Below are 57,671 nucleotides of genomic sequence, written 5' to 3'. Positions count from 1 at the left end.
CGTGACCAGCCTGGTGGCCGGTTACTACCTCGCCGATCTGCTCACCCGTTTTCAGCGCGCCTACCCCAACGTCGAGATCCGGGTGATGGAGGATGAACGCCCCTATATTGAGCATTTGCTGGTCAGCGGCGAGATCGATGTCGGCGTGCTGATCCTCTCCAACCTCGAAGACCGTCACGCGCTGCAAACCGAAGTCCTGACGCATTCGCCCCACCGCTTATGGCTGCCGGCGCAGCATCCATTGCTGGAACACGACAGCATTAACCTCGCCGACGTGGCGCGAGAGCCGCTGATTCAACTGAACGTCGATGAAATGGACCGCAACGCCCAGCGCATGTGGTCCGCGGCCTCCCTGCAACCGCGCATCACACTCCGCACGGCTTCAACGGAGGCGGTACGAAGCCTGGTGGCCGCCGGTTTGGGCGTGTCGATCCAGCCCGACATGACTTACCGACCGTGGTCACTGGAAGGCGACATTATCGAAGCCCGACCGATTGCCGACCTGAGCCAGACCCTCGACGTCGGCCTGGCCTGGCGTCGCGGCACCGCGCGGCCGGCGTTGGTGGACCCGTTCCTGACGGTCGCCCGGGAACAACCCCACGGCGGGCGCAAGCCATCTATTTAATCGAACGCCACCTTCAGTATTTAGTATTTGTCGACCTCGGGTCCGCGCACTAGTCTTGCTGCATCTATATATAAGACGGCCGGGCCCCAGTCACAGGGAGCAGCATGGCCACACAAGAAAAGAGAACCCGAAAAATGGCTGGCGCGCAGACTCCGTTGTTCACCGCGTTGTTGATCGATGGCGAATTGGTTGCGGGCCAGGGTTTTGTCGAACCGATCCTCAACCCCGCCACCGGGGAAGTGCTGACGCACATCGCCGAAGCCAGCACCGAGCAAGTGGAAGCCGCGATTCTCGCCGCCCACCGCGCCTTTGCCGGTTGGTCACGGACCACCCCGCAGCAACGCTCCAACCTGCTGCTGGACATTGCCAACGCCATCGAAAAACAAGCCGACCTCCTCGCCCGCCTCGAATCCCTGAACTGTGGCAAGCCGTTGCACCTGGCCCGCCAGGATGACTTGAGTGCGACGGTCGATGTGTTCCGCTTCTTTGCCGGCGCCGTGCGCTGCCAGACCGGCCAGCTCAGCGGCGAATACCTGCCGGGCTACACCAGCATGGTGCGCCGCGATCCTATCGGGGTCGTCGCGTCGATTGCGCCGTGGAACTACCCGATCATGATGGCCGCGTGGAAAATCGCCCCAGCCCTCGCCGCTGGCAACACATTGGTGTTCAAGCCGTCCGAACACACGCCGCTGTCGATCCTGGCGCTGGCCCCGGCACTGGCCGAAATCCTGCCACGCGGTGTAATCAACATCGTCTGCGGCGGTGGTGAAGGCGTCGGCAGCCACTTGGTCAGCCACCCTAAAGTGCGCATGGTGTCGTTGACGGGCGATATCGTCACCGGGCAAAAAATCCTCCAGGCCGCCGCGAAAACCCTGAAACGCACTCACCTCGAACTCGGCGGCAAAGCCCCGGTGATCGTTTGCAATGATGCGGACATTCAGGCGGTCGTCGAAGGCGTGCGCACTTACGGTTATTACAACGCCGGTCAGGACTGCACCGCCGCGTGCCGGATTTATGCACAGGCCGGGATTCATGACCGCTTGGTGGCCGAGTTGGGCGCGGCGGTCAGCAGCTTGCGCTTTGCCGGGAAACGCGATGCCGACAACGAAATCGGCCCGCTGATCAGCACGCGCCAGCGCGACCGCGTGGCCAGTTTCGTCGAGCGGGCCCTTGGCCAGCCGCACATCGAACGCGTGACCGGCGCGGCGGTGCACTCCGGCGCCGGCTTCTATTACCAGCCGACATTGTTGGCCGGTTGCAAGCAGAGCGATGAGATCGTCCAGCGCGAAGTGTTCGGGCCGGTGGTCACCGTGACCCGTTTCGACGAACTCGAACAGGCCGTGGATTGGGCCAACGACTCCGAATACGGCCTCGCCTCATCGGTCTGGACCCAGAACCTCGACAAGGCGATGCAGGTCGCGGCGCGCTTGCAGTACGGCTGCACGTGGATCAACAGCCATTTCATGCTGGTCAGCGAAATGCCCCATGGCGGCTTGAAGCGATCGGGCTACGGCAAAGACTTATCCAGCGATTCGCTTCAGGACTACAGCGTGGTGCGGCACATCATGGCGCGCCACGGACAACATCTCTGACTACGCTAACAACAAGCCGCTAACGGCATGCTTCACCACGTTCACAACTGCCCCGACCATAATTAAAGAAGAGGGAATTCCCATGTTCGTGCACAAGACCGCACTGTTCAGTGCAATCACCACCGCGCTGCTGGCGAGTGCCAGCCTCCAGGCCGCCGAACCGCTGAAAGCGGTCGGTGCAGGCGAAGGCCAACTGGATATTGTGGCTTGGCCGGGTTACATCGAACGTGGCGAAAGCGACAAGGCCTACGACTGGGTGACCGGTTTCGAGAAGGAAACCGGCTGCAAGGTCAATGTGAAGACTGCGGCGACTTCCGATGAAATGGTCAGCCTGATGGCCAAGGGCGGTTATGACCTGGTGACGGCATCGGGCGACGCCTCGCTGCGGTTGATCGTCGGCAAGCGTGTGCAGCCGATCAACACCGCGTTGATCCCGAACTGGAAAAACATCGACCCTCGCCTGAAAGATGCGCCGTGGTACGTGGTCAACAAGCAGACCTACGGCACCCCGTATCAGTGGGGCCCGAACGTGTTGATGTACAACACCAACGTGTTCAAGACCGCGCCAACCAGCTGGGGCGTAGTGTTCAACGCGGAAAACCTGCCGGACGGCAAGCCGAACAAGGGACGCGTGCAGGCCTATGACGGCCCGATCTACATCGCCGACGCCGCGCTGTACCTGAAAACCGCCAAGCCGGAATTGGGTATCCAGAACCCGTATGAACTGACCGAAGCCCAGTACAAAGCCGTGCTCGATCTGCTGCGCGCCCAGCAACCGCTGATCCACCGCTACTGGCATGACACCACCGTGCAGATGAGCGACTTCAAAAACGAAGGCGTGGTCGCCTCCGGTGCCTGGCCGTATCAGGTCAACGGCCTGATGAACGAGAAGCAGCCGATTGCTTCGACTATCCCGAAAGAAGGCGCCACCGGTTGGGCCGACACCACGATGTTGCACGCCGAGGCCAAGCACCCGAACTGCGCTTACAAGTGGATGGACTGGTCGCTGACCCCGAAAGTCCAGGGTGATGTTGCCGCGTGGTTTGGTTCGTTGCCCGCAGTGCCGGCGGCGTGCACCGGCAGCGAATTGCTTGGCGCTGAAGGCTGCAAGACCAATGGTTTCGACCAGTTCGAGAAGATCGCCTTCTGGAAAACCCCGCAAGCTGAAGGCGGCAAGTTCGTGCCGTACAGCCGCTGGACCCAGGACTACATCGCAATCATGGGCGGCCGCTAAGCCCTCTTCGCGAGCAAGCTCGCTCCCACGTTGAAATGCGATCAAATGTGGGAGCGAGCTTGCTCGCGATGCTTTTAAAGATTCAGATTTTCGGAGTTTCGCACCATGACGCTTGCAGTCCAGTTCACCAACGTTTCCCGTCTATTCGGCGAAGTGAAAGCCGTAGACCGGGTTTCCATCGACATCCAGGACGGCGAGTTTTTCTCCATGCTGGGCCCTTCCGGCTCGGGCAAAACCACCTGTTTGCGCCTGATCGCCGGTTTCGAACAACCGAGCGCAGGCTCCATCCGAATTCATGGCGAAGAAGCCGCCGGGCTGCCGCCTTATGAGCGTGACGTCAACACCGTGTTTCAGGATTACGCCCTGTTCCCGCACATGGACGTCCTCGACAACGTCGCCTACGGCTTGAAAGTCAAAGGCGTCGCTAAAGCCGAACGCCGCAAACGCGCCGAAGAAGCCCTCGACATGGTCGCCCTCGGCGGCTACGGCGAGCGCAAACCGGTGCAACTGTCCGGCGGTCAGCGCCAACGCGTGGCCCTGGCCCGCGCTCTGGTCAATCGCCCGCGTGTGCTGCTACTCGACGAGCCGTTGGGCGCCCTCGACTTGAAACTGCGCGAGCAAATGCAAAGCGAGCTGAAGAAGCTGCAACGCCAACTCGGCATCACCTTCATCTTCGTCACCCACGACCAGACCGAAGCGCTGTCGATGTCTGACCGAGTGGCCGTATTCAACAAGGGCCGCATCGAACAGGTCGACACCCCACGCAATCTCTACATGAAACCAGCCACGACCTTCGTCGCGGAATTCGTCGGCACCTCCAACGTGATTCGCGGTGACCTGGCCAGGCAGTTGAGCGGCAATCCACAGCCGTTTTCGATTCGCCCGGAACACGTGCGATTCGCCGAAGGACCGCTGGCCAGCCACGAGATCGAAGTCAGCGGTTTGCTCCACGACATCCAATACCAGGGCAGCGCCACGCGCTACGAGATGAAGCTGGAAAACGGCCAGACCCTGAACATCAGCCAGGCCAACAATCAATGGCTGGACATCAGCGCCCAGCACCAGACCGGGCAACGCATCAGCGCTCGCTGGGCACGGGAAGCGATGGTCCCGCTGCATGACACCGTTGCCGGCGGGGTGTGAGATGAACACCTTGGCTATCCCTCAAACCCCGGCCAGCGGTTCGCCGTTGCGCCGGTTTTCCAACCTGCTGTATCGCCGGCCGAATCTGTACTTGTCGATGCTGTTGGTGCCGCCGCTGCTGTGGTTCGGCGCCATCTATCTCGGCTCGTTACTGGTACTGCTGTGGCAAGGCTTCTACACCTTCGATGACTTCACCATGGCGGTCACACCGGACCTGACGCTGGCGAACTTTGCTGCGCTGTTCCAACCGTCGAATTTCGACATCATCCTGCGCACCTTGAGCATGGCGGTGGTCGTGTCCATCGCCAGCGCCATCGTCGCGTTCCCGATTGCCTACTACATGGCGCGCTACACCACCGGCAAAACCAAGGCGTTTTTCTACATCGCGGTGATGATGCCGATGTGGGCCAGTTACATCGTCAAGGCGTATGCCTGGACCTTGCTGCTGGCCAAGGGCGGCGTCGCGCAGTGGTTCGTTCAACACTTGGGGCTGGAGCCGGTGTTGCAGTTTGTGCTGGGCATTCCGGGCGTGGGCGGCAGCACCTTGTCGACCTCGCATCTGGGGCGTTTCATGGTGTTCGTCTACATCTGGCTGCCGTTCATGATTCTGCCGATCCAGGCCTCGCTGGAGCGTCTGCCGCCCTCCTTGCTGCAAGCCTCGGCCGACCTCGGTGCCAAGCCGCGCCAGACGTTCATGCAAGTGATTCTGCCGCTGTCGATTCCGGGCATTGCCGCCGGTTCGATCTTCACCTTTTCCCTGACCCTGGGCGACTTCATCGTGCCGCAACTGGTCGGCCCACCGGGCTACTTCGTCGGCAGCATGGTGTACGCCCAGCAAGGCGCAATCGGCAACATGCCTATGGCCGCGGCCTTCACGCTGGTGCCGATTGTGTTGATCGCCATTTACCTGACTATCGTCAAACGATTGGGGGCCTTCGATGCACTCTGACTCTTCATCACAGGGGCAGGCTTCACTGGGTTTAAAAATCGCAGCCTGGGGCGGGTTGGTGTTTCTGCACTTCCCGATCCTGATTATCTTTCTGTACGCCTTCAACACCGAAGATGCTGCGTTCAGCTTTCCGCCCAAGGGGTTCACCCTGAAGTGGATCGGCGTGGCGTTCTCACGGCCAGACGTACTGGAAGCGATCAAGCTCTCGCTGCAGATCGCCTCCGTTGCGACCTTGATTGCCATGGTCCTTGGCACCCTCGCTTCCGCAGCGTTGTACCGCCGGGATTTCTTCGGCAAGCAAGGCATCTCGCTGATGCTGATCCTGCCGATTGCATTGCCGGGGATCATCACCGGGATCGCGTTGCTGGCGACCTTCAAGACATTGGGCATCGAGCCGGGGATGTTCACCATCATCGTCGGCCACGCGACCTTCTGCGTGGTGATCGTCTACAACAACGTCATCGCCCGTTTGCGCCGGACTTCGCACAGCTTGATCGAAGCCTCGATGGACCTCGGCGCCGACGGCTGGCAGACCTTCCGCTACATCGTTTTGCCGAACCTCGGTTCGGCATTGCTGGCCGGCGGCATGCTCGCGTTTGCACTGTCCTTCGACGAAATCATCGTCACCACGTTCACCGCCGGCCATGAACGCACCCTGCCGCTGTGGCTGCTCAACCAACTCAGCCGCCCACGAGACGTGCCAGTGACCAACGTCGTCGCGATGCTGGTGATGATGGTGACCATGCTGCCGATCCTTGGCGCCTATTACCTGACCCGGGGTGGCGAGAGCGTCGCGGGCAGTGGCGGGAAATAAATTTCTAAAGGACACCACAAGCCCGCTCCCACAGGGGCCGGTTTCACAACAAGATCTGCTTTGAAGAGGACAGAACCATGCAAACCAAACTCTTGATCAACGGCCAACTGATCGACGGCGAAGGCCCCGCCCAACCTGTGTTCAACCCGGCCCTGGGCCGTGTGTTGGTGGAAATCAACGAAGCCAGCGAAGCCCAGGTCGATGCCGCCGTCCGTGCCGCCGACAGTGCTTTTGAAGGCTGGTCGCAAACCCCGCCGAAAGAACGTTCGCTGCTGCTGCTCAAACTCGCCGACGCCATCGAAGCCCATGGCGAAGAACTGGCCAAACTGGAATCGGACAACTGCGGCAAGCCTTACAGCGCCGCACTGAACGACGAGATACCGGCGATTGCCGACGTGTTCCGTTTCTTCGCCGGCGCCAGCCGTTGCATGAGCGGTTCGGCGGGCGGCGAATACCTGCCGGGCCACACCTCGATGATCCGTCGCGACCCGGTCGGCGTGATTGCTTCCATCGCGCCGTGGAACTACCCGCTGATGATGGTCGCCTGGAAAATCGCCCCGGCCCTCGCTGCCGGTAATACCGTGGTGCTCAAGCCATCAGAACAAACTCCGCTGACTGCGTTGCGTCTGGCGCAACTGGCGTCGGAAATTTTCCCGGCCGGTGTACTCAACCTGGTGTTTGGTCGTGGTCCTAGCGTGGGCAGCCCTTTGGTCACCCACCCGAAAGTACGCATGGTGTCGCTGACCGGCTCGATTGCCACCGGTTCGAACATCATTTCCAGCACCGCCGACAGCGTCAAACGCATGCACATGGAACTGGGCGGCAAGGCCCCGGTGATCATCTTCGACGACGCCGACATCGACGCCGCGGTGGAGGGCATCCGCACCTTCGGTTTCTACAACGCCGGCCAGGACTGCACCGCCGCATGCCGCATCTACGCGCAGGCCGGCATCTACGAAAAGTTCGTCGAGAAACTCGGCAAGGCAGTCAGCAGCATCAAGTACGGTTTGCAAGATGACCCGTCGACCGAATTGGGCCCGCTGATCACCGCGCAACACCGTGACCGTGTGGCCGGGTTTGTCGAGCGCGCCATCGCGCAACCGCACATTCGCCTGATCACCGGCGGCAAGGCTGTGGAGGGCAATGGTTTCTTCTTCGAGCCGACGGTGTTGGCCGATGCTCAGCAAGATGACGAAATCGTCCGTCGCGAGGTATTCGGTCCGGTAGTGTCAGTCACCCCATTCACCGATGAAGCACAGGTGCTGGGCTGGGCCAACGATTCGGACTACGGCCTGGCGTCGTCGGTATGGACCGCGGATGTCGGTCGCGCGCATCGGATGTCTGCTCGCTTGCAGTACGGCTGCACGTGGGTGAACACGCACTTCATGCTGGTCAGTGAAATGCCGCATGGCGGTCAGAAATTGTCCGGCTATGGGAAGGACATGTCGATGTACGGGCTGGAGGATTACACCGTCGTCCGGCATGTGATGTTCAAGCATTAAACGCATCGCGAGCAGGCTCACTCCTACTGGGATTGCGCAGAACCTGTAGGAGCGAGCCTGCTCGCGAATGAGTCACCTCGGTTTCAAGGCAGAAACCGGCAGTAAGCACCACCCAGGTTCCAACCAAAGCAGCCAAAAACAATAACCACCGATCCGGGCAGCGCCTCACGGCCCCGCCACGGTATCGGACATCCGAAATCTGCCGATTTTCCGGAGCTTACACACCATGAGTACAACCCCCGAACTCGCTGCAGCCGGCGTCGACAGCGACGCCGAGCAGCTACGCAAACTGGGTTACACGTCCAACTTCAATCGCAGCATGAGCCTGTGGGAAAACTTCGCCCTGGGCTTCACTTACCTCTCGCCGGTTGTAGGGGTTTACACCCTCTTCGGCCTGTGCCTCGCCGCGGGCGGGCCACCGATGTTCTGGGCCTATTTGCTGGTCGGTTGCGGCCAGTTGCTGGTGTGCCTGATCTTCGGAGAAGTGGTTTCACAATTCCCGATTTCCGGTGGCGTCTACCCGTGGGCCCGTCGCTTGGTGGGCAAACGCTGGGCGTGGATGGTCGGCTGGATCTACTCCATCGCCCTGTGCGTCACCATCGCTGCCGTTGCGGTCGGTGCCGGTCCGTACCTCGCCGCCATGATGGGTTTTGAGCCAAGCAACAACACCAACATCATCATCGCCCTGTTCCTGACGTTGTTCGCCACCCTGGTCAACCTCAGCGGCACCAAGGTGCTGGCGCGCATCGCCATGTTCGGCTTCCTGTGCGAACTGGTCGGTGCGGTGATCGTCGGCGTTTACCTGCTGGTGTTCGAGCGTCATCAACCGCTCAGCGTGCTGTTCAACACTTTCGACATCAGCGTCGACGGCTCGTATTTGCCAGCCTTTCTCACCGCTTCGCTGGCGGGGATGTTCCTGTACTACGGCTTCGAGGCCTGCGGCGATGTGGCCGAAGAAACCCCGAACCCGAGCAAGAAAATCCCGGTGGCCATGCGCATGACCATCTACATCGGCGGCATCGCAGCGATGTTCGCCTGCCTGGCGCTGATTCTCGCCGTGCCGGACATGCAAGCCGTGATCAGCGGCGCCGACAAGGACCCGGTCACCACCATCCTCAACAACGCCTTCGGCCCGGTCGGTTCGAAAGTGGTGATGGGCGTGGTGATGATTTCCTTCATATCCTGCGTCATCAGCCTGCAAGCGGCGGCGAGTCGTCTGCTGTATTCCTACGCTCGCGATGAAATGGTCATCGGCAGCTCCCTGCTGAAGAAGATTTCCCCTACCACTCAGGTTCCGGTAGCGGCACTGTTCGTCTCCGGCGTCCTGCCGGCGCTGATCATCATCCTCGGCTTCTTCCTGCAGGATGCCGTGGCAACCATCGTCAGCTTCGCGGCGATCGGCATCTACCTGGCCTTCCAGATGATCGTTCTCGGGGCCCTCTATGCCCGCATGAAAGGCTGGAAACCGAGCGGCAAATTCACCCTCGGCGCCTGGGGCTGGCTGGTGAACATCGGCGCGCTGGCCTACGGCATCGGCGCAATCGTCAACATGGCCTGGCCACGCACGCCGGACGCGGCGTGGTACATCAACTACGCCATGGTGCTGAGTACGGCGATCGTGATCGGTTTGGGGTTGTTGTACATGTGGCTGGCCAAGCCGTATGACCATGGGACTGCGCCTGCGGGGGACGCGTGGAAGGTTAGTCGGTAGTTGAATTCGCCCCGGCAGCCACCACGGTGCCGGGGCACTTCTTGCATTTCGAAATACACCCACCTCTCCCGTTCTCCCCGCCCGCTAAAGTTTCCTCTAAACCAACGCAACACTCGGGTTGACGAAAATCAGGGAAGGCCCTAGGGGCAAAAAAGTCGAAATGACGTCGAAGGCAGCGTCAACTCCAAGCACCCTTTGGTAATACTCGTGGATTCCATCACAGTCACTTTCAGCTTTTTGTCTTTCCACCAACTGGAAAGATTTCCGGGCTCGGGCAGACCTTGGAACCTTCAGCCGCGACAGACTTGCCACAGCTGAATGCTCGTTTCATCAAAACCGCGAAACACTCCTCATCGCATCCACCAGATACCGCATCGCAATCCGGTCGCTCTCCGACAGCTCTCGATACCGTTCCAGCAACTTCATCTCGTCCGGGTTGAGCCGGCGCCTTCGCCGACCGCTAGCCAGGCAAGGAAGAATTCCTAATATTTCGGTGATGCCTTGTACTTTTGTCATCGACGATGTCCTTCTATAAGCACGAGAAAACTTCAAAAACCGCATCGCCCTCTCCTTTTTGTTTGTCGCCGGCCTTAAGGGCTGAAGCCGGTCATGAGCACAGAATAGGAACATTCCCGGCGCTGAAAAGCGGTTTTTAGAGTAATTAGTCAAAAAAAGCAGAAATGCCCTATAAATCAGAAAGTACTGTCGGAAAAGTTAACCGAAATTTCTTGTTTCATTGCCGAACCATCAAAGTGCCATCGATCAATTTTTGTCTGCAATCGAACGGTTTAAGCTATTTGGCATCTGTTTAAAGTCCGTTGCGTTTGGTCGAAGGCATGTCCGAACCGTTATTTTTGATCCAGAACGTGCCAGGAACGGCGCGGGATTGCTCACGACAGGTTGTACTTATGCATCGCAGGAATTTGCTCAAAGCGTCCATGGCTATCGCGGCCTACACCGGTTTGTCGGCCACCGGCCTGCTGGCCGCCCGTGCCTGGGCGGGCAACGGTACGGCGGATGGCGAGGCCCAGGCGTTCGATTTTGAAGCGCTGAAGATTCAGGCCAGGCAACTTGCCGGCAACCGTTATCAGGACACCAAGCAGGTGCTGCCGCCAACGCTGGCGACCATGACGCCGCAGAACTTCAACGCCATCCGTTATGACGCGAACCACTCACTGTGGAAGGATTTGAACGGTCAGCTGGACGTACAGTTTTTCCACGTCGGCATGGGGTTCAAGCAGCCGGTGCGCATGTACAGCGTCGACCCAAAGACCCGTCTGGCGCGGGAGGTGCATTTCCGCCCTTCCCTGTTCAACTATGAAAAAACCACGGTCGATACCAAGCAGCTGACGGGTGACCTGGGGTTTTCCGGGTTCAAGCTGTTCAAGGCCCCGGAGCTGGACCGGCACGACGTGTTGTCTTTCCTCGGCGCGAGTTACTTCCGTGCGGTAGACGCGACCGGCCAGTACGGTCTGTCGGCGCGCGGGCTGGCGATTGATACGTACGCCAAGCAGCGCGAGGAGTTTCCGGACTTCACCAAGTTCTGGTTCGAGACGCCGGGCAAGGACAGCACCCGCTTCGTGGTCTACGCGCTGCTGGATTCGCCGAGCGCCACTGGCGCCTATCGCTTTGACATCGATTGCCAGGCCGAACGTGTGGTGATGGAGATTGATGCCCACATCAACGCGCGCACCGCCATCGAACAACTGGGCATCGCACCGATGACCAGCATGTTCAGCTGCGGCACCCACGAGCGCCGCATGTGCGACACCATTCACCCGCAAATCCACGACTCCGACCGACTGGCGATGTGGCGCGGCAATGGCGAGTGGATCTGCCGCCCACTGAACAACCCGGCGACCCTGCAATTCAATGCCTTCGCCGACACCGATCCGAAAGGTTTCGGTCTGGTGCAGACCGACCATGAGTTCGCCAGCTATCAGGACACCGTCGATTGGTATAGCAAGCGTCCGAGCCTGTGGGTGGAACCGACAACGGCGTGGGGCGAAGGCTCTATCGATCTGTTGGAAATTCCTACAACCGGCGAGACGCTGGATAACATCGTCGCGTTCTGGACCCCGAAAAAACCGGTCGCGGCCGGTGATTCCCTGAATTACGGCTACAAGCTCTACTGGAGCGCGCTGCCACCGGTCGGCACGCCGCTGGCGCGGGTCAATGCAACCCGTTCGGGGATGGGCGGCTTCACCGAAGGCTGGGCGCCGGGTGAGCATTACCCGGAGGTCTGGGCGCGGCGCTTTGCCGTGGACTTCACGGGGGGTGGTCTGGATCGCTTGCCGGAAGGCGCAGGGATCGAGCCCGTGGTGACGTGCTCGAACGGCCAGGTGAAGGATTTCAATGTGTTGGTGCTGGACGACATCAAGGGTTATCGCATTACCTTTGACTGGTTCCCGACCAATGACAGCGTGGAGCCGGTGGAGCTGCGGTTGTTTATCCGGACCAATGACCGGACGTTGAGTGAGACCTGGTTGTATCAGTACTTTCCGCCGGCGCCGGATAAGCGTAAGTACACCTGAAGTTAAGGGTTGTCTGGGCGGGCCTTTTCGCGGGCAAGCCCGCTTCCACAAGGATCGGCTGTGTTGCACAAAAGGAGTGAACTCTACTGAACCCTGTGGGAGCGGGCTTGCCCGCGAAGACGGCCTGACAGGCGACAAATGTTCCCGCCCGGAAACGCAAAAGCCCCGATCACATCGATCGGGGCTTTTTGGTTTTACAGCCGCATTCAGTCACGCAAATCCGACTCATGTATCGGCTGATCCCGGTGCGTCGCCCGCTGGTACTGCGCGGGCCAGATGGCCTTGCGCCCGCCCAGGTCATCATCGGCATGCAGCGGCCAATACGGATCGCGCAGCAGTTCTCGCGCGAGGAAGATGATGTCCGCCTGGCATGTGCGCAAGATGTGTTCGGCCTGGGCCGGCTCGGTGATCATGCCGACCGTGCCGGTGGCAATGCCCGACTCCTTGCGCACGCGCTCGGCGAAGCGGGTTTGATAACCGGGTCCTGTCGGAATTTCGGCATTGGCCGCCGTCCCGCCGGAGGAAACGTCGATCAGGTCCACGCCCAGCCCTTTGAGGCGGCGCGCCAGCTCCACGGTTTCATCCGGGTTCCAGCCGTCTTCCACCCAGTCAGTGGCCGATACCCGCACGAACAGCGGCAGCTCTTCAGGCCACACGGCACGCACTGCTTCCGTCACTTGCAGCACTAGCCTAATCCGGTTCTCGAACGAACCGCCGTATTGATCGCGTCGCTGATTACTCAGGGGCGACAGAAATTGATGTAACAGGTAACCGTGGGCGGCGTGGATTTCGACCACTTTGAAACCGGCCGTCAATGCACGCCGGGCAGCGGCGACGAAGGCCTGGACGACGTCAGCGATCTCGCTTTCTTCGAGTTGCCGTGGGTGAGTGTGTTGCGGGTCGAAAGCAATGGTCGACGGGCCCACCGGCACCCAGCCGCCGTCTTCGGGTTTAACGCTGCCATGTTTGCCGAGCCAAGGTCGATGAGTACTGGCCTTGCGCCCGGCGTGTGCCAACTGGATGCCGGCCACAGCGCCCTGAGCGGCGATGAAGCGGGTAATGCGTTGCAGGGGTTCGATCTGTTCGTCAGCCCACAGGCCGAGGTCCTGGGCGGTGATTCGCCCATCGGCGGTGACCGCCGTGGCTTCGGTAAACACCAGGCCGGCGCCGCCGACCGCACGACTGCCGAGGTGGACAAGATGCCAGTCATTGGCCAGCCCATCGACGCTGGAGTACTGGCACATCGGGGAGACCGCGATACGGTTGAGCAGGGTCAATTGACGCAGGGTATAGGGTTCAAGCAGCAGACTCATGGGGCACCTCTCGAATCAGTGGGCAGGCTCCAGGGTTCTGTTTGAAAAGTCGACGAGTGACAGGAAAAAGGTGCAGCACCCGCCCCCGCGGGCAAAAAATTCGACGACACGTCACAAGGATAATCAAGCAGTGCTTAGAGCCTAGTCGACATCGGGGGATGAGGGAGGGTTCCTGGGATATTTGGCGCCAGGAAGATCGCTATCGCGGTTCGATGTGGGCAATCATCAACTGCACAGTCTCATTGCCGCGAAACTCATTGAGGTCGAGTTTGTAGGCCAGTTCCACCCACTTGATGGTCGGGTTCGGCCAGATATCGCGGTCGATACCAAAGGCAATGCCATCCAGTTTCACCGAACCGCATTCGCTTTTCAGCACCACTTTGAGGTGCCGTTCACCGACGACGCGCTGCTCAACCAGCTGAAACACGCCGTGGAACAGCGGCTCCGGAAAGTGCTGCCCCCAAGGACCGGCATGACGCAGGGCGCGGGCCAGTTCCAGGTGGAATTCTTCGACCGCCAGCGTGCCGTCCGACAGCAGACGTCCGGTCAGGTCTTCTTCGCGCAATTGCCGACGCACTTCCGCATCGAAGGCCTCGGCAAACAGCGGAAAATTCGCTTCCGGCAACGTCAAACCTGCCGCCATGGCATGGCCGCCGTATTTGCTGATCAGGCTGGGATGTTGCGCGGCCACCACGCTCAGCGCATCGCGAATGTGGAAACCCTGAACCGAACGCCCCGAGCCCTTGAGCAAGCCATCGCCGGCATCGGCAAAGGCGATGGTCGGACGGAAATAGCGTTCTTTCATCCGCGAAGCGAGGATGCCGATGACACCCTGGTGCCACTCGGGATCGAACAGACACAAACCGAATGGCATCGACTCGACCGGCAAATCCTTCAATTGCGCCAGTGCTTCGCGCTGCATGCCTTGCTCGATGGATTTGCGGTCCTGGTTCATGCCGTCGAGTTGCACGGCCATTTCCCGCGCCAGTCCCGCGTCGTCGGTGAGCAGGCATTCAATACCCAGGCTCATGTCGTCCAGCCGCCCCGCCGCGTTAAGTCGCGGGCCGACAATGAAGCCCAGATCGGTAGAGGTGATGCGCGCCGGCTCACGCTTGGCGACTTCGAGAATCGCCTTGATCCCCGGCCGCGCGCGCCCGGCGCGAATTCGTTCAAGACCTTGATGGACCAGAATCCGGTTGTTGGCATCCAGCGGCACCACGTCGGCGACGCTGCCCAGCGCCACCAGGTCCAGCAATTCACCAATGTTCGGCTGCGGCTTGCTCTCGTACCAGCCGAGGCTGCGCAGACGCGCACGAAGCGCCATCAGCACATAAAAAATAACGCCGACACCGGCCAGTGCCTTGCTCGGAAAGTCGCATCCAGGCTGGTTCGGATTGACGATGGCATCGGCCAGCGGCAGTTCATCGCCGGGCAAGTGGTGGTCGGTGACCAGCACGTTGAGACCGGCTTCTTTCGCCGCCGCCACGCCTTCGACACTGGAAATACCGTTGTCCACGGTGATCAGCAATTGCGGCGTACGGGTCAACGCCACTTCGACAATTTCCGGCGTCAGGCCATAGCCGTACTCAAACCGGTTCGGCACCAAATAGTCGACGTGAGCCGCACCCAGCAGGCGCAAGCCCAACACGCCCACGGTACTGGCCGTGGCACCATCGGCGTCAAAGTCGCCGACGATCAGAATGCGCTGGCGCTGTTCCAGCGCCGTCACCAGCAAATCCACGGCGGCATCGATGCCTTTGAGCTGCTGGAACGGAATCAGCCGCGCCAGGCTCTTGTCCAGTTCAGCCTCGGTCAGCACGCCCCGCGCCGCGTACAGGCGGGTCAGCAGCGGCGGCAAATCACCGAGAAATGGCAGGGTGTCGGGCAACAGGCGAGGTTCGATGCGCATGGGGTGACGGAAGCTTCTCTTGATTACGTGGGATTAGTCTGTTGCCAGCGCAGTATTAGCCGCGCTCGCCTTGCAGCCATTGCAACTGGACTTCGTGCTGACCACGGTCGTCGGTGACGAAAATCGTCCCTTCGCTGATCATCACGTCCCACTTGATCACCCGTGGCATGTCTTTGGCCAGGGTTTCCAGGACGTCCTGCGGCACGGCAGCAATGTGCACGTTCTTGAGGTTTTTGATGGCGGGGATCACTTTGGTTTCCCAGACGCGCAAGCTGCCGTAAGCCAGCAGGCTGGTGCGTTCGGTGCGACGCGAGCACCAGGTCAGGCGATCGGCGTCTGGCTGGCCGACTTCGATCCAGTGCAGGACGCGGTCGTCCAGACTTTTTCCCCACAGGGCAGGCTCATCCACGTCTGACAGACCACGACCGAATGACAGCTGCTCGTTGTACCAGAAGGCGTAGGCCAATAGCCGCACGGTCATGCGCTCTTCGGTTTCCGAAGGGTGACGGGCGATGGTCTGCTTCACGGTCTCGTAGATGCTGCGGTCGAGGTCGGTGAGGTTCAGTTCAAACTTGTAGGTCGTGGACGGCTGGGCCATGAACGGGCTTCTTGATACGAGGAAAGGCGGCAAGTCTAACCGATGCTGTAGGCAATCATCGAACTGAAGGCGATTCTGCTTGCTCGTCTGACGTTCGGCTATGTTAAAACGCTATCTCTGCTCAGCCTTTGTCCTACAGGATCTCGCATGCCGCTCACCGGAAAACCGCTCTCAGGTCTGAAAGTCATCGAATTGGGTACCTTGATCGCAGGGCCGTTTGCCTCTCGCATTTGCGGTGAGTTTGGCGCCGAAGTCATCAAGATTGAGTCCCCCGACGGCGGCGATCCGTTGCGCAAATGGCGAAAACTGTACGAAGGCACCTCGCTGTGGTGGTTCGTCCAGGCGCGCAACAAAAAGTCCCTGACCCTGAACCTGAAGCACCCGGACGGTCTGGCGATTCTGAAAAAGCTGCTCGCTGAAGCGGACATCCTGATTGAGAACTTTCGCCCCGGCGTGCTGGAAAAACTCGGCCTGGGCTGGGAGGTCCTGCACGCGTTGAACCCGAAATTGGTGATGGTGCGTCTCTCCGGTTTTGGTCAGACCGGGCCAATGAAAGACCAGCCGGGTTTCGGCGCGGTCGGTGAATCCATGGGCGGCCTGCGCTACATCACCGGTTTCGAGGACCGGCCACCGGTGCGCACCGGGATTTCCATCGGCGACTCGATTGCGGCGCTCTGGGGTGTCATTGGCGCGCTGATGGCCTTGCGTCATCGCGAAGTGAACGGCGGACTCGGCCAAGTGGTCGACGTGGCGTTGTACGAAGCGATCTTCGCCATGATGGAAAGCATGGTGCCGGAGTTCGATGTGTTTGGTTTCATCCGCGAACGCACCGGCAACATCATGCCGGGCATCACGCCCTCCTCTATCCACACCAGCGCCGACGGCAAACATGTGCAGATCGGCGCCAACGGTGATGCGATTTTCAAACGCTTCATGCTGATCATCGGCCGTGAAGACCTGGCCAATGACCCGGTACTGGCCAGTAACGACGGACGTGACAGCCGTCGTGACGAGATTTACGGCGTGATCGATCGCTGGGTCAACTCGCTGCCGCTGGACACGGTCATCGAACGGCTGAATCAGGCTGATGTGCCGGCCAGCCGGATCTTCAGTGCCGAAGACATGTTCAGCGATCCGCAATACCTGGCCCGGGAAATGTTCCTGCAGGCCAAGCTTCCGGACGGTAAAGATTTCAAGATGCCGGGCATTGTGCCGAAACTCTCAGAGACACCTGGCACTTCGGAATGGGTCGGGCCGCAGTTGGGCGAACACAATGCGCAGGTACTGCACGATCTTGGTTACGACAAGGTACAGATCGAAAAGCTGCGTGAAGACGGGGCCATCTAAGCTGAAACGCCTGCTTTCATTAGCCCTCCACGCCCCCCGTAGCGGGTGCGCAGTCGCGGCTTTATGGCTGTTGGCCGGGTTGGCCTTGCCCGTTGCGGCGCAACCCAAGGAGACGTTGATCTGGTTGCTGCGTGATTTACCGCCGACCATGATCTTCGAGGGGCCGAAAAAAGGTCAGGGGATCATCGATCAGATGCTGCCGCTATTGATTGCCGGCATGCCGCAATACGAGCACATCTTGATGCGGGTCAACCGCGCCCGCGGCATGCAGATGCTTCACGAACCCTCATTTACCTGCGATCCCTCGCTGGTCTGGACTGAGGAGCGGGAACAGTCGATTGCATTTTCGGTTCCGGCCTTCCGCGCCGTGAGCAATGGACTTGTGATTCGCAAGGAAAATCGACCCGTGCTGGAACCGTTTCTGAGCGATGGTGAAGTCGATTTGGCAGCGCTGTTGGCCGGCAGTGGCAAGAAAGTCGGCGTGGTGGCCGAGCGCAGTTACGGACAAGTCCTCGATGCATTGCTAAAGCAGGCACCGGCCGGTGCTCTGACGCCTCACTACGGCAACGATGCGCTCGGCAGCCTGTTGCAGATGCAACGTCTGGGACGATTGGAGGTGGTGATGGGTTACTGGCCAGAAATTCGCTACCTGGCTCGTCAAGAGCACATATCCGATGATGAACTGGCGTTTTATCCGATCAAGGGCACGGGCAAATACATGTCCGGGCATATTGGTTGCACCAATACAGCCGAGGGACGGCAGGCGATCAGCGAAATCAATCAGCTATTGCGCGCACTGCCTCATGAACGACTGGATCCGTTGTATGCCGACTGGCTCGATCCAGAAAGGCGCAAGGATTACCTGTCAGAAACCAAGGCTTTTTTCGAGCATCAGGCCGAGCACTGACAAATCGCAGGCAAAAAGAAACCCCGAGAAGTGGGGAGACGACTCGGGGTTAAACGTGGCCTACATAAAGACCAGTAGCAACAAGCTACAAGCACCGGAGCACAATGCTTGATCCTGCTGTTACAACGTCTGACTGACCTAAGCGCAGGAAGGTTCCCAGAAATATCACGTCAGTTTCTGCGAGCCAGCATTTTCTCCTGGGCTGCATTGCGCAATGCCGCGATGACACAGGGCTCCAGCCGTCCTTCGGCAATGAGCACATCGCGGTGCAATCCATCGACGACATCGGTCAGCAGACGCTTGTCGGTCAACTGAACCTGATTGAAGGCGCGCTCCACCACTATCGCGCCGGTTGCATTCTTCAGCGTCACCAGGCATTCGCCATGGGCACCCGACGGGGTCAGCGTGACCTGATACGGGCTCAGCGCCTCACCGAGTAATAGACTGATACTTTCCATCTCGATCACCACTCAATAGTCCGAAAACAAAGTGCCTGGGGCCTGCTCACAGTAAATGACCACTGGCCTGAGAAGAAAGTTCTGGATTTCCAGGTGCAGGCGCGTCGGCGCCTTTGGTCGATAGAGCATGCACGGCAAAGATGACAGGGAAAAAACAGCCGCATCACTCGCCCCGCCGCCGGTCTCTGTCCGTCCAGCCTCCCAGTAGACCGAGCAATTGGCCGTCACCGCTGTAGAACGGCACGGTCCACTGATAGATGTTACTGACACCGTTCTTGAACTCCAATTGACGCTCAATGAACCGAGGCTGGCGTGTACTCAATTGGTTGATGAACTCTGCGTGCAGGCGCTCTGCCGTCGCTTTGGGCAAGAGATCGAGTTCGGTCAACTGTCGCCCCTGAATCTGATCAAAACGGGTCGCCAGAATTTCTTCATAACTTTTATTGCACATGATCAAACGCCCTTGCAGATCACGTACAAACACCGGATCGGGCATGGCGTCCATCAAGGCATGCTGGAAGGCGAGTTGATCGTTGAGGTTGTTCTCGTCGTTCAGGTGTTGCTGGTTCAAGCCGGCGAGGCGTCGATTCCAGAGCAATGAAAGCAGGCCGAAAAGACCGACGACGATCACCCCCCAACAACCCCAATCGCTAAGCCGCTGCCAGGGGGAGGGAGTCTTCATTGATCCGATTCCGCTGAGCCATTTCAAGCGAATCGCCCGCAACTCGGCAGGTGGAAAGGCCTCAAGTGCCTTGTTGAGGATGCTGAGCAACGGCGACTGACCTTTGCGTACCGCCAGATGATCGGCCTCCCATTTTCCCTCCACGGCACGCCCGACCTTGAGTCGCCCCAGCGGATAAAGTTGCGCCCCGATTTCATTTTCGATGGTGGCAAAGGCTTCACCACTTTCAACCAGTGCCCTGGCTTCGGCATAGGTTTTGACGGAGCGCAGTTCGATCGCCGGATACTCGTGGCGAATGGTACTTTCGAGTGCATGCCGGGTCGGCAACACCAGGACTTTTTTCGACAACTGCTCAAGGGACTGCACCAGAGGCTCGTCTGCCCGCCCGACGAACACCCAGCCTGCCCCCCCGAAGGCATGACTGAAATCCAGAAACCCTTTGCGCTCGTCATTCACCGCCAGCGTCGTGCTCATGTCCGCCGCACCGCTTTCCAGTCGCTCAAGCATCTGATCGGTGGAAAACGACTCTTCGTGAACAAACTGCAAGCCCGTCATGGCGCCGATGCGGTTGAGCAGATCGTTGTTCAAGCCGTTCCATTGACCGTGCCCATTCTTGAACAGATACAACGGGTATTGAACTGACGCAACGATGACTTGCGGATGCTCGGCTATCCACTTCAACTCCTCTGCGTCGAGTTGGATCGTCACGTCGACAACCGCCTCCTTCGCATCGGAACTCACCCATTGCGCCGCCGGTGCCGCTTGGGTAAAGCCCATGACACTGACTAAAAACAACCAGCACAGGACTGGTTCGAGCCGTATGAAAAACTGCATTACCACTTCCTTCGCAATCAACTCGCCCGTCCTTCATGGGGCGAAAACGCAACAAGTGTGGCACGCAGAAATGAGAAAGCCCGTCAGGAGACGGGCTTCAAAATGTGACAGCTTTTACGCGTTACAGCGGCTTGCCACGGTTGCCATGCTGACTGACAAAGGCCTGCACGGCTTTAAGGTCGTTTGGCAACACCGTGCAACGCTCATTTCTCTCAAACAAATCAGAAAGATGTGCAGGGAGTTCAAGCGCTTTTCCTACACCGGCTTTCTGCACTGCATCCGGGAATTTGACCGGATGAGCCGTACCGAGGATCACCATTGGAATGTCCAGACTGCGACGGCACTCGCGCGCAGCCTTCACGCCGATGGCCGTGTGCGGGTCCAGCAGCTCACCGGTCTGCTCGTACACTTCAGCGATGGTTTCGCAGGTTTGTGCGTCGTCCACAGCCAAGGAATCGAACAGCTTGCGAGCTTCGGTCCAGCGTTCCTGTTCGACGCTGAAACCGCCACCTTGTTTGAAGCTGTCCATCAGTCCGGCAATCGCCGCGCCGTTGCGACCGTGCAGGTCGAACAGCAGGCGTTCGAAGTTCGACGACACCATAATGTCCATCGACGGCGACAACGTGGCGTGCAGGGTTTCCTTGACGTACTGATTGCCGCTCATGAAGCGGTGCAGGATGTCGTTGCGGTTGGTGGCGACGATCAACTGGTTGATCGGCAGGCCCATGTTGCGCGCCAGGTAACCGGCGAAGATGTCGCCGAAGTTGCCGGTCGGCACCGAGAACGATACCGAGCGCGCCGGGCCACCCAATTGCAGCGATGCGTGGAAGTAGTAGACGATCTGGGCCATGATCCGCGCCCAGTTGATCGAGTTCACCGCGACCAGGCGCGTGCCTTTGAGGAAGCTCTGGTCGGCGAAGCTCGCCTTGACCATTTCCTGGCAGTCATCGAAGTTGCCTTCGATGGCGATGTTGTGGATGTTTTCGCCGAAAATGGTGGTCATCTGGCGACGTTGCACATCGGACACACGGTTGTGCGGGTGCAGAATGAAGATGTCGACGTTTTCGCAGTGCTTGCAGCCTTCGATGGCAGCCGAACCGGTGTCGCCGGACGTAGCACCGACAATCACCACGCGCTCACCGCGCTTTTCCAGCACGTAGTCGAGCAGGCGACCGAGCAGTTGCAGGGCGAAGTCTTTAAACGCCAGGGTCGGGCCGTGGAACAGTTCCAGCACCCATTCATTGCCGTTCAGCTGACGCAACGGTGCCACGGCGTTGTGAGAAAACACACCGTAGGTTTCTTCAAGGATTTTTTTGAAATCGGCGTCAGGAATGCTGCCGGTGACGAACGGGCGCATCACCCGGAAAGCCAGTTCGTGGTACGGCAGACCGGCCCACGAAGCGATTTCTTCCTGGGTGAAACGTGGCAGGTTTTCCGGGACGTACAGACCGCCATCGGTGGCGAGACCGGCCAGCAGGACGTCTTCGAAATTCAGGGCCGGTGCCTGGCCGCGGGTACTGATATAACGCATAGGGGCAAACCTTCGGTTTGAGCTTCAAGTTTCAAGCTACAAGCTGCAAGTAAAAGCCAGACCGCTTTTGACTTGCCGCTTGAGGCTTGGACCTTGCCGCTGTGTTAATTCAAATGTTCGACACGGATCCGTACAACCGGACCGACAACGCCGGTCAACGCTTCAAGGGCGGCAATCGCGTCGTTCATGTGCTGTTCCAGCACACGGTGCGTCAGCAGGATCATTGGCACCAGACCGTCATGCTCTTCGACTTCTTTCTGCATGATCGATTCGATGTTGATGCCGCGCTCCGACAGAATGCTCGCCACCTGGGCCAATACGCCCGGATGGTCCTTGGCCTGAATGCGCAGGTAGTAGGCGCTTTCGCAGGCTTCGATCGGCAGGATCGGGTGCGCCGACAGCGAATCCGGCTGAAAGGCCAGATGCGGTACACGATTTTCCGGGTCGGATGTCATGGCGCGAACCACGTCCACCAGGTCGGCGATCACCGACGAAGCGGTTGGCTCCATGCCAGCGCCAGCGCCGTAGAACAGTGTCGAACCGGCCGCATCGCCGTTGACCATCACCGCGTTCATCACGCCGTTGACGTTGGCGATCAAACGATCAGCCGGAATCAGCGTCGGGTGTACGCGCAACTCGATACCGGCAGCCGTGCTGCGAGCCACGCCGAGGTGCTTGATGCGGTAGCCCAGCGCTTCGGCGTAGTTCACGTCCGCGGTGGTCAGCCTGGTGATGCCTTCGGTGTAGGCCTTGTCGAACTGCAGCGGGATACCGAACGCGATGGACGCCAGGATCGTCAGCTTGTGGGCTGCGTCGATGCCTTCAACGTCGAAGGTCGGATCGGCTTCGGCGTAACCCAGGGCTTGCGCCTCGGCCAGCACGTCTTCAAAGGTGCGACCTTTCTCACGCATTTCGGTGAGGATGAAGTTGCCGGTGCCGTTGATGATGCCGGCCACCCAGTTGATACGGTTGGCGGACAGGCCTTCACGGATCGCCTTGATCACCGGAATGCCGCCGGCCACAGCCGCTTCAAACGCCACGATCACGCCTTTCTCGCGAGCCTTGGCGAAAATTTCATTACCGTGAACAGCAATCAGTGCCTTGTTCGCGGTGACCACATGCTTGCCATTCTCGATGGCCTTGAGTACCAGCTCGCGGGCAACGGTGTAGCCGCCCATCAGCTCTATAACGATGTCGATCTCAGGGTTCGTGGCCACTTCGAAGACATCGTTGGTAATCGCAATACCGGTCGTCTGGAACTGAGGCTTTGGCGTGCGCATGGCAATTTGTGCCACTTCGATTCCACGCCCGGCACGACGAGCAATTTCCTCGGCGTTGCGCTGAAGTACGTTGAAGGTACCGCCACCGACGGTTCCTAACCCACAGATGCCTACTTTGACCGGTTTCACTGTGAACTCCCCATAAAACGGCCGACTCAAGGTCGGCCGTGAAAACAACCGCGTGCTCGCGGTTCTCTATTAATGGCCCGGCGATGACGCTGCCCGACCACGATCGTCAATGGCTGACCGTGACGATGCGAATTTACTTCGCGCCCAGCGCCAGTTTGGCGACTTGTGGCGCAGGCTGGTAGCCCGGAATGACCTGACCGTCTGCCAAAACGATGGCCGGTGTGCCGTTCACGCCGATCGACTGACCCAGGGCGAACTGTTTGGAAACCGGGTTATCGCACTTGGCGGCCTTGATTTCCTTGCCGTCGACCATCTTATCCATGGCTGCCTTTTTGTCTTTCGAGCACCAGACCGCTTGCAGCTGCTCGTCGCCCGGCGAGCCCAGGCCCTGGCGCGGGAACGCGACGTAGCGCACTTCAATGCCGCGCTTGTTCAGCTCAGGCACTTCGGCGTGCAATTTGTGGCAGTACGGGCAGGTGGTATCGGTAAATACAGTGATGTGCGACTTGGTTTCGCCGATGGCCGGGTAAACCACGGTTTCCGCGACAGGAATGTCATTGACCAGTTTGGAAATGCCCAGGCGCTCGGTTTTCTCGGTCAGGTTGACCGGCTTGCCGTCCTTGAGCTGGAACAGGTAGCCCTGAACGACGTACTGGCCGTCGGCGCTGGCGTACAGCACGCGGCTGCCCTTGAGTTTGACTTCGTACATCCCGGGCAACGGGCTGGCGGTGATGGTTTCGACGGGCACGTCGAGCTGGAGGTTTTCCAGGCTTTTACGAATGGCTTTGTCGGCCGCATCATCGGCGACGGCAAAGGTGCTGACCATCGCAATGGCGGCGGCGGCGAAAATCTGGGTCAGACGCATGAGAACTCCTGAAGGCGGACAAATGGGACGATCAGAACACCCGTGCCGAAACACCGGGTCACAACGGCCCATCGTGCAAACCGGCAAAGCCTACCACAGAAGGTCGTTGTGGCGAGGGGGCTTGTCGGAACGCCGCACCGCCCCGTTCGGTTGCGAAGCAGCCCCATCCTGGCGATTTCTACCTGGAAAATAGACCGCAAGACGACTGCTACGCAGCCGAACGGGGCGGTGCGGCGTTCCGACAAGCCCCCTCGCCACAGGTTGGTATTCCATTGAAAAACCGTATCAACTCAACCACGCGGGTGATGTTTGGCATGCAGATCCTGCAAGCGCGCCCGGGCGACGTGGGTGTAGATCTGGGTCGTCGACAAATCGCTGTGGCCGAGCAGCATTTGCACCACCCGCAGGTCGGCGCCGTGATTGAGCAAGTGCGTGGCGAACGCGTGGCGCAAGGTATGCGGTGACAGCGACTTGCCGATGCCTGCGACCTTGGCCTGGTGTTTGATGCGGTGCCAAAACGTCTGGCGGGTCATCTGCTCGCCGCGCTGGCTGGGGAACATGACATCGCTGGGACGCCCGCCAAGCAGCTCCTGGCGGCCATCGCGCAGGTAACGCTCGACCCAGACAATCGCCTCCTCGCCCATCGGCACCAGCCGTTCCTTGCTGCCCTTACCCATGACCCGGAGTACACCCTGGCGCAGATTGACCTGCTCCAGCGTCAGGCTGATCAGTTCGGTTACCCTCAAGCCACATGCGTAGAGCACTTCGAGCATCGCACGGTCACGCTGGCCGATGGCTTCGCTCAAATCCGGCGCCTTGAGCAAAGCTTCGACGTCGGCTTCCGACAGGGATTTAGGCAACGGCCTGCCGAGCTGTGGCATATCAACGCGCAGGGTCGGGTCTACGGCGATCAGTTTTTCCCGCAGCAGATAGCGATAAAAGCCACGCACACCCGAGAGAAATCTCGCCGTGGAACGGGGCTTGTAGTTCTGTTCCAGACGCCAGGCCAGGTGATCGAGAATCAACTCGCGACCGGCATTGACCAACTCCAGGCCCTTCTCCTGCAGCCAGCCGTTGAACAGAGCCAGGTCGCTGCGATAGGCATCACGGGTGTTGTCGGAAAGACCTTTTTCCAGCCACAGGGCGTCCAGGAACTGGTCTATCAAAGGATGATCGATGGCGGGCATAAAGGCTCAGGCAAGACCGACAGTACGGTCAGGGAAGATAAATCGCAGGCAACAAAAAAGCAGCCCGTAGGCTGCTTTTTTCTGCATCGGAAGCTGGACTTAAGCCAGTTTTTCCTTGATGCGAGCTGCTTTACCGGACAGGTCACGCAGGTAGTACAGCTTGGCTTTACGTACGTCACCGCGACGTTTAACGGCCATGCTGTCGATTTGCGGGCTGTAGGTCTGGAAAGTACGCTCTACGCCAACGCCGTTGGAGATTTTACGAACGGTGAAAGCACTGTTTACGCCGCGGTTACGCTTGGCGATAACAACACCTTCGAACGCTTGCAGACGCGAACGGTCGCCTTCCTTCACTTTCACCTGAACGACAATGGTGTCGCCCGGGGCAAAGGTAGGGATCTCTTTGGTCATCTGCTCTGCTTCGAGTGCAAGGATGATTTTGTTAGTCATGCTGTGCTCCTAAGGTAAATCGTCGGATCTACCATCGATACGTTGTTAACTATCGTCCCGCTCGCGGATGTATTCCTCGAGCAGCTTCTTCTCTTCTCCAGAAAGCGAGCGGCTTTCCAGAAGATCGGCGCGTCGTTCAAAGGTCCTACCAAGGGACTGCTGTAAACGCCAACGCCGGATATGCGCGTGATTGCCACTTAGCAACACGTCGGGAACACGCTGATCCGCATACACCTCCGGTCGGGTGTAATGCGGGCAATCCAGCAAACCATCCGTAAAGGAATCTTCCTCGGCGGAGTCCGCATGCCCTAAAGCTCCAGGCAGCAGTCGTGTAACCGCATCGATCAGGACCATCGCCGGCAGCTCGCCGCCAGACAGTACATAGTCGCCAATCGACCACTCTTCATCGACATGAGCTTCAATAAATCGCTCGTCAATGCCTTCATAGCGGCCGGCAATCAGGATCAATGCATCCAGATTCGCCAACTCGCGCACCGCCGACTGAGTCAGTTGACGGCCTTGGGGGGACAGGTAAATTACCTTCGCCGCCTCCCCGGCTGCTGCCTTGGCCTGAACCAGAGCATCTTCCAGGGGCTTGATCTTCATCACCATGCCCGGACCACCGCCAAATGGGCGATCATCCACAGTGTGATGTCGATCCGTCGTGTAGTCTCGCGGGTTCCAACAGGTGAGCTGCAAGAGCCCCTGTTTCACCGCCCGACTGGTGATGCCGTACTCGCTGATGGCGGAGAACATCTCGGGAAACAAACTGATCACTTCTACGCGCAAGTTAGCCACGCTTAGAAGTCCGCATCCCATTCCACCTTCATCTCGCCTGCGGCAAGGTCGACTGCCAACACGCATTGCTCCGTATAGGGCAACAGGCGTTCGCGATCATCCAGGCTGCCAGCGCAAGGCTTGACCACCATTACATCATTGGCGCCGGTTTCCAGAAGATGATCGATTTTCCCGAGCAATTGCCCAAGTTGATCAATAACCTTCAGACCTTCCAGCTGGTACCAGTAGTACTCGCCGTCGGTCAATTCAGGGAACAGGTTGCGCGGCACACAGATCTCGTAACCGGCCAGAAGACGAGCTTCTTCACGGTCATCAAGACCCTTGAGCTTCGCGACCAGGAACTTGTCGTTCCCACGTCCGCTGACCAGCTCGACCTGTTTCACATTGCCCTCGCGCTTGAGCGTCCAGGTTTTGTACTGCAACAGGTTTTCTGTCGGATCAGTAAAGGAATACACCTTCACTTCGCCGCGAACGCCATGAACCGAATAAATTTTGCCGATAACGATCAAATCATCAGCAACAGCTGGCGTCGCGTTCATATTGCTCAGGCCGCAGCCTTAGCCGAGTCCTTCAACAACTGAGCAACACGCTCAGAAGGTTGTGCACCAACGCTCAGCCAGTAGGCTACGCGCTCTTGGTTCACGGACAGACGGACTTCCTGACCACGAGCAACAGGGTTGAAGAAACCAACCTGTTCCTTGTGCGAACCGTCGCGCGGGTTGCGGCTGTCGGTTACGGTCAAGTGGTAAAACGGGCGCTTTTTGGAGCCGCCAAGGGCAAGACGGATTGTTAGCATGTGAACATCGTTCCTGTAGTCGGTGCTGCAAATCTAAAGGCACAGCGGGCATAGGTGCCCGAAAGGCCGCATATTCTAAGGAATATCCGGACTTTTGCAAATGTCTTTTTCCGGCGGCCTATCGGACGCCATCCAGATTTGCTATAGAGCCGTCGTTGAAAACGGCCAGTCAGCTCCCGCCAAGTGCGGGTTTGCTGGAGATCCCACTTCCGTGTGGGGTGCGCAAGAGCAAGCCCTTGCGCGAATTCTTTACATCTTGGGCATGCCGCCGCCGGGCAACATACCGCCCATGCCGCGCATCATTTTGGCCATTCCGCCTTTCGCAGAGAACTTCTTCATCATCTTCTGCATCTGCTTGTGTTGCTTGATCAAGCGACCGATGTCCTGCACCTGAGTGCCGGAACCCATGGCAATCCGTCGCTTGCGCGAACCGCTGATCATCTCAGGGTCACGGCGCTCGGCCGGGGTCATGGAGTTGATGATGGCTTCCATCTGCTTGAATTGCTTCTCTGCCGCGCCCTGGGCATTGCCCATCTGCGCCAGGTTCACACCGCCGATGTTCGGCAGTTTGTCCATGAGGCCACCAAGGCCGCCCATGTTCTTCATTTGCTGCAACTGATCGCGGAAGTCTTCGAGGTCGAAGCCTTTGCCCTTCTTCAGTTTCTTGGCCAGTTTGTCGGCCTTGTCTTTGTCAAGGGTCGCTTCGGCCTGTTCGATCAGGCTGAGCACGTCGCCCATGCCGAGGATGCGCGAAGCGATACGCTCAGGGTGGAACGGATCGAGCGCGTCGCTCTTCTCGCCCATACCAATGAACTTGATCGGCTTGCCGGTGATGGCGCGAACCGACAGCGCGGCACCGCCACGGGCATCGCCGTCGACCTTGGTCAGGATCACGCCGGTCAGCGGCAGTGCATCACCAAACGCCTTGGCGGTGTTAGCAGCATCCTGGCCGGTCATGGCGTCAACCACGAACAGGGTTTCGACCGGATTGATCGCGGCGTGCAGCGCCTTGATCTCGCCCATCATCTCTTCGTCGATGTGCAGACGACCGGCGGTGTCGACGATGACCACGTCGATGAATTTCAGTTTTGCTTCTTTAATGGCTGCTTGCGCGATGTCGACCGGCTTCTGGCTCAGGTCGGACGGGAAGAAGGTCACACCGACTTCACCGGCAAGCATTTCCAGCTGTTTGATCGCCGCCGGACGGTAAACGTCCGCGGAAACGACCATGACCGACTTCTTCTTGCGCTCTTTAAGGAAGCGCGCCAGCTTGCCGGCGGTGGTGGTTTTACCCGCGCCCTGCAAGCCGGCCATCAGGATCACGGCCGGTGGAACGGCACTCAGATTCAAGTCTTCGTTGGCCGCGCCCATCAGGCTTTCGAGCTCGGCCTGGACGATTTTCACAAAGGCCTGGCCCGGCGTCAGGCTGCGTGACACCTCGGTGCCGACAGCGCGTTCCTTGACCGAATTGACGAAGTCTTTGACCACTGGCAAGGCGACGTCGGCTTCGAGCAACGCCATGCGCACTTCGCGCAGGGTGTCTTTGATGTTGTCCTCGGTCAGCTTGGCCTTGCCGGTGACATGGCGCAGCGTCTGCGAGAGACGGTCGGTTAAGTTTTCAAACATTGCGCGATCCTTTCAGGCCCTGTGTAGACCGGGATAATGGCGGCCCAGACCGGAATAAACATGTGCTCGGCGAGCCTGCGGCGTGGGCAGGTCGCGGATTATAGCGAAGACTGCGTCTGGCGGACACCTCACACTTTCGTGCGATGGGGGTTCTATGCCAAACTCAGCGCCTTTCGGGCTTGCCTAACAGGATTTATGCTCCCCTTGTCACCCAGTTTGCTTACCACCCTCGCCGCCGCCTGCTTATATGCCGCTGCGACTCTTTATCAGGGCTCTCGTCTGGCCACCGGCGCCAAGGCGAACAAGCGCCTGCTGGTCACGCTCGGCGTGCTGGCCGTACTGGCCCACAGCGCGAGCCTGTTTACCCACCTTCTCACGCCGATTGGCCTGGGGCTGGACTTTTTCAGCGCCGCCAGCCTGATCGCCGCGGCGGTCATCGCATTGACCCTGCTGGCCTGCTCGCGAATCCCGGTGGAAAACCTGCTCATATTGCTGTTTCCGTTGGGGGCCGCGACCGTGCTGCTGGCGCAGTTCGCGCCGGCCGGAACGGTGCAGGTCATCGACGAAGAACCGGGCATCCTCGCCCACATCCTCTTGTCGATTCTCGCTTACGGCATGTTCACCATCGCCGTGTTCCAGGCGTTGCTGCTGCTGGTTCAAGACCACCAGCTCAAGCACAAGCATCCCTCAGGGCTGATCAAGAACTTCCCGCCGCTGCAAACCATGGAAAGCCTGTTGTTCGGTTTCCTGTGGGCCGGCTGGACCCTGCTATCGTTGTCATTGATCTCCGGCTGGCTGTTTGTGGACAACCTGTTCGCCCAGCACCTGGTGCATAAAACCTTGCTGGCGTGCCTGGCCTGGATTGTCTTCAGCGTGCTGCTATGGGGTCGCAACCGTCTCGGCTGGCGTGGACACAAGGCGATTCGCTGGACCCTCGCCGGTTTCTGCCTGCTGATGCTGGCGTATTTCGGCAGCAAGCTGGTTCGTGAATACATCCTGCATATCTGACGAGCGGCATTAATGGACGACTTGCCCATAGGGCCGATGCTCGCGGTATTGGTCCTGCTGATTTTATGGTCGGGGCTGTTTACCGCCATTGAAGTGGCACAACAGCATTTGCTGGCCCAGCGCACCGCCTCGCGTTCGAGCGACAAACCGGTGGCGAAGCTGAGCTTTCCGCTCAACAGCCTGATCTTCTGCAATACCTTGTGCCGCGCGCTGGTCATGGTGATCAGCACCTTGCTGGCGATTTTCACCTGGTCGGCCAATGGTCCGTGGGCGGCCTGCATCGGCGCTGGCGCGGCGCTATTGATATTCGCCGACTACCTGCCGCGCACTTTCGCCACTCGTTACCCTGACGCCGTGCTGAACCTGGGCAATACCTTGCTCGGTGTTCCTCTGAAAATCATCTACCCGGCCGCCTGGCTGCTCAACGCCATCAGCCAGTTGTTGATGCGACCGTTCGCCCGCAACGTCAAAGTGGTGCAGCAGAGCGAAGACGAAATGCCGGCAGATCGGCACGACGATCACGATCACAGTGTCTGCCGCCCGCACCCGCTGTCCGGCATCCACGCACTGGACAACATTACGGTCAACGACATTCTGGTGCCGCGCAGTGACGTCGACGGTATCAACCTCGACGACCCGATCGAAGAAATCATCGAGCAATTGCGCCATAACAAACGCACGCGCCTGCCGGTCTTCCACAGCGACATCAACCAGGTCGAAGCGGTGCTCAATACCCGGCATATCCGTCATTTGCTGCCCGATGCCAGCCTGACCATGGACGCGCTGATGGCGGCCAGCCATGACCCTTATTTCGTTCCGGAAAGCACGCCACTGCAGCTGCAATTGCTGAATTTCCACAAGCAGCAGCGGCGTTTGGGCATGGTGGTCGATGAGTACGGCGAGGTACTCGGCATCGTCACCCTGGAAGACATTCTGGAAGAAATCGTCGGCGAGTTCGAAAGCCAGCACAGCCTGGACAATCCGCACATCCATCCCCAGGCCGACGGGCGCCTGGTGATCGAAGGCGCAGCGTCGATTCGCGAACTGAACAAGAGCCTGGGCTGGCATTTGCCCAGCGATGGCCCGAAAACCCTTAACGGGTTGGTGACCGAAGCGCTGGAAACCATTCCGGACAGCGCGGTCTGCCTGAAGATCGGACGCTACCGACTGGAGATTCTGGAAACCGAGGATAACCGCGTCACGCGAGTGCTGATCTGGCATACCAGCTCGGTGCCAGCTGCCATCCAAGACCCCTTGTTGAATCGTTAGGCACCTTCCTATAATCGGAGCGCTTACCCAAGCCCCGCCCCACCCCCGTGCTACCCGCACTCCGCATCAAAACCCACATCCCTGGGTGTTCGACCATAATAATTCGCTCCACTGGGGCACATGACTGTCAGGGATAACCGCATGACGACCAGCACCACTTATCCAGAAACCACACCTGCACAACCCACGAACTCCGCCACCCGCGTGGCCACCGCGAGTTTCATCGGCACCGCCATCGAGTTTTACGACTTCTACGTCTATGCCACTGCGGCTGCACTGGTGATCGGGCCGGTGTTCTTTCCGCAGACCTCCGGCACCGCCCAGATGCTGTCGGCGTTCCTCACCTTCGGCATCGCCTTTCTTGCCCGACCGCTGGGTTCAGCGTTGTTCGGCCATTTCGGTGACCGCATCGGGCGAAAATCGACCCTCGTGGCCTCGCTGCTGCTGATGGGCGTCTGCACTACGTTGATTGGCGTGCTGCCGGGTTACGAGAGCATTGGCGCCTGGGCGCCGATCCTGCTGTGCGTGCTGCGCTTTGGCCAGGGCCTGGGTCTGGGCGGTGAATGGGGCGGTGCGGCGTTGCTGGCGACGGAGAACGCGCCCAAGGGCAAACGCGCCTGGTTCGGCATGTTCCCGCAGCTTGGCCCGTCGATTGGTTTTCTGGCAGCCAACGGGCTGTTCTTGACCCTGGCCATGACCCTGAATGACGAACAATTCCGTTCGTGGGGCTGGCGGATTCCGTTCCTGCTCAGCGCCGTCCTGGTGATGGTCGGGTTGTACGTGCGCCTCAAGCTCCACGAAACCCCGGTATTCGCCAATGCCATGGCCCGCCAGGAACGGGTGAAAATCCCGCTGGTCGAGCTGTTCAGCCAGTATTGGGCGCCAATGCTGCTGGGCGCCGGGTCGATGGTGGTGTGCTATGCGCTGTTCTACATCTCGACCGTATTTTCACTGAGTTACGGCGTATCGACCCTCGGCTACACCCGTGAAACCTTCCTCGCCTTACTGTGCTTCGCGGTGCTGTTCATGGCCGCTGCAACCCCTCTGTCGGCCTGGGCCAGCGACCGTTACGGGCGCAAACCGGTGCTGATCATCGGTGGCGTGTTGGCGATTCTGTCCGGGTTCTTGATGGAACCGCTGCTGACCCAAGGTTCGACTTGGGGCGTAGCATTGTTCCTGTGCATCGAACTGTTTCTGATGGGTGTGACGTTTGCGCCAATGGGTGCGTTGTTGCCGGAGTTGTTCCCGACTCACGTTCGCTATACCGGCGCCTCGGCTGCCTACAACCTGGGCGGGATCGTCGGGGCCTCGGCCGCGCCGTTCTTTGCGCAGAAACTGGTGGCGATGGGCGGACTGAGTTACGTCGGAGGGTATGTGTCGGGGGCGGCGGTGCTGAGCTTGATTGCGGTGCTGTGCCTGAAGGAAACGCGGCATAACGATTTGAATCGGGTTGCCTGATAGACCGCCATCGCGAGCAAGCTCGCTCCCACATGGAAATCGGCGCGTACACATAATCTGTGGCCAACCAAAAACCCTGTGGGAGCGAGCTTGCTCGCGATAGTCGCGCCTCGGTTTACAGCTCTACTACAACAGCCTGAGCAGCACGGGTCGCTTTAGCACGAGCAGCGTCAATCGACTCATCCCGCGCCAACGCCACGCCCATCCGGCGCTGACCATTCACTTCTGGTTTGCCGAACAGACGCAACGCCGTGTCCGGCTCGCTCAATGCCGCCCCCAGGTTGGCGAAAGCCGTCTGGGTCGACTGCCCTTCCACCAGAATCACCGCTGAAGCCGAAGGGCCGAACTGACGGATCAACGGGATCGGCAGGCCCAGAATCGCCCGCGCGTGCAGCGCGAATTGCGACAGGTCCTGAGAAATCAGGGTCACCAGGCCGGTGTCATGCGGACGCGGCGACACTTCGCTGAACCACACCTGATCCCCTTTGATGAACAACTCGACGCCAAACAGACCACGACCACCCAAGGCTTCGGTCACGGCTTTGGCCACGCGCTCGGACTCAGCCAAGGCAACCGGGCTCATGGCTTGAGGCTGCCAGGATTCCTGATAGTCGCCCTTCTCCTGACGGTGACCGACCGGCGCGCAGAACGTGGTGCCACCGACGTGACGCACGGTCAGCAGGGTGATTTCGTAGTCGAAATCGATGAAGCCTTCGACGATCACGCGACCCTTGCCGGCGCGACCGCCTTCTTGCGCGTAGTCCCACGCGGTTTTGACGTCATCGACGCTGCGCAACAGGCTCTGGCCCTTGCCCGAGGAGCTCATCACTGGCTTGACCACGCACGGGAAACCGAGGTCTTCAACGGCTTTGCTGTAGTCCTCGAAGGTATCGGCGAAGTGGTACGGCGACGTCGGCAGGTCCAGCTCTTCAGCGGCCAGGCGACGGATGCCTTCGCGGTTCATGGTCAGTTGGGCAGCGCGCGCGGTCGGGATCACGGTGAAGCCTTCGGCTTCCAGTTCGACCAGGGTGGCGGTGGCAATGGCTTCGATTTCCGGCACGATGAAGTGCGGCTTCTCGGCTTCGATCACGGCACGCAGGGCGGCGCCATCGAGCATGTTGATCACGTGGCTGCGATGCGCGACTTGCATGGCCGGCGCGCTGGCGTAGCGATCCACGGCAATCACCTCAACGCCCAGGCGTTGCAGCTCGATCACCACTTCCTTGCCCAACTCGCCACAGCCACACAGCAATACGCGGGTCGCGGTTGGCGACAATGGAGTTCCGATACGGGTCATCTCAGGTCCTCAAGAAGCGGATCATCGAGGGATGCGGCGAGAGTTGCCTGTGTGGCCAGTCTGTTAGTCAAACTAACGAACTGGCCGTACAGGCTACATGCGCGCTTCCCATGGGGAGAAAGCGCGGCATTTTACATGAACCAGAGGGTTTGGCTTCAGCTAGCGACGGCCTGTTTGCGCAAGCGCCAGGCCATGATCAGCCACACGGCGGTCACGCCGGCGAACTTCGAGCCCATGGCGGTGAGGATCACGCCCGGAGTGAAGGCATCGATCATGCCGAAGAAGATGAAGGTATCGAGGGGAATGCTCAGCGCCGAACTTATCCACAGGCGATCGTGCAACGGGCGCTTGGTGATGCTGAACACTAGCCAGTCGATGCACTCGGACACCGCGAACGCCGTAGCGCTGGCCAATGCAATGGACGGATCGGAAGTGACGTAGGACAACACCAGCGCGACCAGCATCGCAGCGATGGCACCGTGGCCGAAGCGGGTTTGCACCATGTCGCGGAGCACGAACACCAGCCCGCCCCAGGCCGACCAGATGATGTCGAGGTGCGGGGCGGTGGAAAAGGCGTAGTTGATTAGCACGACGCTGCTGATGTAGGCGATCAGGAAAAGCATGGGGCGTGGGGATACTTGTCAATTTGGCGCACAGATTACTCGATCCAGCGCGCGCCGATAACTGTGGCGACGGAGCTTGCTCCCTCGCCACAAAAGCCCCGCGCAATTCACAAGTCGGGTTTTGAAGGCAGCATCCAGATCAACCCGCTGGATTTGGCCCGCTCATGACACAACCCCAACACCGCGCGGCGCTCGTCGTTGGTCATCCGGCTCCAGCGGGTGATCTCTTCAACCGTGCGCTGACACCCGGTACAAATGTCATCGTCATCCAGTGCGCAAATGTTCACGCAGGGCGATAACACCGGACGTTCTGGGGCGCTCATTCTTCCTGCTCGACCAGATCGCGGGCGTAGCGTTGCGAGTTATGCACATAGTGGGCGGCGCTGGCTTCGAGCATCTTTTTCTGCGGCTCGGTCAATTCCCGCACCACTTTGCCCGGCGACCCCATGACCAGCGAACCGTCCGGGATTTCCTTGCCTTCGCCGATCAGCGAGTTGGCGCCGATGATGCAGTTCTTGCCAATCTTTGCCCCGTTCAGGATCACCGCATTAATACCGATCAAGCTGTAATCGCCCACGGTGCAGCCATGCAGCATGGCGTTATGGCCGATGGTCACGCCGGTGCCGATGGTCAGCGGGAAGCCCATGTCTGTGTGCATCACCGTGCCGTCCTGGACGTTACTGTTCTTGCCGATCAGGATCAGTTCGTTGTCGCCGCGCAGCACGGCGTTGAACCAGACGTTCGCGCCCTCTTCCAGTTTGACCTTGCCCACCAACACGGCATTGGGTGCGACCCAGCTCTGCGGATGGGTTTCGACACGGGCGTCGCCCAGGCGATATTTCATCTTGTTTTCCTCAAGGCCAGGCAGGCTCGGTTCACGCCATACGAACGATGGCTTCAGGTGTTGATAAAACTCTTGGGCGGTTGATGCAGGCTGATTTTGGCGTCATAGAGCAGGTTGATCAACTCGACGATCATGATCGCCGTCAGGCCCCAGATCTTGTATTCGCCGTAACGATAACTTGGCACGTACCAACTACGACCCTGGTAATCGATGCGGTGGGTGTGTTCGCGCGGGTCTTTGCGGAAGAATTCGAGCGGCACGCTGAAGACCGCAGCGATCTCGGCATCATTGGCCAGGTACTCGACGAAGTCCGGGATTACCCCGACATAAGGTGTGACCTTGATGCCGTGCAGGGAGATAAGCGGGCTGAGCGGGCCGATGACTTCAACCAGCCCCGGCGGCAAGCCGATTTCTTCTTCAGCTTCACGTAGCGCGGTGAAAATCAGGTCGGGGTCTTCGGGGTCTCGGCGGCCGCCGGGAAAGGCGACTTCGCCACCATGGGTCGAGAGCCCACTGGCGCGCAGGGTCAGCACCAGTTCCGGTTCATCACTGCGAGTGATGGGTACCAGAACTGCGGCTTCGGGGAAACGTTTATCGGTTTCCAGCGTTGTCGGCGTGTGGTTGCTTACCCGATGAAGTAGCTCGTCCAGCATGAGTGCTCTCGATCTGTGCCTTACCCTGCATCATGCACCAATCGAACCGACCGCCCAACCCCATAAACACTGCATGTCGCTAAACGACAACTTGCCGACAGACACCGCCGCACGCCAAGATAGGCGCAGCATTCAGGAACCCAAGCATGAAATTTTGCAGTCAGTGCGGCAACCCCGTGTCCCAGCGCATCCCCGAAGGCGATTCACGTCTGCGTTTCGTCTGTGACAGCTGCGATACGATTCATTACCAGAACCCCAATATCGTCGCCGGGTGTGTCGCGACCTGGGGTTCGAAGGTGTTGTTGTGTCGACGCGCCATCGAGCCACGGCGTGGTTACTGGACCCTGCCGGCCGGTTTCATGGAAAACGGTGAAACCATCGAGCAGGCGGCGATTCGCGAGACGGCGGAAGAAGCCTGTGCCCGGGTACGCAACCTGAGCATCTATACGCTGATCGATGTGCCGCACATCAGCCAGGTGCATGTGTTCTTTCGCGCGGAGCTGGCGGACCTGGACTTTTCAGCCGGCCCCGAGAGCCTGGAAGTGCAGCTTTTCGAAGAAGCCGACATCCCTTGGTCCGAGCTGGCTTTCCGCACTGTGGGCCGTACCTTAGAATGCTTCTTCGCTGACCGGCGGACCGAGGCCTACCCTGTGCGGTCCGAGTCGATCCCGCCGCTTGCTCAGCTTGCCATCACTTAAAATATCTATAACTAAAATAGCCGACACCTCTAGGGATATCGTTTCAATGCGCTGGTTGCTTGCCGTGTTTTGCTTGTCGTTCGTCGCACTGTCGCAGGCTTCCGTCGTGGAAACCGTGGACGGCAAAGTCATCGAAAAAGTCCTGGTTCTCAAGTCCGCCCATCAATTGCAATTGATCAATGACGGCAAGCCGCTCAAGACTTATCGCATTTCCCTGGGCAAACACCCCAAGGGGCCGAAGCTGATGGAGGGCGATAAACGCACGCCTGAAGGTTTCTATTGGGTGGACTGGCGCAAAGTCAGCGACCGCTTCAACCTGGCGATGCACATCTCCTACCCGAACATCAGCGACTCCGCCCGTTCGCGGCGTGAAGGTGTCGATCCCGGTGGCATGATCATGATCCACGGCACCCCGGACACGGAAGATACCCCTGAAGACCTGTTCCATACCCTGGACTGGACCGATGGCTGCATTGCCATGCGCAACATGGACATGCGCGAAGTCTGGAACCTGGTGCCGGACGGCACGATGATCGAAATCCGCCCGTAATCCCCGCCCCTCGCCACAAACGGCGACCTTCGGTCGCCAGCAAAAAAAAAATTTCAAAAGATCGCAACTCTGACAGCGCCGGCCGGGGTGATACCAATTCCCCGCGCAAGCGTCACCACAGACTGCGATCTTTGCGTTCACAAACCCCCTCGTTAATACCACTTCAATCCACCCGCCCGTATGTCCGGTTAACCAGGCTGGCTTTTCCGCGCCCACTGTAAAGCACTGGCATTGACATGGTATTTAAGTGGTATTAATTTCCAGTCCATTCACGGGCGACAACACTCCAATATCCGCCCCGGACTCCTGACATGAACGATCTCCAGGCCCTGCGCCCCGACGACACCCAACCCACGCCGTTGTACCTGCAACTGGCACGCAATCTGGAAGCCGCCATCCATGCCGGCCAGTGGAAAGCCGAACAGGCCATGCCGTCGGAGCGCAGCCTCAGCGAGATGCTCGGCATTTCTCGCGTCACCGCACGCAAGGCGCTGGAGGTACTGTTCGAGCAAGGCCTGATCCGCCGCAACCAGGGTTCCGGCACGTTCATCACCCCTCGTTTGGAACAACCTCTGTCGCGGCTCTCGGGTTTCAGCGAAATGCTCCGGCTCAAGGGTTTCGTTCCGGGGTCGCAATGGCTGGAACGGGAAATCACCCCGCCAACCCATGAAGAACTGATTCGCCTGGGCCTCTCGCCCAACGACAAAGTCGCGCGGCTCAAACGCCTGCGCAAAGCCGACGACACGGTGATGGCAATCGAGATGAGCACCCTGCCCGCCTCGATCATTCCCAAGCCGCAAGCCGTGGGCGATTCCCTCTACGAATACCTCGACGGCATCGGCAAACCGGTCGTGCGCGCCCTTCAACACATCCAGGCCATCAACGCTTCGGACGAATTTGCCGCCCTGGTCGGCATCGCCCCCGGCACCGCCATGTTGCTGATGACCCGGGTCGGTTATCTGGAAGACAACACACCCATCGAAGTCACCGACACCTATTGCCGCAACGACTACTACGACTTTGTTGCAGAGCTTCGCCGCTAAGCGTCAGGAAAACGATCATGACCGAAGACAACATCCTCACCGCCCACGGCTGGGTTCGCGGCCGGCTGATTCACGAACGCGGCAAAGTCGTGTCGATCAAAGGCGTGCCCTGCGATCCGGCGGACAATGACCTGCCTTATCTGCTGCCGGGCTTCATCGACCTGCACGTTCATGGCGGCGGAGGCAGAGACATCATGGAAGGCGCCACCGCCTTCGAAACCATCACCCGAACCCACGTGCGCTTCGGTACGACGTCGCTGCTGGCGACCACCATGACCGCGCCGAGCGAAGAGATTTCCAGCGTACTCAAAGCCGTCGGCGAATTTTGCGAGACCCGTCCCAAAGGCAGCGCCCGGGTACTCGGCGTGCACCTCGAAGGCCCATACATCAACCCCGGCAAACTGGGCGCACAGCCGAACTTCGCCCACACCGCGCTGATGGCCGAAGTCGAGGAATACCTGGCACTGGCGCCGATCCGCGTGATCACCATCGCCCCGGAAATCGCTGGCCATGACACCTTGATCCGCACGCTCAGCACTCGTGGCGTGCGCATGCAGATCGGCCATACCCTCGGCAGCTACGAAGAAGGCGTCGCGGCGCTGGCGGCCGGTGCGAGCAGTTTCACTCATCTCTATAACGCCATGAGCCCGCTGCATCACCGCGAGCCGGGCATCGTCGGCGCGGCACTGGCTCACGCCAAATACGCCGAGCTGATTCCGGACCTGCTGCACGTACACCCCGGCGCCATCCGCGTGGCCCTGCGCTCGATTCCGTGCCTGTATTGCGTGACCGACTCCACCGCCGCCGCCGGTATGCCCGACGGTGAATACAAACTTGGCAGCCACACCGTGACCAAATGCCTGGGCGGCGTGCGCTTGCCCGACGGCACCCTCGCCGGTAGCACCCTGACCATGGATCAGGCATTGCGCAATCTGGTGAAGATTGGTTTGCCGATTGCCGAAGCCTCGCAACGTTTATCGCAATTCCCCGCCGATTACCTCGGCCTTGAAGAACGCGGCCGCCTCACACCGGGCAGCTGGGCCGACTGCGTGCGGCTGGACCGCTCACTCACACTGACCGCCGTCATGGTCGAAGGAGAAGACATTGACTTCAAAAATGCTTGAAGAGGCACTGTCCTCGTTCGAGGCTGTGCAGGCCCAAGTGCAACAGCTCGACCCGCAGATGATCGAGATCGCCGGACGCCTGCGCCGTCAGCCGCCGCAAGTGGCGATGACCGTCGCCCGTGGCAGCTCCGACCACGCCGCCAGTTACTTCGCCTACCTGACCATGCAGCTGCTCGGCATTCCGGTGGCGTCGTTGCCGATGTCGGTGGTGACCATGCAGCAAGCGCCATTGAAGGTCAGCGGCCAGGTGGCGTTTGCCTTCTCGCAGTCCGGGCAAAGTCCGGATCTGGTGAACAGCCTGCGCCTGCTGCGCAAACGAGGTGCTCTGAGCATTTGCATGGTCAATGCCGAGGGTTCGCCACTGGAGGCGGCGTGTGAATTCAGCCTGCCGTTGTTGGCCGGCACCGAAAGCAGTGTCGCCGCGACCAAGAGTTTTATTGCCACCCTCAGCGCCAGCGCTCGTCTGATCGCGCACTGGAAAGAAGACCTGGAATTGATCGAAGCCGGCAACGCCCTGCCGGAAGGTCTGCGTGAAGCCGCGCAACAGGATTGGAGCGTGGCCATCGACGCCCTGCGCGATTGCCAACGCCTGATGGTGATCGGTCGCGGCGCCGGGTTTGCCATCGCCCAGGAAGCGGCGCTGAAATTCAAGGAGACCTCGGCAATCCAGGCGGAAGCGTTCAGCAGCGCTGAAGTCCGCCACGGCCCGATGGCGTTGATCGACGAAAATTATCCACTGCTGATCTTCGCCACACGCGGTGCCGAGCAGGCCGGTTTGTTGAGCCTCGCGGCCGACATGCGCCAACGCGGCGCCCGCGTGTTACTGGCCGCACCGGATGACATTGCCGAACGCGACCTCACCCTGACTCGGGCCGAACACCCGGCCCTTGATCCGATTCTGGCGATCCAGAGTTTCTACGTGATGGCGGCCGGTTTGGCAGTCGCCCGAGGCATGGACCCGGATCAGCCGCGTCATTTGAGCAAAGTCACGCGCACCCATTAAGTCAAGTTGATCCGAACCGTCGTTTTTTATTCATGAGACCGAGCCATGCATAACAACAATAAAGAGCTGACCCTCAGCGCCCCGCTCAGCGGCCCGGTGCTCACGCTCGCCAAGGTCCCGGACCCGGTGTTCGCCAGCGGCGCCATGGGCGACGGGATCGCCATCGACCCACTGAACGACACCCTTCACGCCCCTTGTGCTGGCGTCGTCGTGCACGTCGCCCGAACCGGGCATGCGATCACCTTGCGCGCCGACAACGGCGCAGAACTGCTGCTGCACCTGGGCCTGGACACGGTCGAGTTGCAGGGCGAAGGCTTCTCGATGCTGGTCAAGGAGGGCGCACGGGTCAGCAATGGCCAGCCGCTGTTGCGCTATGACCTGGACAAGGTTGCGCAGCAGTGCAAAAGCCTGGTCAGCCTGATGATCCTGACCAATAGCGGGGATTTTCAAGCGCGGCCGATCACCCTCAAATCGGTGAAGGTCGGCGAACCGTTGCTGCACATTATTCGCCGGCAGGCGACCGGCGCGCAGGTCGAAACCGACGCCTCGGGCAGCGAAGTTATCGGGCACGTCCACGTCGCCTTTCGCGGCGGTTTACATGCGCGCCCTGCGGCGTTGATTCGTCAGACCGCGCAAGGTTTCAAATGCAAATCGCAGCTGCATTTCGGCGGTAAGTCGGCGACCTGTGACAGCCTGATCGGGCTGATGGGCCTGGCGGTCGGCGAGCAGGATGAAGTGCAAGTCAGTTGCCAGGGGGCGGACGCCGAAGCGGCGTTGCAAGCTTTGTTGACCGCGCTATCCACCGCCATGGCCGAAGACAGCCACGCCGCCGCGCCAACGCCGATTGCCCAACGCAATCGCCCCGCCGAGGCCGGCGTGTTGCACGGTGTTTGTGCCGCGCCGGGTCTGGTCGGCGGGCCACTGTTTCGATTGAACACCATCAGCCTGCCGGTTGATGCCGGCCGTCATGATCCCGAGCAACAACGGCATGCGCTCGATACTGCGCTGCCCCTCGTGCGCAGCGAAATCGAGCACACGCTGGCGCAAGCCAAAAAGCACAAGAACACCGACGAAGAAGCGATTTTTGCTACGCACCTGGCGCTGCTGGAGGATCCGGCACTGCTGGACGCGGCGAATACCTCCATCGCCCAAGGCACCGCCGCGACCCACGCCTGGAGCCAGTCAATCGACGCCCAGTGCGAAGTCCTGCAACAACTTGGCAGCTCGTTGTTGGCCGAGCGTGCCAATGATCTGCGTGACCTCAAACAACGTGTGCTACGTGCCTTGCTCGCCGAAGCCTGGCATTACGACGTGCCGGCGGGCGCCATTGTCGCGGCGCACGAACTGACCCCGTCCGACCTGTTGCAACTCAGCCAGCAAGGCGTTGCCGGGTTGTGCATGGCCGAGGGCGGCGCGACCTCCCACGTGGCGATTCTTGCGCGTGGCAAAGGCTTGCCTTGCATGGTCGCACTGGGTTCAGCGCTGCTGAATCTGGAGCAAGGTCAATCGGTGATTCTGGACGCTGACGGTGGTCGTCTCGAACTGACACCGAGCGCTGAACGCCTGGCTGTCGTGCATCAGGCGCAACTCAATCAACAGCAGCGCCGCGCACTTCAACAGTCACAAGCGCACACCCGCGCACTGACGCTCGACGGACTGCACATCGAGGTGGCCGCCAATGTCGCCTCTAGCGCAGAAGCCGCTGACGCGCTGGCCAATGGCGCCGATGGCGTCGGCCTGCTGCGCACCGAGTTTCTGTTCGTGGACCGCAACACCGCGCCGGATGAACAGGAACAGCGACACGCCTACCAGACTGTGCTCGATGCCATGGGCGACAGATCAGTGATCATCCGCACCATCGACGTGGGCGGCGACAAGCAACTCGACTACTTGCCCCTGCCGGCCGAGGCCAATCCGGTGCTGGGATTGCGCGGCATTCGCCTGGCTCAAGTGCGCCCGGAGTTGCTCGATCAGCAACTGCGCGCACTGCTGCATGTTCGCCCGATATCACGCTGTCGGATCCTGTTGCCGATGGTCACCGAGGTCGACGAACTGCTGCACATACGCAAACGCCTCGAGGCGTTGTGTTCTGAACTCGGCGTGAGTGAACGCCCGGAGTTGGGCGTGATGATCGAAGTCCCGGCCGCCGCATTAATGGCCGAGCACTTGGCCGAACACGCAGATTTTCTGTCCATCGGCACCAACGACTTGTCGCAATACACCCTGGCCATGGATCGCGACCACGCGGGCCTCGCTTCACGCGTCGACGCCATGCACCCGGCATTGCTGCGATTGATCGCCCAAACCTGCGCAGGCGCGGCGGTGCATAACCGTTGGGTCGGCGTTTGCGGTGCACTCGCCTCCGACCCGCTGGCGACGCCTGTGTTGATCGGCCTGGGGGTCAGCGAGTTGTCGGTGAGCCCGGTGCAGATCGGCGAAATCAAAGACCGCGTGCGTCACCTCGAGGCCGCCGAATGTCGACGCATCAGCCACGACCTGCTCAAGCTGAGCAGCGCTGCGGCGGTGCGTCACGCCTGTCACCAGCAATGGCCTCTGAGCTGAACAAAAACTAAAACTCTCAAATAAAAAGAGCACAGGGAAAACCGCCATGTACCACTACTTCATCGAAGGCCTGCAGCGCCTCGGGCGCGCATTGATGCTGCCGATTGCGATCCTGCCCATTGCCGGATTGCTGCTGCGCCTGGGCGACACCGATTTGCTGAACATCGCCATCATCCACGATGCCGGCCAAGTGATCTTCGCCAACCTGGCGATGATCTTCGCCATCGGCATCGCGGTCGGTTTCGCCAAGGACAACAACGGCACCGCAGGCCTGGCCGGGGTGATTGGTTACCTGGTGATGATCTCCACCCTCAAGGTGCTGGATGCGAGCATCAACATGGGCATGCTCGCCGGCATCGTCAGCGGCTTGATGGCCGGTGCGCTGTACAACCGCTTCAAGGACATCAAGCTGCCGGAGTACCTGGCGTTCTTTGGTGGTCGGCGTTTTGTGCCGATTGTCACCGGGTTTGCCGCTGTCGGCCTGGGGGTGGTCTTCGGCTTGATCTGGCCACCGATCCAGCAAGGCATCAACAGCTTCGGCGCCTTGATGATGGAGAGCGGCAGCGTCGGCGCTTTTGTCTTTGGCGTGTTCAACCGCCTGCTGATCGTCACCGGTCTGCACCACATCCTCAACAACATGGCGTGGTTCGTTTTCGGCAACTTCACCGACCCGACCACGGGCGCCATGGTCACTGGCGACCTGTCGCGCTACTTTGCCGGCGACCCGAAAGGCGGCCAGTTCATGACCGGCATGTTCCCGATGATGATCTTCGGCCTGCCCGCCGCCTGCCTGGCGATGTACCGCAATGCCTTGCCGGAACGGCGCAAGGTCATGGGCGGGATCTTTCTGTCGATGGCCCTGACTTCCTTTCTGACCGGCGTGACCGAGCCGATCGAATTCGCCTTCATGTTCCTCGCGCCATTTCTGTATTTGCTGCATGCGCTGTTGACGGGGTTGTCGATGGCCATCACCAACGCACTCAACATCCATCTCGGGTTCACCTTCTCTGGCGGCTTCATCGACATGATTCTCGGCTGGGGTAAATCCACCAACGGCTGGTTGGTGATACCGGTGGGGCTGGCGTACGCGGTGATCTACTACGTGGTGTTTGATTTCTGTATCCGCCGTTACAACCTCAAGACCCCGGGGCGTGAAGAAGTGCCGACAGGCGACAAGGTAGTGGTCGCCGAGAACGAACGGGCCGGGGCTTACATCAAGGCGCTGGGCGGCGCACAGAATTTGATCACGGTGGGCGCCTGCACCACTCGGTTGCGACTGGACATGGTGGATCGCAACAAAGCCAATGATGCCGAGTTGAAAGCGCTGGGGGCGATGGCGGTGGTGCGTCCGGGGAAAGGCGGAAGTTTGCAGGTGGTGGTCGGGCCGATGGCGGACAGCATTGCCGATGAGATTCGCTTGGCGATGCCGGCATTGGGCCGTGCGATGGTGTCTTCCCCGGCTGCGGTGATCGATGCGCCGAAACCGTCTGAGGTGGCGACTCCGGAAGCGCAGAAATGGCTGAACGCGTTGGGGGGCGGCGCGAATGTGTTGCAGATGGACTGCATCGCCATGACCCGCATCCGGCTGCAACTGTCGAACGGCAAGGCGTTGTCGGAAGGTGATTTGAAGGCGCTGGGGTGTCAGGGTGTCAGCCAACTTGAAGGCGGCGTTTGGCATCTGCTGATTGGCGACAAGGCGTCGAGTTTGAGTGATGCGTTGGAGGTGTTGGTCAATCGTAGTGAGGTGAGTGCCAAGGTTTAGATCGTTGGCGCCTGATCGTCAGTCTTCGCAGCGATGCGGCGACCCGACAAGCCAGCTCCCACAGGGGAATGGTGTGTATCTGCAAGAAATTGGTCGGCTGGCAGGCCGCCATCGCTGGCAAGCCAGGCTCCTACAATAGATCGGCGTACACCATCGCCTTTCACCACTCAACAGGTCGAGCGTTAGCTCGCCTGCAGCTTTTGAACTTGATTCACCCGCCCCCTCGGGAGGCTGAGTGGAGGTGTTCAACCGGGGAGTGGCGCGTAGCGCCGTTCGACGCAGTCGAACACGCTGCATGTAGGTCGAAGCGAAGCCGATCGGAGGGCAGTGTCCCCGGATGGATACCGGAGCGAAGGAACGCCGAGCCCTAGCGAGGGGCCGGACGCTCGGGGCGAGCCTTTTTTTGCTTACTTTTTTTTGGCGTTTGAAAAAAAAGTGAGTCGCCGTAAGGGCGAAACCCTAAGCGGCCATTACCGCAGCAACGGATATGTACACAAAAAAAACCCGCTGAACGCAAATTCAGCGGGTTTCTCATTTCAGCAGCCAGAAGATCAAAAATCCTCCAACCGCCACACCTCATAAGCCGGCGTCTCATAGGGATGGCTCTCTTTCAAAGCCACCACCACCGCCCGAATCAAGTCATCGCGGACCACCAGCTCAACCTTCCATTCCTCAACCTGCTCAACCTGCCCCGCTTCCCCAATAAACGGCTGACTGCCATCCAACGGGCGAAACTGACCAAGGCCGAGCACCTGCCACGCGCAATGGTCATAAGCACCGATCCTTCCGCCACCGGCGGCAAAAACGGCACTCTTGACCTGTTCCACATGACTGGCCGGAACAAAAAAACTCAGCTTGTACGCGACGCTTAGTTAACCCAGACGCGCGCGTTACGGAACATACGCATCCACGGTGCGTCTTCGTTCCACTCTTCCGAACGCCACGAGTTCTGCACGGCGCGGAACACACGCTCCGGGTGCGGCATCATGATCGTTACGCGGCCATCGCGGCTGGTCAAACCAGTGATCCCACGCGGCGAGCCGTTCGGGTTGGCCGGGTATTTTTCAGTGACCTTGCCATGGTTGTCGACGAAACGCATCGCCACGCAACCCGACAGATCCGCTTCCAGCAACGCTTCTTCGCTGGCGAACTCGGCATGGCCTTCACCGTGAGCGATCGCGATTGGCATGCGCGAACCGGCCATGCCTTGCAGGAAGATCGAATTCGACTCCTGGACCTGAACCATCGCCACGCGCGCTTCGAACTGCTCGGAGCGGTTACGCACGAAGTGCGGCCAGAATTCGCTGCCCGGGATCAGCTCGTGCAGGTTGGACATCATCTGGCAACCGTTGCACACGCCAAGGGTGAAGCTGTCGGTACGTTCGAAGAAACCCTGGAACGCATCGCGAGCACGGCTGTTGAACAGCGCGGACTTGGCCCAACCTTCACCGGCACCCAGTACGTCGCCGTAAGAGAAACCGCCGCAAGCGACCATGCCTTTGAAGTCGTTCAGGTCGACACGGCCGGCCAGAATGTCGCTCATGTGCACGTCGATCGCGTTGAAACCGGCGCGGTCGAACGCGGCTGCCATTTCCACCTGACCGTTGACGCCCTGCTCACGCAGCACGGCAACCTGTGGGCGAATGCCTTTCTTGATGTAAGGCGCGGCGACGTCCTGGTTGACGTCGTAGCTGAGCTTGACGCTCAGGCCCGGGTTGTCTTCTTCCAGCAGCACGTCGAACTCTTGCTCGGCGCAGTCGGCGTTGTCACGCAGACGCTGGATCTGGTAGCTGGTTTCAGCCCACTGACGCTGCAGCAGACGACGCTGACCTTCGAACACGGTTTCACCGTTGAAGGTGATGTTGATCTGGCCGTTGTTCATCGGCTGACCGATCACCGACACGCACTCGCCCAGACCGGCAGCGCTGAACTGCGCGAGGATGTCCGGGGTGGCGTCCTGACGAACCTGGATCACTGCACCCAGTTCTTCGTTGAACAGGATGGCGGCGATGTCGGCGGAGGTTTCCGCCAGGCCATCGAGGTTCAGGCTCAGGCCGCAGTGACCGGCGAAGGCCATTTCCACCACGCTGGTCAGCAGACCACCGTCGGAACGGTCGTGGTACGCCAGCAGGTGTCCGTCGGCGTTGAGGCCCTGGATCACGGCGAAGAAGGCTTTGAGGTCTTCGGCATCATCGACGTCCGGCGCTTGCGAACCGAGCTTGCCGTGAACCTGGGCCAGGATCGAGGCGCCCATGCGGTTCTGGCCACGGCCCAGATCGACCAGGATCAGGTCGGTGGTGCCCTTGTTCATGCGCAGTTCCGGGGTCAGGGTCTGACGGATGTCAGCCACTGGCGCGAAACCGGTCACGATCAGGGACATCGGCGAGGTGACCGTCTTGTCGACGCCTTCGTCGCTCCAGCGCGTGGCCATGGACATGGAGTCCTTGCCCACCGGAATGGTGATGCCCAGTTCCGGGCACAGCTCCATGCCGACCGCTTTCACGGTGTCGTACAGACGCGCGTCTTCACCCGGGTGACCCGCAGCGGACATCCAGTTGGCCGACAATTTGATGTCGGAGATCTTGTTGATGCGCGAAGCGGCAATGTTGGTCAGGGTTTCGCCGATGGCCATGCGGCCCGACGCCGGCGCGTCCAGCAGAGCCAGCGGAGTGCGCTCGCCCATGGCCATGGCTTCACCGGTGTAGACATCGAAGCTGGTGGCGGTGACGGCAACGTCAGCCACCGGAACCTGCCACGGGCCGACCATTTGGTCACGGGCCACGAGGCCGGTGATGGTGCGGTCGCCGATGGTGATCAGGAAGCTTTTGCTCGCCACGGCCGGGTGATGCAGCACGCGTTCTACGCAGTCGGCAATGTCCAGCGTGCTCGGATCGAAATCGTCGCCCAGTTCGTTTTCGCGAACGGCCGAACGGTGCATGCGCGGGGCTTTGCCCAGCAGCACTTCGAGTGGCATGTCCACCGGGCTGTTGCCGAAGTGACTGTCGGTGACCGTCAATTGCGGCTCGGCAGTGGCTTCGCCGACCACGGCGAACGGGCAACGCTCACGTTCACAGATCGCCTGGAAGCGTTCGAAGTCGGCCGGGCCGACTGCCAACACGTAACGTTCCTGGGATTCGTTACTCCAGATTTCGTGCGGGGCCATGCCCGGCTCGTCGTTTGGAATGTTGCGCAGTTCGAAGCGACCACCACGGTTGCCATCGTTGACCAGTTCCGGGAAGGCGTTGGACAGACCGCCCGCGCCGACGTCGTGGATGAAGCTGATCGGGTTTTTGTCACCCAACTGCCAGCAACGGTCGATGACTTCCTGGCAGCGACGTTCCATCTCAGGGTTTTCACGCTGTACGGAAGCGAAGTCCAGGTCGGCCGAGCTGGTGCCGGTGGCCATGGAGGAAGCCGCGCCGCCGCCCAGACCGATCAGCATCGCCGGGCCGCCGAGCACAATCAGCTTGGAGCCGACGGTGATCTCGCCTTTCTGTACGTGTTCGGCACGGATGTTACCCATGCCGCCGGCCAGCATGATCGGCTTGTGATAACCACGAACTTCGTCGCCACGCGGGGTGGTGATCGACTGTTCGAAGGTACGGAAATAACCCGTCAGGGCCGGACGACCGAATTCGTTGTTGAACGCGGCGCCACCCAGTGGGCCTTCGATCATGATGTCCAGCGCGGTGACGATGCGTTCAGGTTTGCCGTACGGCACTTCCCATGGCTGTTCGAAGCCCGGGATTTGCAGGTTCGATACGGTGAAACCGGTCAGGCCAGCCTTGGGCTTGGCGCCACGGCCGGTTGCGCCTTCGTCACGAATCTCGCCACCGGAACCCGTGGACGCGCCCGGGAACGGGGCAATCGCAGTCGGGTGGTTGTGGGTTTCGACTTTCATCAGGATGTGCACCGGTTCCTGCACCGCGCCGTACTGGCGGGTTTCAGGGTCCGGGAAGAAACGGCCGGCGACGTTGCCGACAATAACCGAGGCGTTGTCCTTATAAGCAGACAGAACGCCTTCGCTGTGCATCACGTAGGTGTTCTTGATCATGCCGAACAGGCTTTTTTCCTGGCTCTGACCGTCGATGTCCCAACTGGCGTTGAAGATCTTGTGGCGGCAGTGCTCGGAGTTCGCCTGGGCGAACATCATCAGTTCGATGTCGTGCGGGTTGCGCTTCAAGCCGACGAAGGCGTTGACCAGGTAGTCGATTTCGTCTTCGGCCAGAGCCAGGCCCAGCTCGGTGTTGGCTTTCTCCAGCGCGGCACGGCCGCCACCCAGCACGTCGATCGCGGTCAGCGGTTTCGGTTCGGCGTGGCTGAACAGGCCGGCGGCCTGTTCGAGGTTGGCCAGAACGATTTGCGTCATGCGGTCGTGCAGGGTGTCGGCAATCAGCTGTGCTTCGGCGTCGCTGAACTGGCCGGCCACGTAGAACGCGATGCCACGCTCCAGGCGCTGGATCTTGCTCAGGCCGCAGTTGCGAGCGATGTCGCTGGCTTTACTGGACCATGGCGAGATGGTGCCGAAACGCGGCAACACCAGGAACAGACGACCGGTCGGCTCTTGTACCGGAACACTTGGGCCGTACTTCAGAAGGCGCGCGAGCACCTGCTGTTCGTCGCCGGTCAGGACGCCGGTAACTTCGGCGAAGTGAGCGAATTCAGCATACAGGCCGCTGACAGCCGGGACCTTCTGGCTCAGTTGCTCAAGGAGTTTGCTGTGGCGAAAGGCAGAAAGGGCAGGAGCGCCGCGCAGGATCAACATCTTCGGGACAGCCTCGGGAGGGGTGTGCTTTGAGGCCGTGCATTCTAGCCTAAACCGCCCGCGACATCACCCGAAACGGTACAGGCGGCTGCACCCAAGTGTCGGACTGGGGATCCGGGCCTGAGAATGCCGCTCAAAAAGGGTTATTTTTTCGGTCGCAGAATGCTGTTCGGGCCCATTCCTGCGGGCTCTGGAGCGGTTTTCAACCGCCTAGCAGACAACCCCTTCTCTGTCGAGATATGGCGGCCGTGGTCCTTTGCGTATACTGCGCAGATGTTTTCCCCAACGGCTTTGCGTCCGCGGTACGCCAAATGGCTGATCGCAACCGGACTCTTCCTGATGCTCAGTGGCTGTGTTGATAAACCCAACACGCTGGAGCGCGTAAAGGAGGATGGCGTGCTGCGGGTGGTTACCCGAAACAGCCCCGCCACCTACTTTCAGGATCGTAACGGTGAAACCGGCTTCGAATACGAGCTGGTGAAGCGCTTCGCCGACGATCTGGGGGTCGAACTCAAGATCGAGACCGCCGACAACCTCGACGACCTGTTCAATCAGGTGGGCAAGCCTAACGGCCCGGTGCTGGCTGCTGCCGGCCTGGTCAGCAGCGAGGCACGTAAAAAGCAGGTGCGGTTTTCCCACTCCTACCTGGAAGTCACCCCACAGATCATCTACCGCAACGGTCAGTCGCGGCCAACCGACGCGGGTGATCTGGTCGGCAAGAAGATCATGGTGCTCAAGGGCAGCACCCACGCGGAACAGCTGGCAGAGCTGAAAAAGAAATACCCTGGCATTGAATACGAAGAATCCGACGCGGTGGAAGTCGTCGACCTGCTGCGCATGGTCGATGAAGGCCAGATCGACCTGACCCTGGTCGATTCCAACGAAGTCGCGATGAACCAGGTCTACTTCACCAACATACGGGTCGCCTTTGACCTCGGCGACGCCAGCAACCAGAGCTGGGCCGTCGCTGCGGGCGAAGACAACAGCCTGCTCAACGAAATCAACGCCTACCTCGACAAGGTGCAGAAAAACGGCACCCTGCAACGCCTCAAGGATCGCTATTACGGGCATATCGACGTCCTCGGCTACATGGGCGCCACCACGTTCGCCCAGCATTTGCAGCAGCGGCTGCCCAAGTACGAACAGCACTTCAAGGCGTACGCCAAGAAGGAAAAAGTCGACTGGCGCCTGCTGGCCGCAATCGGTTATCAGGAGTCGTTGTGGCAACCGGCGGTCACCTCCAAGACAGGCGTGCGCGGCCTGATGATGCTGACCCAAAACACCGCACAAGCCATGGGCGTGTCCAACCGCCTCGACCCCAAGCAGAGCATCATGGGCGGCGCCAAGTACCTGGCCTATATGAAGGATCAGCTGGACGAGTCGATTCAGGAGCCGGACCGCACCTGGTTTGCCCTGGCGGCCTACAACGTTGGCAGCGGTCACCTGGATGACGCGCGCAAACTGGCGGCGAAGGAAGGACTGAACCCGGACAAGTGGCTGGACGTGAAGAAAATCCTGCCGCGCCTGTCCGAGAAAAAGTGGTACAGCAAGACGCGCTACGGCTACGCCCGGGGCGGCGAACCGGTGCATTTCGTGGCGAACATCCGTCGTTACTACGACATCCTGACCTGGGTCACGCAGCCACAGCTTGAAGGTGATCAGGTGGCCGAAGGCAATCTGCATGTACCGGGGATCGACAAGACCAAGCCGGCACAGGAACCTGCGCCGCTCTAACCCTGACGACACAAATCAAAAGTGGGAGCGAGCTTGCTCGCGATAGCTTTCTTACAGCCAACCTCTTCGTTGAATGTTAAGACGCCGTCGCGAGCAAGCTCGTTCCCACAGTTGTTTTGCGTTTGGCTTTTAGGCTTTTGCGGCAGCCAGAATCAGCGCCTTCATTTCAGACACCGCCGACTTGAAGCCGACAAACAACGCATGCGCCACCAGCGCATGGCCGATGTTCAGCTCGTTGATGCCTTTGATCGCCGCGACGGCTTCTACGTTGTGGTAATGCAAACCGTGCCCGGCATTGACGATCAGCCCTTGAGCCAGGCCAAACGCAACACCATCGGCCACGCGCTTGAGCTCTTCAGCCACATCCGTGGGTGTCTCGGCATCGGCATAACGGCCGGTGTGCAGCTCGATAGCCGGCGCGCCAACACGACGGGACGCTTCAATCTGGCGCTCGTCCGCGTCGATGAACAGCGACACTTCGCAGCCAATCTTCGACAAGCGATCCACGGCGGCTTTGATCCGCGCTTCCTGCCCCGCTACGTCCAGACCACCTTCAGTGGTCAGTTCCTGACGGGTTTCGGGGACCAGGCAAATGTGCGCCGGGCGAATGTGCTCGGCGAACAGCATCATTTCTTCGGTGACGCCCATCTCAAAGTTCATGCGGGTTTGCAGCACGTCCTTGAGCAGCAGCACGTCGCGTTCCTGGATGTGCCGGCGGTCTTCGCGCAAATGCACGGTGATGCCGTCAGCACCCGCCTCTTCCGCGTCCAGCGCAGCCTTGACCGGATCCGGATAGCGGGTGCCCCGGGCCTGACGCAGGGTGGCAACGTGGTCGATGTTCACGCCAAGAAGAATGCGATTGCTGGTGGTCACGGAAGCGCTCCTGAATTTAAAGATTCGGCGCACAGCATACGGGGAGACTACGGCTTGCGAAACAGCTCGCGACTGACTAAAGGACGACCGCCCAGATGCACAGCCAATGCCTGACGCATCAGACGCTTGGCGGCGGACAGCGCACCGGGCGCGGTCCAGTCTGCATCGGCCATGGCCAACAGTTCGGTGCCATGGAACAATCCGGGTTGCAGCAGATAGACCTGCTCCAGACCCGCATCCACCTGCAAGCGGTAGAGACCGTCCGGTGCGAGGGGTTCGCCGTGGATGTCCATGGTCAGCGCAAAGCCGTAGCCGAGATCATCCAGCAAGCGCCATTCGAACGAGCGCAATAACGGCTCCAGCGGCCGACCTTCGGCCAGCGCGAGCAGGGTCGCCGCATAGTGATCGAATACCCCGGGATGCGGGTCTTCGGAGGGCAACAGACGGATCAACAGTTCATTGAGGTAGAGGCCGCTGAACAATGCCTCACCGCTGAGCCAGGTTGAAACACCGGCGGCTTCCATCCGCCCGACGTTCTTCAGCTCGCCACGCCCTCGAAACTCGACTTCCAGCGGCACGAACGGCCTCGCCAACGTCCCTGCCTTGCCCCGCGCACTGCGCAACACCGCCCGCAGGCGACCTTGCGGCGTGAGGAAATCCACCAGCGCACTGTTTTCGCGGTAGGCGCGGGAGTGGAGGACGTAGGCGGGCTGGCCGATGGGTGGGGTTTGGGACATGGGCGTCGAGTATCTCTAGAGGGAGAATACAGCCAGTGAAAACAGCGCTAACCAATGTGGGAGCGGGCTTGCTCGCGAAGGCGGCTTAACATTCAACATCTTCGTTGTCTGTCACATCGCATTCGCGAGCAAGCCCGCTCCCACATTCGATCTTTGTGTATCCGGAGTTAAGCGATTACAGGTCGCCGTAACCCAGCGAGCGCAACGCACGCTCGTCATCGGACCAGCCGCCTTTCACTTTCACCCAGAGGTTGAGCATGATCTTGGAGTCGAACAGCAGCTCCATGTCCTTGCGCGCCTCGGTGCCGATACGCTTGATGCGCTCGCCCTTGTCGCCAATGATGATCTTTTTCTGGCCGTCTCGTTCAACGAGGATCAAGGCATGAATGTGCAGGGTTTTGCCCTGCTGCTTGAACTCTTCGATTTCCACGGTGATCTGGTACGGCAGCTCGGCGCCCATCTGGCGCATGATTTTCTCGCGCACCAGTTCGGCGGCGAGGAAACGGCTGCTGCGGTCAGTGATCTGGTCTTCCGGGAAGAAGTGATCGTTTTCCGGCAGGTAACCGGCGATCACACGCTCCAGTGCTTCGAGGTTGTGCCCGTGCTGGGCCGAAATCGGCATGATCTGCGCGTTCGGCAGCTGTTCCTGCAACCAGCTCAGGTGCGGCATCAACTCGGCTTTGTCTTCAATGCGGTCAGTCTTGTTCAGCGCCACGATCAGCGGACCGGTCACGTACTGGACGCGCTCGAGAACCATCTGGTCTTCGTCGGTCCACTTGGTGCGGTCAACCACGAAGATCACCACGTCGACGTCTTTCAACGCCGCCGAAGCGGTCTTGTTCATGTAGCGGTTCAACGCCTTTTCGCCGCCCTTGTGCATGCCCGGGGTGTCGACGTAGATCGCCTGCACGGCGCCTTCGGTCTTGATGCCCAGCATGTTGTGGCGGGTGGTTTGCGGCTTGCGCGAGGTGATCGCCAGTTTCTGACCCAGGATGTGGTTCAGCAGCGTGGACTTGCCCACGTTGGGACGGCCGACGATGGCAACATAGCCACAGCGAGTTGCGTTTGTATCAGTCATTGCCATTCTCCACACCCAGGGCAATCAGTGCTGCGGCGGCCGCTACCTGTTCGGCAATACGACGGCTCACACCCTGACCTCGGCTTTTTTCATTCAGTAAGGTGATTTCACATTCGACGAAGAACGTTCGGCAATGCGGCTCACCCTGGATATCCACCACTTCGTAACGTGGCAGCTCACAACCACGCGATTGCAAGAATTCCTGCAGGCGGGTTTTTGGATCTTTGTTGGTGTCGACCAGCGTCAGGCCCTCGAACTCCCCGGTCAGCCAGGCCAACACACGCTCGCGCGCCATGTCCATGCCGGCGTCGAGGTAGATCGCACCAATCAGTGCTTCCAGGGCATCGGCCAGAATCGACTCGCGACGGAAGCCGCCGCTTTTCAGTTCACCGGAGCCCAGACGCAGGTAATCGCCCAGATCGAAACCGCGAGCCAGTACGGCCAGCGTCTCACCTTTCACCAAGCGTGCGCGCAAACGCGACAACTGGCCTTCGCGGGCCAGCGGGAAGCGATCGAACAGCGCCTCGCCAGCGACGAAGTTAAGGATGGCATCACCGAGGAATTCCAGGCGTTCGTTGTTACGCCCGGCAAAGCTGCGGTGAGTCAGGGCCAGAACCATCAGTTCCTGGTCCTTGAAGGTGTAGCCGAGCTGACGCTCTAGACGACTTAAGGAGACGCTCACGGTTTACCCACGCTGAGTTCGTGGTTGGATTCCACCGCCATCGCCGTGGTACGGCGCAGGCCTGGGACAATTAACGCTGTGTTCAAAAATAACGTCCTGAATATCGTTGTTTTCATGCTTCCGGCGCCGATTATGCCGACTCCAGAAATGCATTCGGCGCTGTGTTCAACAGCGCCGTGTGTGATTACTTGATCAGGCCAACCCGCGAGAAATTCGGCAGGTGACTGAGTTTGGGTTCCGGCCAGCTCATCCAGACTGCGAAGGCCTTGCCGACGATATTCTTGTCGGGAACCATGCCCAGCAGATCCTTGGGAATACTGGGATCATCCCAGTAGCGACTGTCGTTGGAGTTGTCGCGGTTGTCGCCCATCATGAAATAGTGCCCGGCGGGCACGGTCCACGAATGGTCCGGCGTGGCGCGATAACGGCTCATTTCCTTGCGGATCAGGTGCTCGGCAACGCCGAGTTTTTCCTTGTAGAGCTCAGCGCTGCCCAGCGTGCCCGGCTCGGAACCGACCAGTTGCTCAGCGATCGACTCACCGTTGACGAACAGACGCTTGTCGGCGGTGTAGCGAATCGTGTCACCCGGCAGTCCGACTACACGTTTAATGTAGTTGACGTTCGGATCGCTCGGGTAACGGAACACCATCACATCGCCGCGCTGCGGATCACCGACTTCGATGACTTTCTTGTCGATCACCGGCAAGCGGATCCCGTAAGAAAACTTGTTCACCAAAATGAAGTCGCCTACATCCAGGGTCGGTTTCATCGAGCCGGACGGAATCTGGAATGGTTCCACCAGAAACGAACGCAGGACCAGCACGATGAACAACACCGGGAAGAACGATTTGCCGTATTCGACCAGCAGCGGCTCTTTGTTCAGTTTCTCGATCACCACCCCGTCAGGCTGGCTGACGCTGCCCTGATAGGAGGCAATGGCAGCACGCCGACGCGGCGCCAGGAAAACCAGATCGAGCAACGCCAACAGGCCGCAGACGAACACGGCGATGACCAGCAACAGCGGGAAATTTAGTGACATAGGACCTAACTATCCAACCTGAGCACTGCAAGGAAGGCTTCTTGTGGAATTTCCACGTTGCCGACTTGCTTCATGCGTTTTTTACCGGCCTTTTGCTTTTCAAGCAGTTTCTTCTTACGGCTAACGTCACCACCGTAGCATTTGGCCAATACGTTCTTTCTGAGTGCCTTGACGGAGGTTCGCGCAATGATCTGCCCGCCAATGGCGGCCTGGATCGCGACGTCGAACATCTGGCGCGGAATCAGTTCTTTCATTTTCTCGGTCAACTGGCGACCTTTGTAGTGCGCGTTATCCTTGTGCACGATCAGCGCCAGGGCGTCGACCTTGTCACCGTTGATCAGCACGTCCAGTTTCACCAGACTAGCCGATTGATAACGATCGAAATGGTAATCCAGCGAAGCATAACCACGGCTGGTCGATTTCAGACGATCGAAGAAGTCCAGAACCACTTCGTTCATCGGCAAATCGTAGGTCACCTGGACCTGGGAACCGAGGAACAACATGTCGTGTTGCACGCCACGTTTTTCGATGCACAGGGTAATGACGTTGCCCAGGTGCTCTTGTGGCACAAGTATGTTGGCCCGCACGATCGGCTCACGCATGTCTTCGATCGAGGACAGGTCCGGAAGCTTCGATGGGTTATCGACGTAAATCGTTTCACCGGTTTTCAGCAACAACTCGAAAATTACCGTCGGCGCCGTAGTGATCAGGTCCAGGTCGTACTCGCGCTCCAGGCGCTCCTGAATGATTTCCATGTGCAGCATGCCGAGAAACCCGCAACGGAAGCCGAAGCCCAGGGCGTCGGAGCTTTCCGGGGTGTACTGCAAGGACGAGTCGTTGAGCGTGAGCTTTTGCAGGGCTTCACGGAAATCTTCGAAATCGTCGGAGCTCACCGGGAACAGGCCGGCGTAAACCTGCGGCTGAATGCGTTTGAAACCTGGCAGCACATCGACGTCTGGCGTCGAACTCAAGGTCAGGGTGTCGCCCACTGGCGCACCGTGAATGTCCTTGATGCTGGCAATGATGAAGCCCACTTCACCGGCCTTCAGGTCAGCCGTCGGGGTGTGTTTCGGGTTGAAGACACCGACGCTGTCCACAAGGTGGATCTTGCCGGTGGATTTGACCAGGATCTTGTCGCCCTTCTTCACACGGCCTTGGCGAACGCGTACCAGGGAAACAACACCCAGGTAATTGTCGAACCAGGAGTCGATGATCAACGCTTGCAGCGGATCTTCGTAATTGCCGGTCGGCGGAGGAATGGTGGCGACCAGTCGCTCGAGCACCTCGTCGACGCCCAGACCGGTCTTGGCCGAGCACTCGACCGCATCGGTGGCATCGATGCCGATGATTTTTTCGATTTCTTCTTTGACACGGTCCGGATCGGCCTGTGGCAGGTCGATCTTGTTCAGGACCGGCATGACTTCCAGGCCCTGCTCGATCGCCGTGTAGCAGTTGGCAACCGACTGCGCTTCAACGCCCTGACCGGCATCGACCACCAGCAACGCACCTTCACAGGCCGCCAGCGACCGGCTGACTTCATAGGTGAAGTCAACGTGGCCGGGGGTGTCAATGAAGTTCAGCTGATACTTGATGCCATCGCGAGCGGTGTAATAAAGGGTGACGCTATGGGCCTTGATGGTGATCCCGCGTTCACGCTCCAGGTCCATGGAGTCCAATACCTGGGCTTCCATTTCGCGCTCGGCAAGGCCGCCGCACATCTGGATGAATCGATCAGCCAGCGTCGACTTGCCATGGTCAATGTGGGCGATGATGGAGAAATTGCGGATATGACTCAAATCACTCACGGATCAACACTCAAAAAGGCTGCAGGCATAGCCCGCCGAAAAATAGCCGGGAATTGTACCTGATCCACGGCGCTAGCGTCACGTTCGCAGGTCAGACGGCACGTACAAAAACGCCCCGGTCTTGCGACAGGGGCGATTCAGATAGCGGCGGGCTCAGGAAAAATCCTCGATCAACCGGCCCGGCGCAGCAACCAAACGCCGGCCAGGGCACAGACACCGGCCGGAATCAGCACCGCAAACAGCGGCGAGA

51 protein-coding genes (2 of these 51 running past the window's edge) are annotated in these 57,671 nt (G+C 59.8%); 22 read left to right on the top strand and 29 right to left on the bottom strand.

Going from position 1 to position 57,671, the window contains the following annotated elements:
* The 8 genes from NL116_RS06045 to NL116_RS06010 form a co-directional block, all read left to right on the top strand.
* On the top strand, positions 1–625 hold the 3' portion of the coding sequence (locus NL116_RS06045; RefSeq protein ID WP_027924928.1) for a LysR family transcriptional regulator. The gene continues 290 nt to the left of window position 1, outside the view; only the last 625 of its 915 coding nucleotides appear in the window; the start codon falls outside the window, past its left edge; the stop codon is at positions 623–625.
* A 104-nt stretch (positions 626–729) separates the two neighbouring features.
* Complete coding sequence (locus tag NL116_RS06040; RefSeq protein WP_494376414.1) at positions 730–2,217, top strand: gamma-aminobutyraldehyde dehydrogenase; 1,488 nt, start codon at positions 730–732, stop codon at positions 2,215–2,217.
* 82 nt (positions 2,218–2,299) lie between these two features.
* Entirely contained in the window at positions 2,300–3,451 is a 1,152-nt protein-coding gene (gene ydcS, locus NL116_RS06035) for a putative ABC transporter substrate-binding protein YdcS (protein WP_494376413.1), read from the top strand.
* A gap of 105 nt (positions 3,452–3,556) precedes the next feature.
* Positions 3,557–4,594, top strand: a complete 1,038-nt coding sequence (locus NL116_RS06030) for an ABC transporter ATP-binding protein (protein ID WP_494376412.1) — start codon at positions 3,557–3,559, stop codon at positions 4,592–4,594.
* A 1-nt stretch (position 4,595) separates the two neighbouring features.
* The gene (locus tag NL116_RS06025; protein ID WP_494376411.1) at positions 4,596–5,543 is read left to right on the top strand and encodes an ABC transporter permease; all 948 of its coding nucleotides are present in this window, start codon (positions 4,596–4,598) and stop codon (positions 5,541–5,543) included.
* Complete coding sequence (locus NL116_RS06020; protein WP_494376410.1) at positions 5,533–6,357, top strand: ABC transporter permease; 825 nt, start codon at positions 5,533–5,535, stop codon at positions 6,355–6,357. Before NL116_RS06025 ends, NL116_RS06020 begins: the two co-directional genes overlap by 11 nt.
* 77 nt (positions 6,358–6,434) lie before the next feature.
* Positions 6,435–7,859, top strand: coding sequence for a gamma-aminobutyraldehyde dehydrogenase (locus NL116_RS06015; protein ID WP_494376409.1), 1,425 nt, complete (start codon positions 6,435–6,437; stop codon positions 7,857–7,859).
* Between the two features lie 226 nt (positions 7,860–8,085).
* Entirely contained in the window at positions 8,086–9,570 is a 1,485-nt protein-coding gene (locus NL116_RS06010; protein WP_494376408.1) for an APC family permease, read from the top strand.
* A gap of 330 nt (positions 9,571–9,900) precedes the next feature.
* Here the strand turns inward: NL116_RS06010 and NL116_RS06005 are convergent, their stop codons facing one another.
* Positions 9,901–10,086, bottom strand: a complete 186-nt coding sequence (locus NL116_RS06005) for a hypothetical protein (protein WP_494376407.1) — start codon at positions 10,084–10,086, stop codon at positions 9,901–9,903.
* Between the two features lie 392 nt (positions 10,087–10,478).
* Between NL116_RS06005 and NL116_RS06000 the strand changes: the two genes are divergently transcribed.
* Complete coding sequence (locus NL116_RS06000; protein WP_494376406.1) at positions 10,479–12,104, top strand: glucan biosynthesis protein D; 1,626 nt, start codon at positions 10,479–10,481, stop codon at positions 12,102–12,104.
* 206 nt (positions 12,105–12,310) lie between these two features.
* On the opposite strand, the gene NL116_RS05995 is transcribed toward NL116_RS06000, so the two are convergent.
* The 3 genes from NL116_RS05995 to NL116_RS05985 all read right to left on the bottom strand — a co-directional run bounded on the left by NL116_RS05995 (position 12,311) and on the right by NL116_RS05985 (position 15,924).
* A complete protein-coding gene (locus tag NL116_RS05995; RefSeq protein ID WP_494376405.1) occupies positions 12,311–13,417 on the bottom strand; it encodes an NADH:flavin oxidoreductase/NADH oxidase in 1,107 nt (368 codons plus the stop codon).
* Between the two features lie 199 nt (positions 13,418–13,616).
* A complete protein-coding gene (gene recJ, locus NL116_RS05990) occupies positions 13,617–15,326 on the bottom strand; it encodes a single-stranded-DNA-specific exonuclease RecJ (RefSeq protein ID WP_494376404.1) in 1,710 nt (569 codons plus the stop codon).
* A gap of 55 nt (positions 15,327–15,381) precedes the next feature.
* Positions 15,382–15,924, bottom strand: a complete 543-nt coding sequence (locus NL116_RS05985; protein ID WP_494376403.1) for a YaeQ family protein — start codon at positions 15,922–15,924, stop codon at positions 15,382–15,384.
* A gap of 147 nt (positions 15,925–16,071) precedes the next feature.
* On the opposite strand from NL116_RS05985, the gene NL116_RS05980 reads away from it, so the two are divergent.
* Both NL116_RS05980 and NL116_RS05975 read left to right on the top strand, forming a co-directional pair.
* Complete coding sequence (locus NL116_RS05980) at positions 16,072–17,271, top strand: CaiB/BaiF CoA transferase family protein (protein ID WP_494376402.1); 1,200 nt, start codon at positions 16,072–16,074, stop codon at positions 17,269–17,271.
* Positions 17,252–18,178, top strand: coding sequence for a TIGR02285 family protein (locus NL116_RS05975; protein WP_494376401.1), 927 nt, complete (start codon positions 17,252–17,254; stop codon positions 18,176–18,178). Before NL116_RS05980 ends, NL116_RS05975 begins: the two co-directional genes overlap by 20 nt.
* A gap of 170 nt (positions 18,179–18,348) precedes the next feature.
* On the opposite strand, the gene NL116_RS05970 is transcribed toward NL116_RS05975, so the two are convergent.
* The 11 genes from NL116_RS05970 to ffh form a co-directional block, all read right to left on the bottom strand.
* Entirely contained in the window at positions 18,349–18,636 is a 288-nt protein-coding gene (locus NL116_RS05970; protein ID WP_494376400.1) for a DUF3509 domain-containing protein, read from the bottom strand.
* 163 nt (positions 18,637–18,799) lie between these two features.
* Positions 18,800–20,152 (bottom strand): transporter substrate-binding domain-containing protein, encoded by a 1,353-nt coding sequence (locus NL116_RS05965; RefSeq protein ID WP_494376399.1) that lies wholly within the window; start codon positions 20,150–20,152, stop codon positions 18,800–18,802.
* Between the two features lie 121 nt (positions 20,153–20,273).
* Entirely contained in the window at positions 20,274–21,683 is a 1,410-nt protein-coding gene (thrC, locus tag NL116_RS05960; RefSeq protein WP_494376398.1) for a threonine synthase, read from the bottom strand.
* A 104-nt stretch (positions 21,684–21,787) separates the two neighbouring features.
* Positions 21,788–23,092 carry a homoserine dehydrogenase gene (locus NL116_RS05955; protein WP_494376397.1) on the bottom strand — a complete coding sequence of 435 codons (1,305 nt, stop codon included), beginning with the start codon at positions 23,090–23,092 and terminating at the stop codon, positions 21,788–21,790.
* 133 nt (positions 23,093–23,225) lie between these two features.
* Entirely contained in the window at positions 23,226–23,957 is a 732-nt protein-coding gene (gene dsbC, locus NL116_RS05950; RefSeq protein WP_494376396.1) for a bifunctional protein-disulfide isomerase/oxidoreductase DsbC, read from the bottom strand.
* A gap of 290 nt (positions 23,958–24,247) precedes the next feature.
* Complete coding sequence (gene xerD, locus NL116_RS05945; protein WP_494376395.1) at positions 24,248–25,144, bottom strand: site-specific tyrosine recombinase XerD; 897 nt, start codon at positions 25,142–25,144, stop codon at positions 24,248–24,250.
* A 99-nt stretch (positions 25,145–25,243) separates the two neighbouring features.
* Complete coding sequence (gene rplS, locus NL116_RS05940) at positions 25,244–25,594, bottom strand: 50S ribosomal protein L19 (RefSeq protein ID WP_003175895.1); 351 nt, start codon at positions 25,592–25,594, stop codon at positions 25,244–25,246.
* A gap of 45 nt (positions 25,595–25,639) precedes the next feature.
* Entirely contained in the window at positions 25,640–26,413 is a 774-nt protein-coding gene (trmD, locus tag NL116_RS05935) for a tRNA (guanosine(37)-N1)-methyltransferase TrmD (protein WP_154503229.1), read from the bottom strand.
* Positions 26,395–26,931, bottom strand: a complete 537-nt coding sequence (gene rimM / locus NL116_RS05930) for a ribosome maturation factor RimM (protein ID WP_008014731.1) — start codon at positions 26,929–26,931, stop codon at positions 26,395–26,397. The genes trmD and rimM overlap by 19 nt, the downstream gene beginning before the upstream one ends.
* 5 nt (positions 26,932–26,936) lie before the next feature.
* Positions 26,937–27,188 carry a 30S ribosomal protein S16 gene (gene rpsP, locus NL116_RS05925; RefSeq protein ID WP_045059142.1) on the bottom strand — a complete coding sequence of 84 codons (252 nt, stop codon included), beginning with the start codon at positions 27,186–27,188 and terminating at the stop codon, positions 26,937–26,939.
* Between the two features lie 249 nt (positions 27,189–27,437).
* Positions 27,438–28,814, bottom strand: coding sequence for a signal recognition particle protein (ffh, locus tag NL116_RS05920; RefSeq protein ID WP_027924907.1), 1,377 nt, complete (start codon positions 28,812–28,814; stop codon positions 27,438–27,440).
* A 195-nt stretch (positions 28,815–29,009) separates the two neighbouring features.
* On the opposite strand from ffh, the gene NL116_RS05915 reads away from it, so the two are divergent.
* The 3 genes from NL116_RS05915 to NL116_RS05905 all read left to right on the top strand — a co-directional run bounded on the left by NL116_RS05915 (position 29,010) and on the right by NL116_RS05905 (position 32,549).
* A complete protein-coding gene (locus NL116_RS05915; protein ID WP_027924906.1) occupies positions 29,010–29,822 on the top strand; it encodes a cytochrome C assembly family protein in 813 nt (270 codons plus the stop codon).
* Positions 29,823–29,834: 12 nt separating this feature from the next.
* Positions 29,835–31,091: a transporter associated domain-containing protein gene (locus NL116_RS05910; RefSeq protein WP_494376394.1), complete on the top strand. Its 1,257-nt coding sequence runs from the start codon at positions 29,835–29,837 to the stop codon at positions 31,089–31,091.
* 141 nt (positions 31,092–31,232) lie between these two features.
* Positions 31,233–32,549 (top strand): MFS transporter, encoded by a 1,317-nt coding sequence (locus NL116_RS05905; RefSeq protein WP_494376393.1) that lies wholly within the window; start codon positions 31,233–31,235, stop codon positions 32,547–32,549.
* A 115-nt stretch (positions 32,550–32,664) separates the two neighbouring features.
* On the opposite strand, the gene purT is transcribed toward NL116_RS05905, so the two are convergent.
* From purT to NL116_RS05880, 5 genes are all read right to left on the bottom strand, one after another.
* The gene (purT, locus tag NL116_RS05900; RefSeq protein ID WP_494376392.1) at positions 32,665–33,846 is read right to left on the bottom strand and encodes a formate-dependent phosphoribosylglycinamide formyltransferase; all 1,182 of its coding nucleotides are present in this window, start codon (positions 33,844–33,846) and stop codon (positions 32,665–32,667) included.
* Between the two features lie 155 nt (positions 33,847–34,001).
* Positions 34,002–34,469: a preQ0 transporter gene (locus NL116_RS05895; protein ID WP_494376391.1), complete on the bottom strand. Its 468-nt coding sequence runs from the start codon at positions 34,467–34,469 to the stop codon at positions 34,002–34,004.
* Between the two features lie 107 nt (positions 34,470–34,576).
* Positions 34,577–34,792 (bottom strand): DUF1289 domain-containing protein, encoded by a 216-nt coding sequence (locus tag NL116_RS05890; RefSeq protein ID WP_494376390.1) that lies wholly within the window; start codon positions 34,790–34,792, stop codon positions 34,577–34,579.
* Complete coding sequence (locus NL116_RS05885; protein WP_034154816.1) at positions 34,789–35,313, bottom strand: gamma carbonic anhydrase family protein; 525 nt, start codon at positions 35,311–35,313, stop codon at positions 34,789–34,791. Before NL116_RS05885 ends, NL116_RS05890 begins: the two co-directional genes overlap by 4 nt.
* 53 nt (positions 35,314–35,366) lie before the next feature.
* Positions 35,367–35,966, bottom strand: a complete 600-nt coding sequence (locus NL116_RS05880) for a CoA pyrophosphatase (RefSeq protein WP_494376389.1) — start codon at positions 35,964–35,966, stop codon at positions 35,367–35,369.
* A gap of 146 nt (positions 35,967–36,112) precedes the next feature.
* On the opposite strand from NL116_RS05880, the gene NL116_RS05875 reads away from it, so the two are divergent.
* The 7 genes from NL116_RS05875 (at position 36,113) to nagE (ending at position 44,708) form a co-directional block, all read left to right on the top strand.
* Positions 36,113–36,664: an NUDIX hydrolase gene (locus tag NL116_RS05875; protein ID WP_494376388.1), complete on the top strand. Its 552-nt coding sequence runs from the start codon at positions 36,113–36,115 to the stop codon at positions 36,662–36,664.
* Positions 36,665–36,710: 46 nt separating this feature from the next.
* Positions 36,711–37,214, top strand: a complete 504-nt coding sequence (locus tag NL116_RS05870) for a L,D-transpeptidase family protein (protein ID WP_494376387.1) — start codon at positions 36,711–36,713, stop codon at positions 37,212–37,214.
* Positions 37,215–37,525: 311 nt separating this feature from the next.
* Complete coding sequence (locus tag NL116_RS05865) at positions 37,526–38,257, top strand: GntR family transcriptional regulator (RefSeq protein ID WP_494376386.1); 732 nt, start codon at positions 37,526–37,528, stop codon at positions 38,255–38,257.
* A gap of 17 nt (positions 38,258–38,274) precedes the next feature.
* Positions 38,275–39,381, top strand: coding sequence for an N-acetylglucosamine-6-phosphate deacetylase (gene nagA / locus NL116_RS05860; RefSeq protein WP_494376385.1), 1,107 nt, complete (start codon positions 38,275–38,277; stop codon positions 39,379–39,381).
* Complete coding sequence (locus NL116_RS05855) at positions 39,374–40,384, top strand: SIS domain-containing protein (protein ID WP_494378008.1); 1,011 nt, start codon at positions 39,374–39,376, stop codon at positions 40,382–40,384. Before nagA ends, NL116_RS05855 begins: the two co-directional genes overlap by 8 nt.
* 45 nt (positions 40,385–40,429) lie before the next feature.
* Positions 40,430–42,946, top strand: a complete 2,517-nt coding sequence (gene ptsP, locus NL116_RS05850) for a phosphoenolpyruvate--protein phosphotransferase (protein ID WP_494376384.1) — start codon at positions 40,430–40,432, stop codon at positions 42,944–42,946.
* 46 nt (positions 42,947–42,992) lie between these two features.
* Positions 42,993–44,708, top strand: coding sequence for an N-acetylglucosamine-specific PTS transporter subunit IIBC (gene nagE / locus NL116_RS05845; RefSeq protein ID WP_494376383.1), 1,716 nt, complete (start codon positions 42,993–42,995; stop codon positions 44,706–44,708).
* Positions 44,709–45,259: 551 nt separating this feature from the next.
* On the opposite strand, the gene NL116_RS05840 is transcribed toward nagE, so the two are convergent.
* Together NL116_RS05840 and purL are read right to left on the bottom strand one after the other, a co-directional pair.
* Positions 45,260–45,562: an NGG1p interacting factor NIF3 gene (locus tag NL116_RS05840; protein ID WP_494378007.1), complete on the bottom strand. Its 303-nt coding sequence runs from the start codon at positions 45,560–45,562 to the stop codon at positions 45,260–45,262.
* Between the two features lie 14 nt (positions 45,563–45,576).
* Positions 45,577–49,473: a phosphoribosylformylglycinamidine synthase gene (gene purL, locus NL116_RS05835; RefSeq protein ID WP_494376382.1), complete on the bottom strand. Its 3,897-nt coding sequence runs from the start codon at positions 49,471–49,473 to the stop codon at positions 45,577–45,579.
* Positions 49,474–49,746: 273 nt separating this feature from the next.
* On the opposite strand from purL, the gene mltF reads away from it, so the two are divergent.
* Positions 49,747–51,207: a membrane-bound lytic murein transglycosylase MltF gene (mltF, locus tag NL116_RS05830; protein WP_494376381.1), complete on the top strand. Its 1,461-nt coding sequence runs from the start codon at positions 49,747–49,749 to the stop codon at positions 51,205–51,207.
* Positions 51,208–51,336: 129 nt separating this feature from the next.
* On the opposite strand, the gene pdxJ is transcribed toward mltF, so the two are convergent.
* The 7 genes from pdxJ to lptG all read right to left on the bottom strand — a co-directional run.
* Positions 51,337–52,080 carry a pyridoxine 5'-phosphate synthase gene (gene pdxJ, locus NL116_RS05825; RefSeq protein ID WP_027924888.1) on the bottom strand — a complete coding sequence of 248 codons (744 nt, stop codon included), beginning with the start codon at positions 52,078–52,080 and terminating at the stop codon, positions 51,337–51,339.
* A 47-nt stretch (positions 52,081–52,127) separates the two neighbouring features.
* Positions 52,128–52,817 (bottom strand): DNA repair protein RecO, encoded by a 690-nt coding sequence (gene recO / locus NL116_RS05820; protein ID WP_494376380.1) that lies wholly within the window; start codon positions 52,815–52,817, stop codon positions 52,128–52,130.
* Positions 52,818–52,992: 175 nt separating this feature from the next.
* Complete coding sequence (gene era / locus NL116_RS05815; protein ID WP_027924886.1) at positions 52,993–53,895, bottom strand: GTPase Era; 903 nt, start codon at positions 53,893–53,895, stop codon at positions 52,993–52,995.
* Positions 53,888–54,577, bottom strand: coding sequence for a ribonuclease III (gene rnc / locus NL116_RS05810; protein ID WP_155001078.1), 690 nt, complete (start codon positions 54,575–54,577; stop codon positions 53,888–53,890). Before rnc ends, era begins: the two co-directional genes overlap by 8 nt.
* Before the next feature lie 184 nt (positions 54,578–54,761).
* Positions 54,762–55,616 (bottom strand): signal peptidase I, encoded by an 855-nt coding sequence (gene lepB / locus NL116_RS05805; RefSeq protein ID WP_027924884.1) that lies wholly within the window; start codon positions 55,614–55,616, stop codon positions 54,762–54,764.
* 5 nt (positions 55,617–55,621) lie between these two features.
* A complete protein-coding gene (gene lepA / locus NL116_RS05800) occupies positions 55,622–57,421 on the bottom strand; it encodes a translation elongation factor 4 (protein WP_123433617.1) in 1,800 nt (599 codons plus the stop codon).
* Positions 57,422–57,591: 170 nt separating this feature from the next.
* Positions 57,592–57,671: the 3' end of an LPS export ABC transporter permease LptG gene (gene lptG, locus NL116_RS05795; protein ID WP_494376379.1), read on the bottom strand. 982 nt of this gene lie beyond the right edge of the window; only the last 80 of its 1,062 coding nucleotides appear in the window; the start codon falls outside the window, past its right edge; its stop codon occupies positions 57,592–57,594.

It is taken from the genome of Pseudomonas sp. FBCC-B1667 (assembly GCF_059133255.1).
Note: the sequence above shows the minus strand (reverse complement) of the source record. Positions and strands in the feature narration are given on the sequence as shown.

What these genes read in the sequence shown, in the direction of transcription:
- NL116_RS06040 (WP_494376414.1), top strand. Translation starts at nt 730, where the DNA reads ATGGCCACACAAGAAAAGAGAACCCGAAAAATGGCTGGCGCGCAGACT.
- ydcS (WP_494376413.1), top strand. Translation starts at nt 2,300, where the DNA reads ATGTTCGTGCACAAGACCGCACTGTTCAGTGCAATCACCACCGCGCTG.
- NL116_RS06030 (WP_494376412.1), top strand. Translation starts at nt 3,557, where the DNA reads ATGACGCTTGCAGTCCAGTTCACCAACGTTTCCCGTCTATTCGGCGAA.
- NL116_RS06025 (WP_494376411.1), top strand. Translation starts at nt 4,596, where the DNA reads ATGAACACCTTGGCTATCCCTCAAACCCCGGCCAGCGGTTCGCCGTTG.
- NL116_RS06020 (WP_494376410.1), top strand. Translation starts at nt 5,533, where the DNA reads ATGCACTCTGACTCTTCATCACAGGGGCAGGCTTCACTGGGTTTAAAA.
- NL116_RS06015 (WP_494376409.1), top strand. Translation starts at nt 6,435, where the DNA reads ATGCAAACCAAACTCTTGATCAACGGCCAACTGATCGACGGCGAAGGC.
- NL116_RS06010 (WP_494376408.1), top strand. Translation starts at nt 8,086, where the DNA reads ATGAGTACAACCCCCGAACTCGCTGCAGCCGGCGTCGACAGCGACGCC.
- NL116_RS06005 (WP_494376407.1), bottom strand. Translation starts at nt 10,086, where the DNA reads ATGACAAAAGTACAAGGCATCACCGAAATATTAGGAATTCTTCCTTGC.
- NL116_RS06000 (WP_494376406.1), top strand. Translation starts at nt 10,479, where the DNA reads ATGCATCGCAGGAATTTGCTCAAAGCGTCCATGGCTATCGCGGCCTAC.
- NL116_RS05995 (WP_494376405.1), bottom strand. Translation starts at nt 13,417, where the DNA reads ATGAGTCTGCTGCTTGAACCCTATACCCTGCGTCAATTGACCCTGCTC.
- recJ (WP_494376404.1), bottom strand. Translation starts at nt 15,326, where the DNA reads ATGCGCATCGAACCTCGCCTGTTGCCCGACACCCTGCCATTTCTCGGT.
- NL116_RS05985 (WP_494376403.1), bottom strand. Translation starts at nt 15,924, where the DNA reads ATGGCCCAGCCGTCCACGACCTACAAGTTTGAACTGAACCTCACCGAC.
- NL116_RS05980 (WP_494376402.1), top strand. Translation starts at nt 16,072, where the DNA reads ATGCCGCTCACCGGAAAACCGCTCTCAGGTCTGAAAGTCATCGAATTG.
- NL116_RS05970 (WP_494376400.1), bottom strand. Translation starts at nt 18,636, where the DNA reads ATGGAAAGTATCAGTCTATTACTCGGTGAGGCGCTGAGCCCGTATCAG.
- NL116_RS05965 (WP_494376399.1), bottom strand. Translation starts at nt 20,152, where the DNA reads ATGCAGTTTTTCATACGGCTCGAACCAGTCCTGTGCTGGTTGTTTTTA.
- thrC (WP_494376398.1), bottom strand. Translation starts at nt 21,683, where the DNA reads ATGCGTTATATCAGTACCCGCGGCCAGGCACCGGCCCTGAATTTCGAA.
- dsbC (WP_494376396.1), bottom strand. Translation starts at nt 23,957, where the DNA reads ATGCGTCTGACCCAGATTTTCGCCGCCGCCGCCATTGCGATGGTCAGC.
- xerD (WP_494376395.1), bottom strand. Translation starts at nt 25,144, where the DNA reads ATGCCCGCCATCGATCATCCTTTGATAGACCAGTTCCTGGACGCCCTG.
- rplS (WP_003175895.1), bottom strand. Translation starts at nt 25,594, where the DNA reads ATGACTAACAAAATCATCCTTGCACTCGAAGCAGAGCAGATGACCAAA.
- trmD (WP_154503229.1), bottom strand. Translation starts at nt 26,413, where the DNA reads ATGGGATGCGGACTTCTAAGCGTGGCTAACTTGCGCGTAGAAGTGATC.
- rimM (WP_008014731.1), bottom strand. Translation starts at nt 26,931, where the DNA reads ATGAACGCGACGCCAGCTGTTGCTGATGATTTGATCGTTATCGGCAAA.
- rpsP (WP_045059142.1), bottom strand. Translation starts at nt 27,188, where the DNA reads ATGCTAACAATCCGTCTTGCCCTTGGCGGCTCCAAAAAGCGCCCGTTT.
- ffh (WP_027924907.1), bottom strand. Translation starts at nt 28,814, where the DNA reads ATGTTTGAAAACTTAACCGACCGTCTCTCGCAGACGCTGCGCCATGTC.
- NL116_RS05915 (WP_027924906.1), top strand. Translation starts at nt 29,010, where the DNA reads ATGCTCCCCTTGTCACCCAGTTTGCTTACCACCCTCGCCGCCGCCTGC.
- NL116_RS05910 (WP_494376394.1), top strand. Translation starts at nt 29,835, where the DNA reads ATGGACGACTTGCCCATAGGGCCGATGCTCGCGGTATTGGTCCTGCTG.
- NL116_RS05905 (WP_494376393.1), top strand. Translation starts at nt 31,233, where the DNA reads ATGACGACCAGCACCACTTATCCAGAAACCACACCTGCACAACCCACG.
- purT (WP_494376392.1), bottom strand. Translation starts at nt 33,846, where the DNA reads ATGACCCGTATCGGAACTCCATTGTCGCCAACCGCGACCCGCGTATTG.
- NL116_RS05895 (WP_494376391.1), bottom strand. Translation starts at nt 34,469, where the DNA reads ATGCTTTTCCTGATCGCCTACATCAGCAGCGTCGTGCTAATCAACTAC.
- NL116_RS05890 (WP_494376390.1), bottom strand. Translation starts at nt 34,792, where the DNA reads ATGAGCGCCCCAGAACGTCCGGTGTTATCGCCCTGCGTGAACATTTGC.
- NL116_RS05885 (WP_034154816.1), bottom strand. Translation starts at nt 35,313, where the DNA reads ATGAAATATCGCCTGGGCGACGCCCGTGTCGAAACCCATCCGCAGAGC.
- NL116_RS05880 (WP_494376389.1), bottom strand. Translation starts at nt 35,966, where the DNA reads ATGCTGGACGAGCTACTTCATCGGGTAAGCAACCACACGCCGACAACG.
- NL116_RS05875 (WP_494376388.1), top strand. Translation starts at nt 36,113, where the DNA reads ATGAAATTTTGCAGTCAGTGCGGCAACCCCGTGTCCCAGCGCATCCCC.
- NL116_RS05870 (WP_494376387.1), top strand. Translation starts at nt 36,711, where the DNA reads ATGCGCTGGTTGCTTGCCGTGTTTTGCTTGTCGTTCGTCGCACTGTCG.
- NL116_RS05865 (WP_494376386.1), top strand. Translation starts at nt 37,526, where the DNA reads ATGAACGATCTCCAGGCCCTGCGCCCCGACGACACCCAACCCACGCCG.
- nagA (WP_494376385.1), top strand. Translation starts at nt 38,275, where the DNA reads ATGACCGAAGACAACATCCTCACCGCCCACGGCTGGGTTCGCGGCCGG.
- NL116_RS05855 (WP_494378008.1), top strand. Translation starts at nt 39,374, where the DNA reads ATGCTTGAAGAGGCACTGTCCTCGTTCGAGGCTGTGCAGGCCCAAGTG.
- ptsP (WP_494376384.1), top strand. Translation starts at nt 40,430, where the DNA reads ATGCATAACAACAATAAAGAGCTGACCCTCAGCGCCCCGCTCAGCGGC.
- nagE (WP_494376383.1), top strand. Translation starts at nt 42,993, where the DNA reads ATGTACCACTACTTCATCGAAGGCCTGCAGCGCCTCGGGCGCGCATTG.
- purL (WP_494376382.1), bottom strand. Translation starts at nt 49,473, where the DNA reads ATGTTGATCCTGCGCGGCGCTCCTGCCCTTTCTGCCTTTCGCCACAGC.
- mltF (WP_494376381.1), top strand. Translation starts at nt 49,747, where the DNA reads ATGTTTTCCCCAACGGCTTTGCGTCCGCGGTACGCCAAATGGCTGATC.
- recO (WP_494376380.1), bottom strand. Translation starts at nt 52,817, where the DNA reads ATGTCCCAAACCCCACCCATCGGCCAGCCCGCCTACGTCCTCCACTCC.
- era (WP_027924886.1), bottom strand. Translation starts at nt 53,895, where the DNA reads ATGACTGATACAAACGCAACTCGCTGTGGCTATGTTGCCATCGTCGGC.
- lepB (WP_027924884.1), bottom strand. Translation starts at nt 55,616, where the DNA reads ATGTCACTAAATTTCCCGCTGTTGCTGGTCATCGCCGTGTTCGTCTGC.